Annotated in this window: 48 protein-coding genes; 22 read left to right on the top strand and 26 right to left on the bottom strand. The window is 47.0% G+C overall.

All coding sequences use genetic code 11. The annotated features are described in order from the left end of the window. Nucleotides 1-83 precede the first annotated feature (83 nt). The 8 genes from gloA to AAKU64_RS01215 all read right to left on the bottom strand — a co-directional run bounded on the left by gloA (nucleotide 84) and on the right by AAKU64_RS01215 (nucleotide 7,322). Nucleotides 84-491, bottom strand: coding sequence for a lactoylglutathione lyase (gene gloA / locus AAKU64_RS01250; protein WP_323492610.1), 408 nt, complete (start codon nucleotides 489-491; stop codon nucleotides 84-86). 101 nt (nucleotides 492-592) lie between these two features. After that, on the bottom strand, nucleotides 593-1,426 hold the full coding sequence (locus tag AAKU64_RS01245) for a M48 family metallopeptidase (RefSeq protein ID WP_503012685.1): 834 nt from the start codon (nucleotides 1,424-1,426) through the stop codon (nucleotides 593-595). Nucleotides 1,427-1,555: 129 nt separating this feature from the next. Further along, a complete protein-coding gene (locus tag AAKU64_RS01240; protein WP_354329383.1) occupies nucleotides 1,556-2,296 on the bottom strand; it encodes a lysophospholipid acyltransferase family protein in 741 nt (246 codons plus the stop codon). A gap of 127 nt (nucleotides 2,297-2,423) precedes the next feature. Next, nucleotides 2,424-2,987 carry a D-glycero-beta-D-manno-heptose 1,7-bisphosphate 7-phosphatase gene (gmhB, locus tag AAKU64_RS01235; protein ID WP_322117796.1) on the bottom strand — a complete coding sequence of 188 codons (564 nt, stop codon included), beginning with the start codon at nucleotides 2,985-2,987 and terminating at the stop codon, nucleotides 2,424-2,426. A 68-nt stretch (nucleotides 2,988-3,055) separates the two neighbouring features. Further along, nucleotides 3,056-5,140, bottom strand: coding sequence for a glycine--tRNA ligase subunit beta (gene glyS, locus AAKU64_RS01230; RefSeq protein WP_354361035.1), 2,085 nt, complete (start codon nucleotides 5,138-5,140; stop codon nucleotides 3,056-3,058). Nucleotides 5,141-5,216: 76 nt separating this feature from the next. Beyond that, the gene (gene glyQ, locus AAKU64_RS01225; RefSeq protein ID WP_354361033.1) at nucleotides 5,217-6,182 is read right to left on the bottom strand and encodes a glycine--tRNA ligase subunit alpha; all 966 of its coding nucleotides are present in this window, start codon (nucleotides 6,180-6,182) and stop codon (nucleotides 5,217-5,219) included. A 206-nt stretch (nucleotides 6,183-6,388) separates the two neighbouring features. After that, nucleotides 6,389-6,892, bottom strand: coding sequence for a DUF805 domain-containing protein (locus tag AAKU64_RS01220; protein ID WP_354361031.1), 504 nt, complete (start codon nucleotides 6,890-6,892; stop codon nucleotides 6,389-6,391). A 115-nt stretch (nucleotides 6,893-7,007) separates the two neighbouring features. Continuing rightward, nucleotides 7,008-7,322 carry a TM2 domain-containing protein gene (locus AAKU64_RS01215; protein ID WP_322117800.1) on the bottom strand — a complete coding sequence of 105 codons (315 nt, stop codon included), beginning with the start codon at nucleotides 7,320-7,322 and terminating at the stop codon, nucleotides 7,008-7,010. Between the two features lie 395 nt (nucleotides 7,323-7,717). Between AAKU64_RS01215 and AAKU64_RS01210 the strand changes: the two genes are divergently transcribed. Together AAKU64_RS01210 and AAKU64_RS01205 are read left to right on the top strand one after the other, a co-directional pair. Beyond that, entirely contained in the window at nucleotides 7,718-8,503 is a 786-nt protein-coding gene (locus AAKU64_RS01210) for a hypothetical protein (RefSeq protein ID WP_354361029.1), read from the top strand. A gap of 402 nt (nucleotides 8,504-8,905) precedes the next feature. After that, nucleotides 8,906-12,196, top strand: coding sequence for an alpha/beta hydrolase family protein (locus tag AAKU64_RS01205; protein ID WP_354361027.1), 3,291 nt, complete (start codon nucleotides 8,906-8,908; stop codon nucleotides 12,194-12,196). A 187-nt stretch (nucleotides 12,197-12,383) separates the two neighbouring features. On the opposite strand, the gene AAKU64_RS01200 is transcribed toward AAKU64_RS01205, so the two are convergent. Further along, nucleotides 12,384-13,331 carry a bifunctional helix-turn-helix transcriptional regulator/GNAT family N-acetyltransferase gene (locus AAKU64_RS01200; RefSeq protein WP_354361025.1) on the bottom strand — a complete coding sequence of 316 codons (948 nt, stop codon included), beginning with the start codon at nucleotides 13,329-13,331 and terminating at the stop codon, nucleotides 12,384-12,386. A gap of 634 nt (nucleotides 13,332-13,965) precedes the next feature. Here AAKU64_RS01200 and AAKU64_RS01195 point away from each other — a divergent pair. From AAKU64_RS01195 to AAKU64_RS01185, 3 genes are all read left to right on the top strand, one after another. Then, nucleotides 13,966-15,300 carry a cyanophycinase gene (locus AAKU64_RS01195; protein WP_354361023.1) on the top strand — a complete coding sequence of 445 codons (1,335 nt, stop codon included), beginning with the start codon at nucleotides 13,966-13,968 and terminating at the stop codon, nucleotides 15,298-15,300. Between the two features lie 209 nt (nucleotides 15,301-15,509). Further along, a complete protein-coding gene (locus tag AAKU64_RS01190) occupies nucleotides 15,510-15,812 on the top strand; it encodes a hypothetical protein (RefSeq protein WP_354361021.1) in 303 nt (100 codons plus the stop codon). A 28-nt stretch (nucleotides 15,813-15,840) separates the two neighbouring features. Further along, nucleotides 15,841-16,398 carry a GNAT family N-acetyltransferase gene (locus AAKU64_RS01185; RefSeq protein ID WP_354361019.1) on the top strand — a complete coding sequence of 186 codons (558 nt, stop codon included), beginning with the start codon at nucleotides 15,841-15,843 and terminating at the stop codon, nucleotides 16,396-16,398. A 173-nt stretch (nucleotides 16,399-16,571) separates the two neighbouring features. Here AAKU64_RS01185 and AAKU64_RS01180 read toward each other — a convergent pair whose 3' ends face one another. The 4 genes from AAKU64_RS01180 to AAKU64_RS01165 form a co-directional block, all read right to left on the bottom strand. After that, on the bottom strand, nucleotides 16,572-16,991 hold the full coding sequence (locus AAKU64_RS01180) for a DUF2177 family protein (protein WP_354361017.1): 420 nt from the start codon (nucleotides 16,989-16,991) through the stop codon (nucleotides 16,572-16,574). A gap of 272 nt (nucleotides 16,992-17,263) precedes the next feature. After that, a complete protein-coding gene (locus AAKU64_RS01175) occupies nucleotides 17,264-17,761 on the bottom strand; it encodes a pyridoxamine 5'-phosphate oxidase family protein (RefSeq protein ID WP_354361016.1) in 498 nt (165 codons plus the stop codon). A gap of 290 nt (nucleotides 17,762-18,051) precedes the next feature. Continuing rightward, nucleotides 18,052-19,116: a bactofilin family protein gene (locus AAKU64_RS01170; protein ID WP_354361014.1), complete on the bottom strand. Its 1,065-nt coding sequence runs from the start codon at nucleotides 19,114-19,116 to the stop codon at nucleotides 18,052-18,054. Nucleotides 19,117-19,231: 115 nt separating this feature from the next. After that, nucleotides 19,232-19,558, bottom strand: a complete 327-nt coding sequence (locus tag AAKU64_RS01165; protein WP_354361012.1) for a hypothetical protein — start codon at nucleotides 19,556-19,558, stop codon at nucleotides 19,232-19,234. Between the two features lie 497 nt (nucleotides 19,559-20,055). Here AAKU64_RS01165 and AAKU64_RS01160 point away from each other — a divergent pair, with 497 nt between their 5' ends. After that, a complete protein-coding gene (locus AAKU64_RS01160) occupies nucleotides 20,056-21,114 on the top strand; it encodes a M29 family metallopeptidase (protein WP_354361010.1) in 1,059 nt (352 codons plus the stop codon). 50 nt (nucleotides 21,115-21,164) lie between these two features. Here AAKU64_RS01160 and AAKU64_RS01155 read toward each other — a convergent pair whose 3' ends face one another. Continuing rightward, a complete protein-coding gene (locus AAKU64_RS01155; protein ID WP_322117813.1) occupies nucleotides 21,165-21,629 on the bottom strand; it encodes a hypothetical protein in 465 nt (154 codons plus the stop codon). 312 nt (nucleotides 21,630-21,941) lie between these two features. Between AAKU64_RS01155 and AAKU64_RS01150 the strand changes: the two genes are divergently transcribed. The 5 genes from AAKU64_RS01150 (at nucleotide 21,942) to AAKU64_RS01130 (ending at nucleotide 27,793) form a co-directional block, all read left to right on the top strand. Continuing rightward, the gene (locus AAKU64_RS01150; RefSeq protein ID WP_354335060.1) at nucleotides 21,942-22,358 is read left to right on the top strand and encodes a LiaI-LiaF-like domain-containing protein; all 417 of its coding nucleotides are present in this window, start codon (nucleotides 21,942-21,944) and stop codon (nucleotides 22,356-22,358) included. Further along, nucleotides 22,355-23,083: a LiaI-LiaF-like domain-containing protein gene (locus AAKU64_RS01145; protein ID WP_354335059.1), complete on the top strand. Its 729-nt coding sequence runs from the start codon at nucleotides 22,355-22,357 to the stop codon at nucleotides 23,081-23,083. Before AAKU64_RS01150 ends, AAKU64_RS01145 begins: the two co-directional genes overlap by 4 nt. A 186-nt stretch (nucleotides 23,084-23,269) precedes the next feature. Further along, on the top strand, nucleotides 23,270-24,349 hold the full coding sequence (locus AAKU64_RS01140) for a sensor histidine kinase (protein WP_354361008.1): 1,080 nt from the start codon (nucleotides 23,270-23,272) through the stop codon (nucleotides 24,347-24,349). Nucleotides 24,350-24,361: 12 nt separating this feature from the next. Beyond that, nucleotides 24,362-25,105 (top strand): LytR/AlgR family response regulator transcription factor, encoded by a 744-nt coding sequence (locus tag AAKU64_RS01135; RefSeq protein WP_354361006.1) that lies wholly within the window; start codon nucleotides 24,362-24,364, stop codon nucleotides 25,103-25,105. Between the two features lie 507 nt (nucleotides 25,106-25,612). Then, a complete protein-coding gene (locus tag AAKU64_RS01130) occupies nucleotides 25,613-27,793 on the top strand; it encodes a S46 family peptidase (RefSeq protein ID WP_354361004.1) in 2,181 nt (726 codons plus the stop codon). Between the two features lie 128 nt (nucleotides 27,794-27,921). Here the strand turns inward: AAKU64_RS01130 and AAKU64_RS01125 are convergent, their stop codons facing one another. From AAKU64_RS01125 to AAKU64_RS01115, 3 genes are all read right to left on the bottom strand, one after another. Next, nucleotides 27,922-28,404, bottom strand: coding sequence for an SRPBCC family protein (locus tag AAKU64_RS01125; RefSeq protein WP_322117819.1), 483 nt, complete (start codon nucleotides 28,402-28,404; stop codon nucleotides 27,922-27,924). Nucleotides 28,405-28,568: 164 nt separating this feature from the next. Beyond that, nucleotides 28,569-29,687: a HupE/UreJ family protein gene (locus AAKU64_RS01120; RefSeq protein ID WP_354361002.1), complete on the bottom strand. Its 1,119-nt coding sequence runs from the start codon at nucleotides 29,685-29,687 to the stop codon at nucleotides 28,569-28,571. After that, a complete protein-coding gene (locus tag AAKU64_RS01115) occupies nucleotides 29,684-30,925 on the bottom strand; it encodes a tetratricopeptide repeat protein (protein WP_354361000.1) in 1,242 nt (413 codons plus the stop codon). Before AAKU64_RS01115 ends, AAKU64_RS01120 begins: the two co-directional genes overlap by 4 nt. Before the next feature lie 331 nt (nucleotides 30,926-31,256). On the opposite strand from AAKU64_RS01115, the gene AAKU64_RS01110 reads away from it, so the two are divergent. The 3 genes from AAKU64_RS01110 to AAKU64_RS01100 all read left to right on the top strand — a co-directional run bounded on the left by AAKU64_RS01110 (nucleotide 31,257) and on the right by AAKU64_RS01100 (nucleotide 34,899). Further along, nucleotides 31,257-31,469, top strand: coding sequence for a hypothetical protein (locus AAKU64_RS01110; protein WP_354360998.1), 213 nt, complete (start codon nucleotides 31,257-31,259; stop codon nucleotides 31,467-31,469). A 353-nt stretch (nucleotides 31,470-31,822) separates the two neighbouring features. After that, nucleotides 31,823-33,853 (top strand): UvrD-helicase domain-containing protein, encoded by a 2,031-nt coding sequence (locus AAKU64_RS01105; RefSeq protein WP_354360996.1) that lies wholly within the window; start codon nucleotides 31,823-31,825, stop codon nucleotides 33,851-33,853. Between the two features lie 197 nt (nucleotides 33,854-34,050). After that, on the top strand, nucleotides 34,051-34,899 hold the full coding sequence (locus tag AAKU64_RS01100) for a CPBP family glutamic-type intramembrane protease (protein ID WP_354360994.1): 849 nt from the start codon (nucleotides 34,051-34,053) through the stop codon (nucleotides 34,897-34,899). A gap of 47 nt (nucleotides 34,900-34,946) precedes the next feature. Here AAKU64_RS01100 and AAKU64_RS01095 read toward each other — a convergent pair whose 3' ends face one another. Next, nucleotides 34,947-35,477: a GNAT family N-acetyltransferase gene (locus AAKU64_RS01095; protein ID WP_354360992.1), complete on the bottom strand. Its 531-nt coding sequence runs from the start codon at nucleotides 35,475-35,477 to the stop codon at nucleotides 34,947-34,949. Between the two features lie 311 nt (nucleotides 35,478-35,788). Between AAKU64_RS01095 and AAKU64_RS01090 the strand changes: the two genes are divergently transcribed. Further along, nucleotides 35,789-37,690: a diguanylate cyclase gene (locus AAKU64_RS01090; protein WP_354360990.1), complete on the top strand. Its 1,902-nt coding sequence runs from the start codon at nucleotides 35,789-35,791 to the stop codon at nucleotides 37,688-37,690. Between the two features lie 236 nt (nucleotides 37,691-37,926). Here AAKU64_RS01090 and AAKU64_RS01085 read toward each other — a convergent pair whose 3' ends face one another. Next, nucleotides 37,927-38,700, bottom strand: coding sequence for a hypothetical protein (locus AAKU64_RS01085; RefSeq protein ID WP_354360988.1), 774 nt, complete (start codon nucleotides 38,698-38,700; stop codon nucleotides 37,927-37,929). A 422-nt stretch (nucleotides 38,701-39,122) separates the two neighbouring features. On the opposite strand from AAKU64_RS01085, the gene AAKU64_RS01080 reads away from it, so the two are divergent. Beyond that, nucleotides 39,123-40,085 carry a polysaccharide deacetylase family protein gene (locus tag AAKU64_RS01080; protein WP_354360986.1) on the top strand — a complete coding sequence of 321 codons (963 nt, stop codon included), beginning with the start codon at nucleotides 39,123-39,125 and terminating at the stop codon, nucleotides 40,083-40,085. Nucleotides 40,086-40,234: 149 nt separating this feature from the next. Here AAKU64_RS01080 and AAKU64_RS01075 read toward each other — a convergent pair whose 3' ends face one another. The 3 genes from AAKU64_RS01075 to AAKU64_RS01065 form a co-directional block, all read right to left on the bottom strand. Continuing rightward, the gene (locus AAKU64_RS01075) at nucleotides 40,235-41,266 is read right to left on the bottom strand and encodes a Leu/Phe/Val dehydrogenase (protein WP_354360984.1); all 1,032 of its coding nucleotides are present in this window, start codon (nucleotides 41,264-41,266) and stop codon (nucleotides 40,235-40,237) included. 224 nt (nucleotides 41,267-41,490) lie between these two features. Next, a complete protein-coding gene (locus tag AAKU64_RS01070; RefSeq protein WP_354360981.1) occupies nucleotides 41,491-41,904 on the bottom strand; it encodes a VOC family protein in 414 nt (137 codons plus the stop codon). Between the two features lie 115 nt (nucleotides 41,905-42,019). Further along, nucleotides 42,020-42,538, bottom strand: coding sequence for a GNAT family N-acetyltransferase (locus AAKU64_RS01065; protein ID WP_354360979.1), 519 nt, complete (start codon nucleotides 42,536-42,538; stop codon nucleotides 42,020-42,022). A 274-nt stretch (nucleotides 42,539-42,812) separates the two neighbouring features. On the opposite strand from AAKU64_RS01065, the gene AAKU64_RS01060 reads away from it, so the two are divergent. Next, nucleotides 42,813-43,511 (top strand): 3'-5' exonuclease, encoded by a 699-nt coding sequence (locus AAKU64_RS01060; protein ID WP_354360977.1) that lies wholly within the window; start codon nucleotides 42,813-42,815, stop codon nucleotides 43,509-43,511. 44 nt (nucleotides 43,512-43,555) lie between these two features. Here AAKU64_RS01060 and AAKU64_RS01055 read toward each other — a convergent pair whose 3' ends face one another. Then, nucleotides 43,556-44,233, bottom strand: a complete 678-nt coding sequence (locus tag AAKU64_RS01055; RefSeq protein ID WP_354360975.1) for a dienelactone hydrolase family protein — start codon at nucleotides 44,231-44,233, stop codon at nucleotides 43,556-43,558. A 419-nt stretch (nucleotides 44,234-44,652) separates the two neighbouring features. On the opposite strand from AAKU64_RS01055, the gene AAKU64_RS01050 reads away from it, so the two are divergent. The 3 genes from AAKU64_RS01050 (at nucleotide 44,653) to AAKU64_RS01040 (ending at nucleotide 49,387) form a co-directional block, all read left to right on the top strand. Then, the gene (locus AAKU64_RS01050; protein WP_354360973.1) at nucleotides 44,653-45,906 is read left to right on the top strand and encodes an efflux RND transporter periplasmic adaptor subunit; all 1,254 of its coding nucleotides are present in this window, start codon (nucleotides 44,653-44,655) and stop codon (nucleotides 45,904-45,906) included. 1 nt (nucleotide 45,907) lies between these two features. Then, the gene (locus AAKU64_RS01045) at nucleotides 45,908-49,114 is read left to right on the top strand and encodes an efflux RND transporter permease subunit (RefSeq protein WP_354360971.1); all 3,207 of its coding nucleotides are present in this window, start codon (nucleotides 45,908-45,910) and stop codon (nucleotides 49,112-49,114) included. A gap of 96 nt (nucleotides 49,115-49,210) precedes the next feature. Continuing rightward, nucleotides 49,211-49,387, top strand: a complete 177-nt coding sequence (locus AAKU64_RS01040; RefSeq protein ID WP_354360969.1) for a hypothetical protein — start codon at nucleotides 49,211-49,213, stop codon at nucleotides 49,385-49,387. A 122-nt stretch (nucleotides 49,388-49,509) separates the two neighbouring features. Here the strand turns inward: AAKU64_RS01040 and AAKU64_RS01035 are convergent, their stop codons facing one another. Together AAKU64_RS01035 and AAKU64_RS01030 are read right to left on the bottom strand one after the other, a co-directional pair. After that, entirely contained in the window at nucleotides 49,510-50,052 is a 543-nt protein-coding gene (locus tag AAKU64_RS01035; RefSeq protein WP_354360967.1) for a DUF3016 domain-containing protein, read from the bottom strand. Nucleotides 50,053-50,306: 254 nt separating this feature from the next. Further along, nucleotides 50,307-52,064 carry an alkaline phosphatase family protein gene (locus AAKU64_RS01030; protein ID WP_354360965.1) on the bottom strand — a complete coding sequence of 586 codons (1,758 nt, stop codon included), beginning with the start codon at nucleotides 52,062-52,064 and terminating at the stop codon, nucleotides 50,307-50,309. Nucleotides 52,065-52,390: 326 nt separating this feature from the next. Between AAKU64_RS01030 and AAKU64_RS01025 the strand changes: the two genes are divergently transcribed. Continuing rightward, the gene (locus tag AAKU64_RS01025) at nucleotides 52,391-53,485 is read left to right on the top strand and encodes a DUF5694 domain-containing protein (protein ID WP_354360963.1); all 1,095 of its coding nucleotides are present in this window, start codon (nucleotides 52,391-52,393) and stop codon (nucleotides 53,483-53,485) included. Nucleotides 53,486-53,624: 139 nt separating this feature from the next. Here the strand turns inward: AAKU64_RS01025 and AAKU64_RS01020 are convergent, their stop codons facing one another. Beyond that, nucleotides 53,625-55,865: a S9 family peptidase gene (locus tag AAKU64_RS01020; protein WP_354360961.1), complete on the bottom strand. Its 2,241-nt coding sequence runs from the start codon at nucleotides 55,863-55,865 to the stop codon at nucleotides 53,625-53,627. Nucleotides 55,866-56,113: 248 nt separating this feature from the next. Between AAKU64_RS01020 and AAKU64_RS01015 the strand changes: the two genes are divergently transcribed. Continuing rightward, entirely contained in the window at nucleotides 56,114-57,358 is a 1,245-nt protein-coding gene (locus tag AAKU64_RS01015) for a sensor domain-containing diguanylate cyclase (RefSeq protein WP_354360959.1), read from the top strand. The last annotated feature ends 313 nt before the right edge of the window (nucleotides 57,359-57,671 follow it).

Here is a 57,671-nt window from a genome sequence, read left to right as displayed (position 1 = left end):
CAGCTTTTTTATTTAAACCTTCATTTGATTTGATCTGGTTCGTCCAGACCACAATTCCCTTCGTTTTTAACTGCCAAAGAGTCTTACAGACTGGTCGCTTGTTCGGCAGTTTTCCGCTCTATCAATTCTATTTTGTAGCCATCAGGATCTTGTACAAAAGCGATAACGGTCTTGCCGCCTTTCACTGGGCCTGCTTCACGCGTTACGTTGCCGCCTCTGGCTTTTACTGCATCACACGCCTTGTACGCATCTGGCACTGCAATCGCGATATGTCCATACGCGCTACCCAAATCGTATTTTTCGACGCCATAGTTGTAGGTCAACTCTAGTTCTGCGTGATCAGGGTTATTGCCATAGCCGACAAAGGCGAGGGTATATTTGTACTCGGGATTATCCGATGTTCTGAGCAATTTCATACCCAACACTTCAGTATAAAAATCAATCGAGCTTTGTAAATTACCGACGCGTAACATGGTGTGTAATAGACGCATAATAAAATTCCTTTAAATATACTGGATATGAGTATGATAATTGAAGCACAGATTGTCCATAGAATGATTGGACAATCTTCTAAAAACGATAGATACTCCCCTTAAAATACGGGGAGGTCGTGTGCTGCATGCTGTTTTAACGCATGCTTGGCATGTTCAAATTCTGGGAACACTGATTGTACTGTTGCCCAAAAGCGGGGGCTGTGATTCATCTCTCGCAAATGCGAGAGTTCATGCGCAATCACATAGTCAATCACCGTCAGAGAGAAATGAATCAGCCGCCAGTTCAGGCGAATTTTGCCTTGCGAGGTACAAGAACCCCAGCGCGTAGTCGCAGCAGACAGTGCCATTGAATGATAACTAACATCCAATTTTTCCGCATAGACAGGCAAGCGCTCTAAAAATACCCGGCGGGCTTCTTGCTGCAACCAAGCCTGTACCCGGTCTTTGAGTTGTTGCTCCCCCGAGTCCGCAGGCAGACAAATTCTCAGTTCGTTACTATCGCTGTCTAAATGAATGCCCAGCGATTGGGTGGCAAGAATTCGCAAAGTCAGTTGCTTGCCCAGATAAGGTAATTGAGCACCATCTGCCCATACCATTTTAGGTTGAACCTGATGCGTAGCCCGTTCACGGCGCTCGGTAATTTTAGCGACGATCCAGCGCTGCTTCTCGTGAATAGCCTGCTCAATATCACCAATTGTTACCCAGCGTGGCGCAGTGATTCTCAGTCCATCGTCATTGATTAAAAAGCCAATGGTACGTCGCTTGGAGCGCAGCAGACTATATTCCAGCCATTGCTCTTGCAGGCGGATCTGACGTTTATTCGGAGATTTTTCTGGCGGCGTCGATGATGTCTTTGGTGGTACCGGAAGACTGGACGGCGTTACTTTTTTCGGCGCAGGATCTTGCATTTTACGGCGGGGCGATTGGAACATCCCGCCGTCGTCAGTCCGGCTATCTGAAAACAAATCCAGTTGCAGTAAAAACTGCAAAGGCTTGGTCAATAATGAGAAACGTGATTTCAAAAAACTCTCTTGTTCCTGATTGATCAAGAGTCGCTCTGATCAATCCTTTTTGTATATATGCGGTGAGATCACACGCATTTCGCCTTCTATCCAAGCCTCTACTTTTTGCATCATTTCAGCCGCACTCAAACCATCAGGTGGTATTGGTTTGCCGATTGATACCGTGATCAGACCTGGCATTTTGATGAAAGAATTTTTAGCCCAGCATTCACCGGAATTCATCGCGATCGGTACAACAGGAGTATTGGTTTCTGTCGCCAGGCGAGTACCGCCCATTTTGTAATTACCTTTTTGCCCTACCGGAATACGCGTGCCTTCCGGGAACATAATAACCCATTGTCCATCAGCGAGCCGGCGACGGCCATGTACCACGACTTGGGCGAATGCATCCTTACCTTTGCTACGATCAATCGGGATCATGCGCATCAAAGAAATGCCCCAACCGAAGAAAGGGATGTAGGTAATTTCTTTCTTAAATACGAAGACTAAAGGTCTTGGCATGCAGGTCAAATAGAAAATGGTTTCCCATGCCGATTGGTGTTTGGACAGTAATATAACCGGTGCATCTGGCAGGTTTTCCATCCCTTTGATTTGGTAGCGGATGCCGCAAATTACTTTCGCTAGCCAGATCACAAAAACGTTCCAGCGCGCCGTCCAGTAGTAGCGCTTGTTATATGGTAGTGGTGCAAACAGCAAGCAAGCCATAGACCAGATCACTGTCGCAACAGCCATCAGGCTAAAAAATAAAACCGAGCGTAAAAAATAATTAAAACGAAGCATTGCACATCCTAATAAGATCACAGCTAATAAGGTCACAGCTAATAAGGTCACAATAAATTACAGAAAATTCTAGCAAATTTAAAAAGCGATGAGGTTTTGTGTTTGTTTGCTACGTTGTCAGAGTACGTCACACCGCCACAAAAAATTCAGCAGGTACGGTTTTTAAGAGAATATCCACCATCGAGGCGAGGTCAGGATAAATCTGTGTCCCCGGCGGTAGCCCACCTTTTTCAAAGGTCTTTTTACCTTTGCCTGTCAGTACCAGATGCGGCAAGCAGCCGCATACAAATCCTGCCTGCAGATCACGCAGCGAATCGCCCACACAATGGATGCCCTTTAAGCTGACATCATAACGACTGGCGATTTCTTGCAGCATGCCTGGTTTGGGTTTGCGACAATCACAATTATCTTCAGAGACATGCGGGCAAAAAAACACGGCATCAATTTCAGCACCGACTTGCTGTGCTGCTGAATGCATTTTTTGGTGAATCGCATTCAGCGTCGCCATATCAAACAGCTTACGTCCAATACCAGACTGATTGGTAGCAACGACGACTAAATAACCAGCCTGATTCAGTTTAGCAATCGCTTGCAATGAACCCGGTATCGCCTTCCACTCATCAGGAGATTTGATGAACGCGTCTGAGTCCTGATTGATTACGCCATCACGATCAAGGATGATGAGCTTCATCGTTTTCTCCATGATTTCTCCTTTTGAGTGATACGGTTTCTTATCGGTTCTTACGGCTTCTGTTTCTATTAGGATGCGAGTTTAGAAATATCCGCAACCTGATTTAACATACCATGCAACTCGCTGAGTAAGGCCAGACGATTATTACGTAAAGCCAGATCATCGGCATTGACCATCACATCGTTAAAAAAGTTATCCACTTCAGTACGCAATGCTGCCAAGGTTTTCAGTGCACCCGCAAAATCACCTTTGCCGAAAGCAGTATCAACTTCTGGCTTTACCTTATTCATTGCAGCATACAGAGCATGCTCGGCAGCTTCTTGCAATAATCCAGTTTGTACAACGCCTGGAGTACCTTCAGCTTTTTTCAGAATATTAGTAATGCGTTTGTTAGCGGCAGCTAGGGATGTTGATTCTGGTAAAGCGGCGAACGCTTGTACAGCTTGCAGGCGTTCCAGAATGTTATCTAAGGTATCGGGATTTTGTGCAACCACTGCTTCGACCTCGTTTTGCGCGAAGCCTTTGTCACGCAATTGGCCACGTAAGCGGTCATACATAAAGTTCAAAACATCAGCACTAGGATCTTTAAAGTTGGCGTTGCCAGTAAATTGTGTCAGCGCATCAGCAAGTAATTTGTTGAGTGAGAGTGGCAGACGTTTTTCTACCAACATGCGCAATACACCCAAAGCATGGCGACGCAGCGCAAACGGATCACGGTCCCCCGTTGGTTGCAAACCTATGCCCCAAATGCCGACCAGCGTTTCTAATTTATCGGCGAGCGCAACCGCGGTGCCTGTCGCGGTAGCAGGCAAGGAGTCACCCGCAAAACGTGGTTGATAATGTTCGGATGCGGCAGCAGCAACCTCTGGATTTTCATCATCATGTAAGGCGTAATACGTACCCATAATGCCTTGCAGTTCTGGGAACTCGCCTACCATATCGGTCAATAAATCAGCCTTTGCCAGCATCGCACCGCGCTCTGCCAACGTAACATCGTAGCCCAGACTTTGTGCGATTTTTCCAGCGAGTGATTTCACGCGCTGCATACGTTCAGCCTGGCTACCTAATTTGTTGTGGTACACCACATTTGCCAGCATAGGCAGGCGCGCCTCCAGAGTTTTTTTCTTATCTTGCTCAAAGAAAAATTTGGCGTCAGACAGGCGAGGGCGGACCACACGTTCGTTACCTTGAATGATATGTTCTGGCGTCGCTGTTTCCAGATTAGATACGATCAAAAAGCGTGAGCGCAATTTGCCTGCGGCATCGGTCAGTGCAAAATATTTTTGATTCGTCTGCATTGTCAGTATCAGACATTCTTGCGGTACCGCTAAGAATTCATCCTCAAATTTGCACTCATATACAACTGGCCACTCGACCAATGCTGTGACTTCATCTAGCAATGATTCTGGCATCAAAACCTGATCGTCCCCCGCTTTTGCGAGCAAGGCAGTGCGGATTTTTTCTTTACGTTCAGTGACATTGGCAATGACTTTACCCTGATTCAGCAGATCCGCAGCGTAGTCATTTGCGTGTGCGATATTGATTTGGCCGCTAGTCAAAAAGCGATGTCCTAAAGTGATGCGGTCACTGGTCAGTCCTAGCAGTGCCAGCGGTACCACGTCAGCACCATGCAGGGCGATGATGCGATGTACCGGACGCACAAAATGGACTGTCGTCCCATCGTGACGTTGATAGCTCATGACTTTGGGAATCGGTAACTTATTAATCGATTCTTCGACCGTCGTTTGCAAGCTACCGGTCAGTGCAGAACCTGCCGCCGTGTAGTTATAGAAAAAACTCTCAGCCTTACCATCGACCGCACGTTCTAACTGGCTGATTTGCAAATCTGGGAATCCCAGTGCCGCTAACTTCTTCGCCAGCGGTGCGGTGGCATTGCCTGCCGCGTCTAATGCCACAGAAACCGGCAAGATTTTTTCACGGAGTATTTTGTCCGACGAGGTCAGACGCACATTGGTAATACTCACGGCCAGCCGGCGCGGTGACGCATAACTTGTTGTGACAGAATCGCTCTCTAAAAAATCGCGTGACTTTAAGCCGTTGACGATACCCGCAGCAAATGCTTCGCCCAGCTTGGCGAGTGCTTTGGGTGGTAATTCTTCCGTGAGCAGTTCTACTAATAATGTTTGGTTCATTTCTTTTATTCCAGAATGGAGATCGCTTGCGAGCAGATGTATTGTCGTTTTTGTGATCGCTAAGATGTCACTAAATTTAAGCGGCTTTCAGTTCCGCATTTGAGGCAGTCTCTAAAGCGGCTTTTTTATGCTGGCAATCTGGAGCACAAATCGGGAAGCCCAATGCCGCCCGCGAAGCCAAATAAGCCGCCGCGACCTTGCGTGATAAGTTGCGGATACGACCAATATAGGCAGCACGTTCCGTCACCGAGATCGCACCCCGAGCATCTAGCAAATTAAACGTATGGCCAGCTTTTAAGATCATTTCATAAGCTGGTAAAGCGAGTGATTTTTCTTCTACTGCCAGCAATTTTGCCGCCTCAGCCTCGTAGCTGTTAAACAGCGAGAACAAAAAATCGGTATTCGAGTACTCAAAGTTAAATGTCGATTGCTCGACTTCGTTTTGGTTGAATACATCGCCATAGGACAAGCGCACTGTTTTGCCGTTTTCTTCGCGCTCAGTCCACACCAGGTCGTACACGTTTTCTACGCCTTGCAAATACATCGCCAGGCGCTCAATGCCGTAAGTGATTTCGCCCAGAATCGGTTTGCAATCAATCCCGCCAACTTGCTGGAAATAAGTGAACTGGGTAACTTCCATTCCGTTCAACCAGACCTCCCAACCCAAACCCCACGCACCTAAAGTTGGATTTTCCCAATCATCTTCTACAAAGCGTACATCGTTTTGCTGCAAATCCAGACCGAGCGCTTTTAAAGAACCAAGGTAGAGATCCAAAATATTTTCTGGCGCTGGTTTTAGTACCACCTGATATTGGTAGTAATGCTGTAAGCGGTTAGGATTTTCACCATAGCGACCATCCTTAGGGCGGCGTGACGGTTGCACATAGGCGGCGCGCCAAGGTTCTGGTCCAATCGCTCTTAAAAACGTGCCCGTGTGTGAAGTACCTGCACCGACTTCCATGTCATAAGGTTGCAACAAGGCGCAACCTTGCGCAGCCCAGTATTCTTGCAGTTTGAGGATGATTTGTTGAAATGTAAGCATTATGATGTTCCGCTTTGATGAATGGCGCAGACTGAAGTTTGCTAAACCTTGGATTTTAGCGGGTTTTGCCCTAGATAGGCGAATTTGCTTGCAGCACTGGCAGCTCAGATACTTGCTGAAATCGGCGTCACGTGCCCAAAAAAACAAGAGGCAGTCACCGGTTGGCGCTGCCTCTTTTTATTTGCTACATGAACAATCTTAAAGCCTTACATCTCTTTTGGACAAGCACCGAATTGATTTTCTGAACGCTGGCTATCAGTTGCCCAAAATACGATCAGTACGATGACGCCCACTACCGGCACCAGGCCGATCAATAGCCACCATGCGCTACGGTCAGTATCGTGCAGCCTTCTTACCGAAACTGCCAGTCCAGGGATTAGAGTCGCCAATGAATATAAGCTGCTAAGCAGTCCAGAATCGGCCCCAAAGTGTGATGTCCCGGTAACGCGATCAACGATCGATAATCCTATGCTGATTAGGATGGTGAACAGAGTAAAAAACCAAAATTCTTTACGACGTGAACGACCATTAAACTGAATATATTTTTTTAACACCAGCACATACCAGTCGAAGGCTTGTGAAATATCTTCCGACTCCACTGGCAGCGCTGATGATGTTGACGATACTGTCTGTGACGCGCCGCAATGCGGACAGGTTGGGGCGGTTTCGTGAATTTCTTTACCGCAGCCGCGACAAAATACCATACTCATTTTGTACCCTCTATAAAGTTGTATTGCGTAGTCTTATGTCTTGTATTTTTAAAAATCTTATTTTTTGAGAACGTATTTAGTAGTTGAAACCGCCAAGCGTTTTGTTCTCTAAAATTTATGTCCAGAGATTAATTCTATTACCTTGTTTGTCCGTAAAACTACCGACCACAATCATAATAAAATCAATCAGCGCCCAAATCCCTAGGCCACCGAGTGTGAGCAATTGCAAAATACCTGTTCCGATTTTTCCAACATAAAATCGATGTACGCCAAACATGCCTAAAAAGAAGCAAAACAGCGCAGCTGGAAGTATTCTTTTCTCTGATTGGGTTTGCTGTTGCAAAGTACCCTGTGGCGCACCGCAATGTGGACATGTGACAGCAGTTACATGGATTTCTTTTCCGCAGCCGCGGCAAAATACCATACTCATTTTTTTCTCCTTGTCGTGTTGGTAGTGCGTGATGACAGTGAATATCGATTACCAGCACTTGTTTTAAATAGGGTACTACCCGGGACCATCCTGTAACACTATGCAGCAAAAAATTACCAATAAATCTATTAACACTGATAATTTCATGAGAGTACTTGTTTTATTGAAACGACAAAACAAAAATGTCAAAAACTTGTAGAAACTGTTGGATTGATACCCTAAGCTCGTGCATAGATAGAGTTAAGAAATCGCTTCCCGCTTCCCGCCGGATAGGGCAATCAGACTGCAGATCGTTGGACGGAACTATTGTCGCTATTGCCACACTGACAGAAGTTATTTTTAGCATGTCGATTTTGTCGCATCTTATTCAACCCCAATTTTTATCCGAGGTAAAAATGTATTCCACTCGATCGACGATGTTGTCCCGTATCTATTCAGTTGCTTTGATCAGTGCCCTGTCAATCGGATCGCAATTTGCTTATGCCGACGGCTTAAGTGATTTAAAGACTGCTTTGGTCAGGTTGCAAGGCGCGACACCGGTGAAGGCAAATTTGGAAGCCAAGACCTGGAGTCGTCAGGGGGATGGTAAAGACGCAGATGAACGCAGTGGTATCGCCAGTGTGCAGATAGAAGAGGGGCCGCGTGGCTTGCAGGTGTATTACAGCAGGGACTTGTTGAGTCGACTGGAAACCGAAGAACGCGCCCGTGAAAAAGATCCAAAGGCCAAAACCCCAACGCTCTCTGCGCTCAACGATATTAATTCCAGCGAGTTGCGTCCGCTCATTTATGCCGCCAACAGTTTGTCTCGTGCAGTCGAGAAGGCGGTATTCAAAAATGAAAAAGCGGACACCTACAACGGTAAGCCCGCACGTCTGTTGAGTTTTGAAATGACCATCGACAAGATGACCGAGAAGGAGCGCAAGTACATTAAGAAGTATGAAGGTAACTTGGATATCTGGATTGCTGCCGACGGCACACCGCTGGCCAGTCGCATGCATGAAACCGCATCCGGACGTGCTTTTGTTGTGATCAGTTTTGAAACCAGCAATGACAACGATCAGATCTACGGTTTAGTCGGTGACCGTCTGGTAATGATACGCAAAGAGACCAAAAGTAGCGGTGCAGGTGCAGGCGAGAAGGGTGAAATGCGCAGCATTAAAACGCTGCAATTGCAGTCCTGATGCTGGACAAGCGTTACTTTTGCAACCGCCTTTATTCTGTTATCTATTCTACGATCTCGCAGCATAGATAAATATATACTCCTATCCTGTATATTTAATTGTCCATAGGTTAATTGGTCTATAAGCCAATTTTAATAAAAAATGGGGGGAGTATATTGAATTTTATCTATTTTTTGCTGCGGATTTCCCCATTTGATATGTTATTTGAGGCGAGACTGCTTCTTTGTCTTAATCTGAAGTTCGCCTTGATTCATTCCCTGCATTTGCCCTGTTCACGCCCTCCGCTTATTTCCGTATCTAAAATGACGCAAATATTTTCAACTGTGCAGTAATTTTTGCGCATTTCTGTGACAATGTTTCTTCATCTCAATTCTGTTATTTCATCTAAAGAGAGCACATCCTGTGTTCTCCAGACAATCGCTCCTACCTTCCGCCGCCATTCTGTTTTTTAGTCTGACCAATCAACTCGGCCTGGCGCAGACCGCTACTTCAGCCAATCCAGCTAGTCAAACCAGTCAAACTATGACTGCAAGCAATACCGCAGCGAACAACAAAAAAATGATCACTCACGATGTCTATGCCAATTGGCGCAGCATTCAGGGCGATAAGCTTAGCCGGGACGGGCAGTGGGCAGCGTATGCATTGGTCGCGCAAGAAGGTGATGGCGAGCTGGTCATCCGTCATCTTGCCAGTGGACGCGAATGGCGTCACCCGCGTGGTATTGCACCTATGTTTAGCGCAGACGCTCACTATGTTGCATTTGCCATCCAACCCACTCGTGCAGAAATCGACAAGGCCAAAAAAGAAAAGAAGAAAGGGGAGGATCTACCGAAATCCGGTTTTGGCGTAATGGATCTAAAGACGGGCAAAGTCGAGACGCTGGACCGTGTTAAACGTTTTGGTTTCCCGGAAGAGGGCGGCAATTGGCTGGCAGTCTTGCTTGAGGCGCCGAAGGACGAGAAAAAAGACAGCAAGAAAGAATCTGAAAAAGAATCCAATCCCGCAAAGCCGGACGATACTCAAGATGGCATATCCGATCAGCAAATGGCTGGTGGTAGTGCTGCCGGTGGTAAAAAGAAAGAGGCAGGCAGCGAGCTGCAGCTATGGGATTTGACCAGCGGAAAGCACATTAGCTACAAAGACGTAGCAGAGTTTGTCTGGGCAAAAAATGGTGGCTTACTAGCCTATAGCGTGTCAGTAAAAGACGCAGCAAAAACAGCTGAAAAAACTAGCGATAAGCTGACAGAAAAAGTGATAGAAAAATCAGCAGAGAAAGTGACAGAAAAAACCAATGAAAAAATAGGCGAAAAAACAGCTGAAAAAACTAATCAAAAAACCGACTCAACAATCGCCAGCAGCACCGACAAAATAAAAGAAGCAGAAAAATCTAAAGACGCTTCCAAAGAAGGTGTGTATTTATTCAGCACCGCCGATAGCAGCACGCAAAGTCTATTAACAGGTGCCGGAAGCTACAAGCAGTTGAGGTTTGACGACGTAGGCACGCAACTCGCCTTTGTCAGCAACCGTGATCAATTGCTTGCCCAGCGAAATGAAAAATCGAGTGAAAAACTCATTGAAAAACTCACTGAAAATACTACGCAAAAAGAAAAAAATAAAGAATCCGATAAAGCCAAGGACCCCGACCCGACCGCCTTCTCGCTGTTCTACTGGCATGTCAAAGATCAAGCCGCCAGCTTATTAGCCAATGGCGCAACTCCAGGCATGCCAATCGCCTGGTCACCTAGTGAATTTGGTGAGGTCGCTTTCAGCAAAGACGGCGCACGGCTGTTTTTCGGCACTGCAGAAGATCCAAAAATAGAACCTAAAGACGCGCCAGAACCAATGAAAGTCGATCTATGGCATTGGAAAGATCCAGAGCTACAATCGATGCAAAAGGTCAAGGCAGAAAAAGAAAAGCAACGCAGCTACCGCGCCGTCGTGCATCTGGCCGACAAGCGTTTTGTGCAGCTGGCGAATAAAACTATGCCAGTTGTCATTACCAATGACAATGCCCAGTTTGCGCTTGGCATCAGCGACTTGCCTTATCAGATTTTGCAGTCATGGGATTCTTTGTATTACGACGCCTATGCATTGGATTTGCAAACTGGCCAAAGTAAATCCTTAGCAAAAAAATTGCGCTTCGAGCCCGCTCTGTCACCTGCTGGTAAATATATGCTGGCATTTGATGCGGCGACCAGCACCTGGTTTAGCTGGAGTATCGCTGATGGTAGCAAGACCAACTTGACTGGCAAACTTAAAGTCCATTTTGAAGACCTTAAACAAGATACGCCAGAACCACGTTCTGCCTACGGCTTTGCAGGTTGGACAGAGCATGACGCCAGCGTTGTTGTGTACGACCAGTTCGATTTATGGGAGATCAATCCTGTCACTCATGTCAGCACGAATTTGACTGCTGGTTATGGCCGTAAAAATCATTTGGAACTGCGCTACGTCAGCTTAGATAAAGAACAAAAATTTTTGCCATCCGACCAAAATTGGGTGCTCGCTACGACTAACGAGACTGATCGCTCCAGCGGCTATGTACAGCAAAATCCCAAAGGTGGCGAACCGGTCAAACTGATCCATGCAAACAAAATGATCAGTGGCTTATTGAAGGCAAAGCTGGCCGATACTGTTTTATTCACCCAGCAAAGTTTTGAAGAATTCCCTGACCTGTGGGCCAGCAATTTAAAAATGCAATTACCACAAAAAATCAGCAACGCTAATCCGCAACAGAGCCAATACAACTGGGGTACGCAAGAGTTAATCAGTTACACCACCGCCGACGGCAAAAAATTAAAAGCCTTGCTAACCAAGCCAGATAATTTTGACCCCAAGAAAAAATACCCGATGATGGTCTACATCTATGAAAACATGACAGACAATTTATACCGTCATGTCCCGCCAGCACCTAGCCAGAATATCAATGTCACTCGCTACGTCAGCAACGGCTATATCGTGTTACGTCCGGATATTGTCTACACCACTGGCTACCCAGGTAAGAGTGCGATGAACACCGTATTGCCAGCCATCCAGCAAGTCATTGCCAAAGGCTATGTTGATCCGCAACGTGTCGGCATACAAGGCCACAGCTGGGGTGCTTACCAAATTAATTATTTGCTGACGCATACCAACATCTTCCGCGCGGCCGAGGCTGGTGCATCAATGGCGAATATGATCAGTGGTTACGGCGGCATTCGCTGGGGCACAGGGATGAGCCGCGCTTTTCAGTATGAACGCGGTCAGAGCCGCATCGGCGGAACGCCTTGGGGCGATCAGGCAAAGTACATCGAAAACTCACCGATCTTTAAAGTCGATAAAGTTCAGACGCCTTACCTGACCATCCATAATGACGAGGACGATGCGGTTCCGTATTACCAGGCAATAGAATTTTTTACCGCACTACGTCATCTCGGAAAAGAAGCCTACTGGTTCAATTACAACGGTGAAAAACATGGCTTAAGAGAACGCGACAACATCAAACATTACACCGTTCACATGGCAGAATTTTTTGACCATTATTTGCTAGGCAGTCCACGTCCAGAATGGATGGATAAACCGGTTCCTTATCTGGAGCGCGGTAAGCGTGATGTGATGGGATTGTTTAAAACGGCGGAGCAAAAAGAGCAGGAGGCAAAAGCCGATGCCGATGCTAAAGCGAAAACGGCTAAGAAAGAGCCGGCACTAAACTAGCGTTTTATATTTATTAACTCAGACTTAATCTGATAATAATTGCTAGATGGTTTAAAGTAGTTATTAGTTTGCAAGCAAATTGGAAGTGTCATTCGTATGCGCTTCCAATAAGATGTCAGCTACGTGGTGTATTTAGTAGGTATTAATCCGTGTTCATTTTTCCATGGCAACAGAGCGAACCAAAGAACTACTTCAACACAAAGCGTTGCTCCACGACTTCTTTACCCCACTGATTACCGGTGCGCTCTTCCGCCAGTACAAAGCCAAATTTTTCATATAGCCGACGTGCGCTATCTAATCCTTGAAATGTCCAGAGATGTACTTCTGCAAAATTCTGTTTTTTACAAAACGATATTGCCTCACCCAAAAGCTGGCGACCGACACCTGCGCCACGCAAACTATCGTCAACGATAAACCAGCGTAGATGCGCCAGATTTTGTCCTAGATGTTCGCCATCTATGGCGATTGATCCTGCAATTCGCCCTGAGTCCAGCGCCACCCACAGACCGTTCTGCGGGTTAGTTAATCGGGTCATAAATTCTGCAATGCCGGTCGCTACCTGGCTTTCAAAAAATTGCCCGAAGCCGATCAACGATGAGTAAAAAGATGCATGCATTTCTGTTACCCGACCAATTACGCCGGGTAAATATCCCTGCTTAATTGTAATGCCTTGATTTGATGTTGCTGAGTTACCTAGCCGGCTATTCTCCAGCGCCGCCGCATAAGTCTTTAAGCCCTGCGATATTGTGCGTTGCTGATAGTCGCTGAGCTGATCGATAGCGCTGGCGACCTGTCGCTGAGCAAACGTATTGATCGATGCCAAAGTGCGTTTGCCTTGTGGAGTTAAATTTAATAGTTTTGCCCGGCCATCATTGTCGCTAATCGTTTCTTTCAATTCGCCTGCTTCTACTAATTTTCGGATCATCCGGCTAATACTGGATTTCTCTAAATTCAGTATGTCCGCAAGTTGCGCTGCGGTCAGAGTGCGCTCTTCACCGATCTCTATCATCGCATGGACTGCGGACGGTTGATAGTTGGTCGTAGCGAGAGTTGTTTGCATAAACCCGAGTTCACGCACCATTTTCCTGGACGCTTTACGAATCGGATCAATATGGGAATGATCAGAATTAGGCATGCTCTCATGCTTGGATATAAAGTTGTATTGTACAACTAAATTATTTAACGTCGGGAAAAGGCAGAAAAGTTGAAAGAGCCGAAAAACTAGGGAGGCGATGCCGTCTCATTTTGACGACGGTTACAAAATAGTTTTCAGCTAAAAGTCTCATTTTTGAAAATTTCGCCGGGTATTTTCAAATAATCCGTCTTGATTGCAACAGCTTTGCACCGTCAATTTTTACATATCACTATCTGTTTTCCTGCTAAACCGTATTTTTTTACTTGTCTGTTTCATCGCATTTGATGAAAAACTCCTCTTTAAATTAGTAAAATAATTTACATAAATATAAATTGTGTAAATTATTTTCCGTGCCTATGATGTTCTTACAGTTTTCTCTCGGCTTAACGATCACTTAGCGTTTTTTTAGGTTAACGATCATCAGGCGGATATCAAATGGATTTCAAGTAAGTGAAAACTGGTTCTGTGAAGATGGGCAGGTTGATCAGACGGTAGCTAGACGGCGGACTGATCCTAAGATTTTTGTCGTAATAAGTAATGGGTAATAGGCAATACGCAATAAGCAATTGAATTCATGTTGTTGAAAACAGATTGACGACATTCGATCGTCATCCAACTTTTTAGGGAAGCAAAAATGAATAAAATGTTTTTGGGATTAACGATCAGAATGCTGACTTGTGCCGGCTTATTGGCTACACCTTTTACGACGCATGCCGCCAAAGTTTTTATGATGGGCGGCGCGACAGCAGAAACCAATAATGAAATCTATGCCGGATTGCGTGCATCTACCTCGCGCAATTGGACGCCTAACACCAGCATCTATACCAATTGCGTGACTGATTGGAATACGACGACTTGCCCCAGAGTTGCCGTCGTCACGGCATCGGCAGATACCGCTGCCTCCGGTGACAACGTGTATAACAATGATGATGCGACGACCGGTGCGCTGAGTTACATCAAGCTATTCCAAAAGCATGGTTTTGCGCCAAAGCATATCACCGCGCATGCGGATAATTACACCAACGATTCTTATTCTGGCAATGCAGCAGGGAACTCTAATATTGCCATCATTAATCAGGCCGACGTGGTGTTTTTTAATGGTGGTGATCAGTCGCGTGCTGCCAGAACTTTTTTAGCTAATAGCGGTGCTGATACGCCATTGATGGCGGCATTGCGCACTCGTGTGAACAATGGCAGTTTGGTGATTGCAGGAACATCGGCAGGCACCATGATTCAGGCAAATCCTATGATGGGCGAGGGCGTTGCCTACGGTGTTTTGTACTTCAACGCCAACTTTGCACCTAAGAGTGTTGGCAGCGCGACCGGTTTAAAAGATGACCGCAGCGGTACCAGTTCACTCGCTTATTTAGAAAATGCCGGCACGATGACTGGCTTTGGATTTTCTGGCACTAATGTCGCAGTCGATACCCATTGCAATGCTCGCGGACGTGTTGCCCGTTTGTTGGCAGGGATGAGAAATACCTCAAAAACGCAAGGTGTTTGCGTGGATGAGGATACCGCTATTTATCTCAATGGCAGTGCCGCAACGATCTACGGTACCAACGGCGTGAGCGTTGCCGATACGGCCAATGCGATCTTCCCAACGGCCTCGTATTTTAAAGTTACCGGTGCACAAATTACCTACCTGACCAGCGGTGATGCCTATAACTTTTCGACTAAAACAGCGACCAGCAGCAAGAGCCTGATTACACGGCCTTACAATGCAACCTACTATGACTCGGCTGCGATTTTAGACCCGAACGAGATTACTAAATCATTGACCTGGATCGTAGACAGCACCACGGCTTATAACGTCGGGACCGCACCCAAACCAGTCTATACATCGGGACCAACTTACCCGTCCAGCGCGATTGCTTACAAAATTAAGTTCTACAAAGATAGCAATACCAAAGGCTATTACAGCAGCGGAAAATATAGTGCTGTCAGAGTACTGGTCGATATTTATTGAACCTGTTACGTTGAATGAAAAAGCCGCTGATGTTGAGTCAGCGGCTTTTTTATTACTCAATTTCCTCGGTATATTTTGTACATCGTTGCAGTATCGTTTATTTAGTGCGAACATCAAATACTGGCTTAATCTCCTATTTTATAATGAAAAGAAAACCTCGAAAGACTATAGTCGTCGTCATTTTCTTAGGCTTGATCACAGCCGGAATTATGCTGACTCCTTTTGGTTGTTCCGTGATTGGTGGTCGATGGGGGAGCACTTGTGTTTCCCCTTTATGTGATTATTTTGGCGATTGTGGTCAGTGGGCTGGGCCAATGATTAATTGCGATACTTTGCCGCTGCAAACATCTAAAGCGCGAGTGCATTTTTTGTTTGGGCGGCCATGGCGTGTTAGTGGCAATACTGAATATTGGGCTTTTGGAAAAGTGCCAGTATTTCCGAAAATCACGTATAGCGATGCGCGTGTAAGTCATGTCGCTTGTCTGAAGACGTCTGAATTGTCAGTCGAATAGACAGACCAATACTTTTATTAAGGATTTTATGCCCTCCTTCGACCAACTTACGCTACAAACTGAACGCTTGCTACTGCGTCCATTTAAGTTAGACGATGCTGCCGACTTGCTGTCGATTTTTTCTGATCCGCTTATCACAAAATATGGCATTACTTTGCCATGGACAGAGTTAGAGACTGCGCAAAAAAGGATACAGCGCGATTTAAAAGAAATGCCTGTGGGTGACAGTTTGTGTTTGGCGATAGTGCGATTATCTGATAATCAATTATTGGGTGACTGTTCGCTTTTTCATTTTTCTGAACAATGTCGCCGTGCCGAAATTGGTTACGTCTTGAGACACGCAGCCTGGGCACAGGGTTATATGCAAGAGGCGTTGCTAGCATTGATTCAGTATGGATTTTCTGAACTTCTGCTCAATCGTATTGAGGCGGATATTGATCCCATGAACCTGGCATCTGCCAGATGTCTGGAGCGACTTGGCTTTAAGCTGGAGGGCATGTTGCGCGAGCGCTGGATTGTGGCCGGCGTTGTGTCAGATTCGGCTATGTATGGCTTGCTTGCGAGTGATTGGGCTGCGCGTAGTTAAGCGTTGGAGCTTGGTGATCAAGGCATGAATTCTATAGTGATGGAGTGATGTTATTTATATACCCCTATGGTGTATATATTAGTCGTCCATATAAAGTTTGGTCAATCAGGCATATTTATGGAAAATTAGGGGGAGTATATTCATTTCTGACAAGGATAAGATTTATCTCTACGTCAGTTTGAGTTGAAAAACCTTGTCGCATAATATCCTGCCGATCCCGCCGCTGCGCTGACACATGCGCCCCAGATGATGTCGATGACGGTGAGTGTTGGAGACCAGCCTTTTAAGGTGGCAAGATTGCTGAGGTCGTAGGTGCCGTAGGCAACAATACCCAACAGGCCACTCATCAGGACAGCGGTCAGCCAGCTTTGTTCACGTACGGCTGGCATGATGGCGAATACCAGCAAGCCAAGCAGATAAACGAGATAAAAAGTGGCAGCCGGAATCATCTTGGGCTCGGCCAGCATCAGCGGGCCGAGTTGAGATTGATAAAAGTTCTTGGCTACGATCGTAAGCCAGATAAAATCGAGTACGCAAAATATAACTGCCGCGACCAGATAGGCAACAAGGTAAGTGTTAAACGATTTTGTCATGACAGTAGAGGATGGTTAGGTTAGGAGTGTTCGTTAGACTAACTCAATTTAGCCGAAATTTTCGATTACGATTCGAGATAATGAGGGATGCACTTTTGGTGTAGTTTTGATGTGAGTTTGTTGTGAGTTTGTTCTGAGTAAGACGCTCATGGCGAGCCATGAGCAACTAATAGTGTCAAAAATGACCGGAAACGTGTGGCCAGCACGCAAATAGCACTACTGGCTTGCCTAATACATTCACTCCCAAGCATCAAGAATCAGCAGTGTTGATCTCAAAACTGAAGTTTGGCGTGTTCACCTAAATTCTGTTGATGTTCACCGGTAATCGCCGCTTTGGCCATCTGATATAGCATATCCATTTTATTCGTTTTGCTATCCCAAATCTCTGCCATGTGGATATGCAATTTGATCAAAGAGAGTTGCGGATCATCCAGGCCGGATGGAAACCATGCCGCGACTTGGGATGTCCACAACTGTTTTTCTTTGGCTTGGTCTTTGACTAGTTCGACCGTACCGGCAATCGCAATGTAGAGGTTGTCAGATGGATCTGCAAAGCTGACGTTGGTCTTTGGATGGCGCGTAAGATCTAAAGCCAGTTGAGAATTGCTGGACACAAAAAACCACATAATGCCATCGTCATCCGTCGCTTGAGCAGTCATTGGACGACTTGATAAACTCATGTCTTCGTTGATCGTTGTCATCATGCAGAAATGAATATGCTCGATTTTTGAACGTAAGGTTTGAATAGAATTGCTGTTATCTGACGACATGATCATTCTCCTGAATTAAGAATGATTAACGATATAGCAGGTAACGGGATGGCTCTGTGCGGTATCACACACCGGCGAGCCAAGCATGCATATTGATAGGTCTTACGTAAAAAAGGAAAGCCACTTGCGGCCTCTGTGTCTCTGTGTCTCTGTGCGTTTGTGGTGTGGGGTTTTAGTTTTTGCGTAAGTCCTATCGATTAGAAAGCGCAGGATATTCGACTTAGGAAAACGCTATCGCCATGACGAGACGTGAACAGGCCGCTTGAGCGATAGCGTGACTAAAATAGTGGTTAGATAAAGTCTTGCTCTGATTCACGCTTCAATCTGCGCACCACTTCCCAATCTAGTTCGACGTCACGTTTTTTCTCTAGCGCATCGATATTTTTAAGTTTTTTGCCTTCTACAAATTTACCGGATAACAAGTGGCGTGGCTTGGTTGGCGCAGAGACAAATCCCTGGCTTTCCCATAGCGAACGGCGCAATGTGGTGCCTGCCAAAATACCGTAATCGTCACCGCTGCTAATACCTTGTTCTGCGACGACGGATTCGCCTGCCTTGATGTATTTGGCCGCGTAGATGGTGGCTTTGGTCGCAATCCAGCGACCGCAATGGATTTCGCCATTCAGGCTACTAATCTCACCGCTGGCGCGTAATGTACCCCAGGTGCTGATGTCGCCATGGCAGACAATCGCGCCGGTTTCCAGATTGCCCTGGCAAGTAACATTACCCGCGAATAGCGTGCCGGTGACAGTAATATCGGTTTCGCTAAATACTTCGCCTTTGCAATTGGCGTCGCCTGCGATCAGGACTTCGCTCGCGCTTAAATGACCACCGATATATTGGACCTCAATCACATCGAAAACATCATCTAATTGCACGCTACCATGACAATCCAAGACGTCGCAAGCCAGATAGCCGAGCGCTTGTATGTCACCAAATCCACCAAAAATTTCATGATGCGCATCACGTTGAAGAATAGACGGATGAACCAATTTATCCATGTAGCTGCTGCCATCCTTGCTGGCTTTGGCTTGATCAAGTTCCAGCATGCGCGCCATCCATTCGGCATTGCAACCGGTCTTGAGTAAAAATTCGACTTCGATATCGCCGCCACAATCGAGCGCCTGGCCGACATAAAGCGATTGCACCTGAATATTGCCTGTCACAGTAATTTTGCCAAGGCAAAACACTTCTTCTGCTTGCAGATCACCGTCTACCAGCAAGTCACCGCCGACGATGAGTTGTGTTGCGATCAGCAAATCGCCTTGAATATGCACATCGCCTGTGCTGGCAAATTGCTTGCGCTTAAGACGTTTAGCTTGAAAAGGCGCGGGTGTGTTTGACTTGGTAGACATAGTAGTTTCCAGTGGAGGGAACGCGGTGCGTCCGAGAATGAAGTCGCTATTATCCTCGGAGCTTGGCTTGCTGGGGAAGTTTAACTGACGCGATGCTTGATTGACCAAGCAGAAGCTATATTTTGATACTGAAGTTTTGTAGTTGCTCGTCGTCCTCATGACGACGAGAGGTCTTGCGCCGGATTATTTTGGCGCGGGTATCAAATAAAATCGCTACCGAGGATGGCGCGCGCTCAGTCTGGCGGCGGTCGTTGCCACGGCGGCGATCTTCTCCACTGCGGGCGCCATTGACAAAAGCAGTTGTGATATTGCTCACGGGTTGGTCATCTGGTTTTGTCTTCTGTGGGGCTTCGTCATCAGATTGCGCAACGGTTTCATAGCCCATATGACGTGTATCAGCGGGAATGACTTGGTTGACGCGAGGAAATGAAAAGAGTTTCATACAAATTTGCTGAGTGTTATCTGTGACGTGCTGTATCAAGTAGTTTCAATCTAGTTAAGCTAGATAACGGCAAAACCTGCGCTAACTTAAATTAGCGATCAATTTTCTATAAACGTGATTAAAAAGTATATTTAAATGAGCAAGTTGTTGGGTGATTTTTGGGTATTCTCTTGTCATTAACGAAGCTAAAGAAAAAAGAGCGTTTTGATCATTGATGCCAGCCGCGAAATATCGAAAATCGTCGCATGGCTGACTTTAAGTTGTGAGCAAAACTAAGTGCATTGTCAATGTCGATTACAATGCACTAGCGCAAAACCAACCGAAAAAAATACGGCAAAAAGCTCAGTGGCAGACCGCATGACTATTGAGTAATCGACGTGTAATCGACGTGTAATCGATGTGTATTTGATTACGGTCGCCATATAGCTCATTTATGCCCGCGTATGTTTCTGTTTGATAAGCGTTTCCTGCTACCTATTTTTGTAACGATGTACATCATGCCAATGAACTCCCCAGATAATCCTCAAATCCACAGCGTTTTGCCTGAGTCGGCGATAGCAATGGCGACCAAAAATATTGCCGATATTTTGTCGATGGCGATGGAGCATCAGCTCGCACATAAAGCTCTGATCGTCGCTGATCAGGGCTGCGGTTTGTCGTTGGCGCTGAGTGAAGCGTATCGACGTTGTTTACCAGACGCACAGTTTATCGACTTTGATCAGGTAAGCCCGGAAGTGATCCATGCCGTGTTTGAGACTCTAGCGCCGTCCGATCTGGTGGTATTGGTACAAACTACCAGTTTCCGTCTGGATGCCTATCGGGTAAGGGTCGAGTTATTTAAGCGTGGTTTAAAAGTGATTGAACATGTGCATCTGGCGCGCTTGTCGGCTGATGAGGCATTGATTTATATCGACAGTCTGGCCTACGATCCTGCGTATTTTCGCGGCGTCGGCCGGGCACTAAAAGATAAGATTGACCGCGCTGGCAGTGCGGTGGTCGAGAGCGGCGAGAGCGCACGTCTTGTATTTGCTTCGCCATTAGAGCCCGCTAAATTGAATATTGGCGATTACACTGGCATGACCAATGTCGGCGGCCAGTTTCCGATTGGCGAGGTATTTACTGAGGCGCAAGATTTAGAAGCGGTTAGTGGTCGCGTGAGGATTTTTGTATTTGGCGACAGTAATTTTATGGTCAACAAACCAGCGCACCCGATTACGCTGGTTGTAGAAAAAGGTCGGATCATCGACGTCATTGATTCCACGCCCGAGTTTGATGAAGTCTTAGCCAGTATCCGTGCTGCCGAGGGCGAAGTCTGGTTGCGTGAATTGGGCTTTGGCATGAACCGGGCATTTTCAGCAGATCGTACCGTGTGCGATATCGGCACTTATGAACGCATGTGCGGCATTCATTTATCGCTTGGTGCAAAACATGGCGTGTACACCAAGCCGCAACTCAAGCGTAAAGATGCGCGTTTTCATGTTGATGTTTTTGCCGTAACCAATGCCGTGTTATTGGATGACGAAGTTATCTACCGTGATGGTGCGTGGCTAGTGTAATTGGTGGGTTTTGTGGCCGCTAATTTGGAGGTGACTATCAAGGTCGGCCATCAGGTTCGTGTATGGCGCAGCAACAGCAAAATGCGCTTATGAATATTCAGTATCCTTCTGCTCCATAAACGATTGTCATGCGCCTTAAACGCATGTAAAGAGCGTAAGTCTTTAATCTTGTCGTAGATACTCTCGATCAATTTGCCCGTGGGCTTGCCTGCCCATGTGGCGAGATCACTTTTCTCTATACCCTCGTAGCTTGGAATGTCGTGGCGCTGGACTGAATCAAAATCAAATCCGCTAGCGTTCAGGCGATCAAACACTGTTGTTGAGAACGACGGGATGACATCTGCTGGCGGTACATGGTCTTGCACTACCCTAAAACATAAGCGTGAATTTTCTTTAATCTCTTCAATCAAGGCACGGACGTCGCCTTTATTTTTCGCACTGACATCTCTGAACCATTGCATGGCTTTGGCAGCGGTAGAGATAACGTTGAGGAAAGGCAGTAGATTTTCTATCATGGGGATTACAAGCGGTCGCTGTCAGTATCGCGCTAGCTTACGTAAAGTTGAATTCCTTGTCTATCCGTTACGCTTAGATTTTCCACTTTGACTAGGATGACTTCTCAGAAGCGCAGATCGCATGCCTTGTTCTGCGTCATTCACCGATGTTTCGCCATTGACCGAACGATCACTGCTATTGGCCGAAATCAGGAAGACATTTATTCCCACATCTATTATCTTGAACATGTCGACGCAGCAAGAGCAAATTGATTAAAAAATATAGTGGGTCTGTACAAAGTACGATCCGTTCATTTTAATAAGGGAGTCATGATGAACTCTGATATTTCGCAAGCTAGTATTCAACAATACAGAAAACAACGTCAGCGTAAATCGGTAATCTGGGGATTGGTATTGATCGCAGTCGGTACTATTTTTTTATTAGAGCGGCTGGGGTATGTTGATTTGCGGCCTTACATCGGCGAAAAAATTCGCTGGTGGTACGGCTGGCCACTGGTGATCGCTATCGTTGGTTTGGTTGAGGCCTTAAGTGCCACTATGCTGGTACAGGTGATTAAAGGGATCTCGCAAATAGCCGTAGGATTGTGGCTGTATGTTTGTCTGACCCAACTCTGGGACTGGACATTTCAAACCAGCTGGCCGATTATCCTCATCATTTTTGGCGTTACTTGGGTCGCTACCGGCATAACGAATTTGTCAGAAAAATCAAATAAGGAATCACAATCATGAACCAGTCACATAATCAACGTCGTGTCTTAATTGGCGCTATCGTTATCATCTTTGGTGTGTTGGCGTTGGTAGACAACTTACATTGGTTTAACGCTCGCGACTATATTCAATTTTGGCCCATGGTATTCATTGCTTTTGGTGTTTTAAAACTGTCGCAGACGCGAGCTACTTCGGGCTATATCATCGCTGGTGGACTAATTGCCGCCGGAGCGTTGATGACATTATCCAACCTTGGTTTTATTATTTTCCGGATGCGTGACTGGTGGCCGTTGTTTATTATCGTGGCGGGTCTCGCGGTCGTCTTCAAGGGTGTACGCAAAGACCGCTTTAGCGACAATAATAGTGATCAACTTGGAGATAATGCCAATACGGGATTATCTGGTTTGAGCAGCATGGGCGATAGCAGTATCGACGCAGTCGCTGTCATGAGTGGCAATAATATGAAGGTTGTGTCGCAAAATTTTCGGGGTGGTGAAGCGACCGCGATTATGGGCTCAGTAGAGATCGATTTACGCCAGGCATCTATTCAGTCTGAAGCAGTCTTGCAAGTATTTGCTGTCTGGGGAGGCATCTCTTTAAAAGTACCTGCTGATTGGACCATTGTCAGTAATGGCATACCGATTATGGGCGGGATTGAAGATAAAACTATTCCTCCGATGACGGCGACCAAACGCTTGGTGATTGAAGGTTATGTCGTAATGGGTGGCGTTGAGATCAAAAACTAATTTATATTTATATTTATATAGATCAGGACTTATGCAAAATTTCGCTAGCAAAGTGCTGCAACCCAGTTAGTGCAGTTTTGCGTAAGTTCTGTAAATGTAATTGGCTCTATTTATTAGCTCTATTTATTAGCTTTATTTATATCAAGCACACCGATTAGACCAATGATAAAACCTATAGTCTCTAGCATGCGTAAGTTGATGTGGTATCTGATGGCATGGCTATTGGCTGGCGTGGTGATTGCTGCCTTATTAGTAACGATGGCAAATATTAGTTGGGGGGCTGGTCTTTGGTTTGCCATCCCAGTTAGTTTGATTTATGGTTTTGTCGCTGCTTCTGCGTTCTATGTTTGCCGGTCTTTACCTTTTGAGAAGCGGCAATTTCTTTTGACGCTGGTGATTTTTGGCGGCGCGTCATTGTTGTCTGGATTGATGTGGCTATTGCTCTGCTACGCATGGAATTATTTGGCGCAAGCAATACGCCATTCATTTTTATATGGTGCAGATACAGATAGTAATTTGGCTGTAAATTTAATTGTAATAACGCAGCCGATGTCAGTCATGTTGTTTGTAGCTGGTTGTGGTTTTTATTTGCTTTCTATTTTAGTGCATGACGTTCTGATTGCACTTGACAATATGCGCCTGGCAGATCGCCGTGCAGCAGAGTCCCGGGTACAGGCGCGTGATGCAGAGTTGCAGGTTTTACGGACACAAATCAATCCTCACTTTTTGTTTAATAGCCTGAATTCAATCAGCGCTTTAACTTCGATTGATCCAATTGCCGCTCGCACGATGACTTTGGAGTTAGCGCAATTTTTTCGTCAGACTTTGGCTTTGTCGGAAAAAGAACAGATTCCCTTAGCAGATGAAATCACCTTATGTCAGCATTTTTTAGCGATAGAAAAAATCCGCTTTGGTAAAAAATTACAAAGCGATATCCTGGTTAGCGACACTGCGCAAGCGGCATTGATACCGCCTATGTTATTACAGCCTTGTATTGAGAACGCGATCAAACATGGTATCCGTGATTTGACTGAGGGTGGAACCATTACGCTACGCGCAATGACAAGAGGTGACTGGTTACATGTCACGATAGAAAATCCTGTTGATATCAACCCAAGTGCGACCGTAGGAAATGGCTTAGGCTTAAAAAATAGTCAGCAACGCTTACGTTCTTTGTATGGTGAAAAAGCGCGTATCAGTTGGACAAGAAATACAGAATTCTTTATCGTAGAAATAGCGATACCACTTAATATCGTCAATCTTTAAAAATACCAAAAAATGATGAATCCTATAAATGTATTGATCGTTGATGATGAGGAATTAGCGCGATGCTTGATCCGGGAATATTTGCGGGCGCATCCAGATATTGTCATCGTAGGTGAGGCAGAGCACGGACTTGATGCGGTGAAGCAGATCAACGCGCTTAATCCTGATTTAATATTTTTAGATATCCAGATGCCTAAGCTGACTGGCTTGGAAGTGCTGGAGCTGACGGGCAGACAGGCTGGGGTGATCTTTACTACCGCTTACGATCAATATGCCCTTAAGGCATTTGATCTACATGCGATTGATTATTTACTCAAACCATTTTCACAAACACGATTTGATGAGGCCCTTGCGCAGGCACGTAAATTAATTGCGCAACTGGTCAATCCGCAAGCCACCGCGATCCAGCAATTGCTGGCTGAGCCGGGCAAACTACTGGACCGTATTTTGATCCGTGACCGAACTCAGGTGCATGTTATTCCGGTGGATAAGATGGAGTATGTAGAAGCGCAGGATGACTACATCAGTATTGTCAGCGACGCAAAATCTTACCTGAAGACGCAATCTCTGTCGGAGCTGGAAGCGCAGCTAGATCCGAAAAAATTTGTGCGTGTGCATCGTTCATATTTAATCAATATTGAACTGCTGAAAAGTATAGAACGTAGCACCAAAGACAGTCATGTTGCGATCATGCGCTCTGGCAAACAGATTCCGATCAGCCGGACTGGTTATGAGCGCATCAGGCAGATTATGTAAACAGGTCATGTCAGCAGATCATGCAAATTAAATGACACAAAAATCACAATTACTTAGGGCTAATTGAAATAGATAATCACTAAGTTCTGGCGCAAGAAGGCCTTATTATGTTGCGTAAAACTAACGGGCGATATTGGGCAGTAATCGACTATTGTGTGGCATTTACGCACTTTGCTAGCGCTAACAATCGACGAAAAACGATCTGAAAATTGACAGCCGCTATTGATAATTTTTGGTCGCCTCAGATGGAGTATTTTTTGAATAGTTCACTTTTTTCTCAAAAAAACATAAAAAACAATGTTTTTTACCTCCCGCAGCGATAAGTCTTTTGCTCGCATTTCATTATCGCTTTTTATTCGTTAGTCTCATCCTAAAAAACAAGTAAAGAACTTGTAAGCAATTGTATTGACTTCATTCCATGACGATCAGATACTGCAATGCTATGAAAAAGAGACCCTCTTTTTCAGTCTATTTCAATAACGATCCCATAAAGATTCTGAGACTCCGATGAAAAAATCACTCGTATTATTTACTGCGCTGACAGCATTGAGCAGTGCTATCAGCGTTGCTTACGCCAACGAAGGCATGTGGATGCCACAACAATTGCCAGCGATCGCCAAGCAATTAAAAGCGGCCGGCTTAAAGCTCGATCCTGCCAGCTTAACTAAATTGACTGAGTTCCCTATGGGTGCGATCGTTAGCTTGGGTGGTTGCTCCGCATCGTTTGTTTCGGATCAAGGTCTGGTGATTACTAATCACCACTGTGCTTACGACAGTATTGCCCGTAACTCCACACCAGAGCGCAACTATCTGGCTAATGGGTTTTTGGCAAAGACAATGGCGGATGAACTCCCGGCATCCCCAGGTAGCCGGGTTTTTGTCACTAAGGATGTCAAAGACGTCAGTTCTAAAATCATCAGTCCAGAGGTTGCTAAGTTAGTCGGTAAGGCGCGAGTAGATGCGATAGAAAAGAATGAAAAAGCATTAGTAGCAGAATGCGAAAAAGATGTCGGCCATCGCTGCAATGTTTATCCTTACTATGGTGGCTTAGAGTATTACCTGATCAAGCAATTAGAAATTAAAGACGTGCGCCTGGTACATGCACCAGCCGAAGGTGTAGGTAAATTTGGTGGTGATACCGATAACTGGATGTGGCCACGTCACACCGGCGACTATAGCTTCTTGCGTGCTTATGTCAGCAAAGACGGCAAGTCAGCAGAATTTAGTAAAGATAACGTCCCATACAAGCCTACCCACTATCTGCGTCTGGCTAAAGAGGGCGTGAAAGAAGGCGATTTCGTCATGGTAACTGGTTATCCGGGACGTACCAATCGCCATCGTTTGCCGTCAGAAGTTGCTTATACATTCGACTGGAACTATCCAGCCTATGTCAAAGCCTCTGGCGAACAACTGGCTGTGATCGAACGTGAAACCAAAGATAGCCCGGACAAAAAATTGAAATACGCTGGCATGGTTGCAGGTGTTAACAATTACTATAAAAACCGCCAAGGGATGTTGGATAGCTATGCCGGTAGTGATTTATTAGCCCGCAAGCAAAAAGAACATGCGGACTTGAAGACATGGATCAATGCTGATGCTGGCCGTAAGCAAATGTATGCAGCAGACATCGACGCGATCGAAAAACTCATCGCTGAGCGTGATGCAGAAAACCGCCGTGACTTCTTGCTGGCCTATTCCTCACCTCGTTTGTTAGCTTCTGCACGTAGTATGTATCGTCTGGCAAATGAGTCAACCAAGCCAGATGCAGAACGCAAATCTGGTTTCCAGACACGCGATCTGCCACGCTTTAAAGCGGGTGTCGCCGCGGTAGATCGTAGCTACGATGAGACCGTTGATAAAGCATTGGTACTGAACTTCATGACCAAGTATGCAGCGCAAGCGAGCAAAGACCGCAATGCGAATTTTGATGCTGCCGTTGGTATTAAAGATGGTATGAAAGAAGCCGACATTAAAGCTCTCTTGGATGCAATGTATGCGGGTAGCAAACTGGCGATCAAAGAAGAACGCGCTCCTTGGCTGGAACGCAAACCAGATGATTTCAAAGCTAGTAATGATAGTTTCATCAAAGCTGCTGTTGCGATGTATGACGAAAGTCTGAAGCGTGAAGCACGTGACGAAGAGATGGCTGGCAAAATTCAGCAAGCCTATGCAAATTATATGAAGGCAAAAATCGCTTTGATGAATAGCAAAGGTCAAGCGGTTTATCCTGATGCTAACAGCACTTTGCGTGTTACTTTTGGTAAAGTCGCTGGTCGTCCATATGGTGTTGATGGCACAAGTTGGACCGCCTTTACCAGCCTGCATGGTATCGAGAAAAAAGCGACTGGTACGGGTGAGTTTAATGCCCCACAAAACCAATTGGATGCAATCAAATCCAGCAAATACGGTGCCGACAGCAAATACTATGATGCCAAGTTGAAATCAGTGCCGGTCAATTTTATGGCGACATTGGATATTACAGGCGGTAACTCTGGCTCTGCAGCATTGAATGCCAAAGGTGAATTAGTTGGATTGGCATTTGACGGCACTTTAGATTCCATCATCTCTGACTGGGATTTCAACGATGCAAACACACGCGATATCCAAGTAGATTTGCGCTATGTATTGTGGGAAATGAAAAACGTTGATAAAGCCGATAACCTGCTGAAAGAATTACGCGTAGAGTAATTAGCTAAAGTAATAAAGAAAAAAGACGCCGTTCTTTGAACGGCGTCTTTTTTTATTTCTATTCAGACTAAAACAGCAACTAGTAACAAGCGTAGTGTCGATGAGTCGCGATATTCAACGACAAAAACTTATGATGGCAATGCGTTCAGCCGTCCGGCTTCTGCCATTTCTCTTATAACGCGTATCGTATCAATATCTGCTTCCTGATAAGCAGAGCGGCGATATTCGTTGTACATCTCATTCGCGATATCTTCTTCCGCGCTATGACCATCGTCATATAAAAAACGCACGAATAAAGCATCCGGCGAGGGTTCTTCAATCTTCATTAATAGCGACGACTGAGGAATATCCTTCTGCGCTGCTACGTCATACAACACCGAGTCAAGTTCGACAAAACGAACCTCATCGCTAATCACTAAATCACCATAACGCAGACTACGTGAGAATCCGTTTGTATTGCGTGCAGTGATCGTACTCTCATCAAGGTAAGGCACAAATAACTTGGGAGACTCGGCGCGCAACACCAGGCCACGCCACAATTGTTCGCGTGTAATGACATCGTTCAACGGATTAAGTATGTCGTTAATTTCTACTAAGTGTTCAAATTTCATATGCAAATTCCTTGTGGACAGTGCTTAGTTTACTCTGCTTCTAAACCAATTGCCACGAAGGCGAGTCGAGCCTACTTTTGCCTTTGAGATTGAGTTTCAAATTCAGGTGATCTATGCCGCGATCAAAAACAGCGTACTAATCCGGATAAATTTAACTCACAAAATCACAAAAATTTCATATCAAACGCACGCTCTATGAACCAGATCGCTGCCAGAATCGCGATGACGACCGAGCCACCAATCAGGATCAGGCGACGATAAAACCAGCTTGTTCTTAATGCAAATGCGACTGGTAAAAATGCGGCAACAATCGCTAACTGGCCGCCTTCAACACCCAAATTAAATCCGACCAATGCCAGAATCAAGGCACCTTGCGGCAATCCAAGATCAGTCAACACGCTGGCAAATCCGAATCCGTGTATCAAGCCAAATAAAAATGCCATGACCCAGCGTCGTTCCCGGAATAGAGGATAAATATTATTTAGTGCCGCGATGACTACCGATGCCGCAATCGTCGATTCTACCCAACGCGATGGCAAACTAATGACGCCCAAAGTCGCCAGTGTCAGCGTGATGGAATGCGCCAGCGTAAACGCCGTAACGATTTTTAATACCGACCAAAATGCGGGCTTAAAAGCGCTGACGGCCTGCCATTTTTTATCCTGGCGGAACACCACTGCCGGCAGGAGTAAAGCTAACAAAAATAGAATGTGATCAAAGCCGATCCAGATATGCCAGACACCTTCTCGGGCATAGTCCACGAATTGTTTGAAGCGACTGACTTCACTGAGCTTGAATTCCTGAGTTGCTTTATCTGGACTAAATATCGCGGTACTGGATTGCCCCTGATAATCGAGCCGTAACAAGCCCTTGTGCTGAGGATCGATATCAAAAAATAGATTATATTGGGCTTGCAATACGCTGATGGGCGCAGGACATTCTGCTTTAAAGCGCATCACTGCATAAGCACCATCTGTATGATCATCCACCAAATGTTCCGTTACTTGTATTGGACAATCCTTGCCTTGCGCTGAGACGTGCAAGCGGGACATGGCATAGGCTGCAATCTCTGAGTGCTTAGCACGAACTTCACCCCAGGTAATTTCGGCATCTCCATTGGCGTCCAGGCCAATCGCAAAATCTAAATCGCGCAGGGCGATATCCCATTGTCCGGTGATAGCGCTGTCCTTCACGCTCAGACTAAGATAACTGTCGCTGGGTTTGTGGGCAGATGCGGTCAGAGCAAAAAACAGACCGGCTAACAAGAGAATTAAGCGTTTCATTGATGAGCTACCTGCATTGCTTGTAGTTGTTTTAATTGCTGACCCAGCTTGATTAAATAAGCGTCTTCTATGTGACTGCTATCGAGCCATTGCAAAACGGCTTGAGCCGCATTGGGGTCTTTGAGTGCTAAGGCGGATTCCAAAAAGATGCGCGCATCACGTGGTTCTAATTGTACTTTCCAGTTTTCTTGCGCCAGAGCCAGTGCTTTTTTAGGATTAGCTTTGACTTGCAGTTCGAATCTGGCTTCTTCTTGCTGATGTACTGTGTCGCCCCTTAGCTGTGCTGCGACATAGCGTGCTGCTAATATGGATTCACTTTCTTTTGCTTCTGGCATATTCAGAGTTCGCTCAGCAAATACCAGGCGCAGCAATAAGTTATCCGAACGAATTTTGTCTTTTAACAGCGTGACCACTTCGGTCGGGCGTTTCTGGTCTAACAGAAAATCTGCATACGCCGCGAGTAGAAATGTGTCTTGAATACCCAGTGCCAATGCTTGTTTGAAATGTGCTTCAGTGCGTTCAATTTTCCCTTGCCTCTGACTTAGTTCGGCAAGTCGTATCAGTACCCACAATTGTAGATCGGGCGCGACCTTATCTCCGTCGCTTTGTGCGTCTTTTAAAGCATCGTTAAAAGTGGTGTTTAAGGTATCGTAGGCGCTGGCTAATTTCCCGGTTAAACCATCAACCATGGTTTCGCAGCCGACTACGATCAAATCATTGGTTAGTCCATCCAGCGCGCGGCAATCCGATCTGGCCAAATCATATCGGGCCTGAACAATTTCAATCACCGCTCTCAGCACACGAGCTTGAGGATTTTTTGGATCGCGTGCGATTGCCTTATTAAGATCCGATGTCGCACCAGAAAAATCGTGGCGGAATTGCAACAGCCCCGCGCGTAGCACCTGGACGTCGATTGGCGGCTCCGGCATATCCCACCAAGGCTTGAGTGCCGCCTCTGCATAGCCCAGATAACGCGGATCGCCTTCTTCCCCAACCATTCCATAATAGCGACGCGCCAGTTTGACAGCGACCTCAACATTCTTTGGGTTGCGCTGCAACTCAGCACGCATCTGCGCCAGCTCACGTGCCACAGGATCATTGGGCTTAAATGGTAGTCGCTCCAGCACGGTCGCGTCATTGGACGGGATGTGCGCTGCTGAAAATGCTGTTGCTGCAGTGCAAAACAAGAGACTTAAAATGAGTAGCTGACGTGGCGCAAAATGGGTAAAAGAGGGCATCGGACGATCCAAAAAATCGGGTGTGACTGCAAAGTGCCATCGATCGCGCATCATAGCAACAAGACTACAGGCATGCAATTTGACTGAGGCGACTTTAAATATGAACAGAACTTAGTATTGGGTAAATGCGCTTGATTGTTGATTAAATTAGAGTACGACTTTCGGGTCAAGACCAGTTCGCCAAAAAATAGATAAATCTTTTTTAAAATAAATCGTCAACCACTTATAATTAATTTGCGTTAAGGGTACAGGTTCATGTGAATCGTAGATGTAGAAATTAGTAATTTTGATTTTAATTAACAACAACAGTTCTAATTACAGGGGTATAAAAATGAAGAAACTCATCGCTGCTTTGGTTACTTGCTTATTCGCCGCATCCGCTTTCGCTGCATCCCACACTGCTGCTCCTTCAGCATCTGCGATGGCATCTGCACCAGCCGCTTCTGCTGACGCTCCTGCGCCAAAAGCGAAAAAAATGAAAAAAATGAAAGCAAAAAAAGCTGACGCGTCCGCATCAGCAGCTGCACCAGCCGCATCTAAATAATTTGTAAGCTGTATTCGGGCAGAGCGGGTTACTCCCTCTGCTGCGGTTGGTAATTGTCTTTTTATGAGCCTCCTCTTTTTGCGAAGATGAGGCTTTTATTTTGACTTTTGACCTTATAATTTTATTGTTGTTCTTACATTTTTCTCCTCTGTCATTTCAGGCGTACGCTTGCAAGGTGCCTGGTAGTCCATGAAGTATTGTTTGATTGCCGTCGGTGCGTGGCTACGTCCATACGGCAGAATGATTGAATACAGCTACAATAGCGCCTGCCCAGATATCTGCTGACCATCCTTCAGATATACCAATTCGGCGCTGCTGCTCCGCTTTACATCACCTCAAAGTACATCCAACTCATGTCCCACGGCCTTAACCAACCCCAACGCGATGCAGTCAACTATATGGACGGCCCTTGTCTGGTGCTGGCGGGTGCGGGATCGGGTAAGACACGGGTCATTACGCAAAAAATCGCCAACCTGATCGAAAAGCATGGCTATGATCCCAAGCACATTGCCGCGCTGACGTTTACGAATAAAGCCGCGCTAGAGATGCAGGAGCGCATTGCTAAGATTTTGCAGGAGCCTAAAAAAGCTAAGCAACTCACGGTATCGACTTTTCACTCTCTTGGCGTCAAAATTTTACGGCAAGAGGCGCGAGCCTTGGGTTTGAAGGACCGGTTTTCGATCATGGATAGTGATGATTGCTTTTCTTTGGTGCAAGACTTAGCAATCACGACAGATAAGCAATTGATACGCCGTATCCAGACCGCAATGTCGCTCTGGAAAAATGGATTGATCGATCCCGAGCTGGCAATCCAGCAAGCCCAGGATGAGGATGAGGCCACCGCCGCCCGGATTTATCGCAGCTATGTAGCAACCTTGTCTGCTTACCAGGCGGTTGATTTTGATGATCTGATCCGCCTGCCTGTTGAGTTATTCCGTACCAACGAACAAGTACGCGATAAATGGCAGCGGCGTTTGCGCTATTTGCTGGTTGATGAGTATCAGGATACCAATACCTGTCAGTACGAACTGGTTAAATTGCTAGTCACCGGCATAGGCAAAAAGCCGATGTTCACTGCCGTGGGCGACGACGATCAGGCGATTTACGCCTGGCGCGGTGCAACGATAGAAAATTTGAAGACGCTGGGTATCGACTTCCCCGATTTAAAGCTGATCAAACTGGAGCAAAATTACCGCTCCAGTACCCGCATTTTGCAGGCAGCGAATTCTGTTATTGGCAACAATCCTAAATTATTTGATAAATCGCTCTGGTCCGAACACGGTCTCGGCGACCCGGTCAAAGTCTTGGGTATGCAAGATGATGAGCAAGAGGCGGATCAAGTCGCCATCATGATCTCTGCCCATCGCTTTGAGCGTCGCGCCAAATGGTCGGATTACGCCATTTTGTACCGTGGCAATCATCAGGCGCGCGTGATTGAGAAGGCGCTGCGTAAAGAGCGCATTCCTTACACGATCTCTGGCGGGCAAAGCTTTTTCGATAAAGCGGAGATCAAAGATATTATTTCTTATCTGCGTCTGATCGCTAACGAAGACGACGACCCGGCCTTCATCCGTGCTATCACCACGCCCAAACGCGGTGTCGGTCAGGCTACCTTAGAGGTGTTGGGCGCATTCGCCGGACAATGGCAATGCTCCTTATTTGAAGCTGTATTCAAAGGTGGGATAGAGGCGAAATTGACGGATCGCCAGCTCACGCCTTTACGTGATTTCTGTACCTTCATCAATCAGGTTGAAGCACATGCGCACCGCGAAAGCCATGCCGGAACCTTGCTCGACGATTTGATGAAGGAGATCAATTATGAAGGCTATCTTTACGACAGTTTTGACGATCGTGCCGCGCAAGCCAAATGGCAAAATGTACTCGATTTTACCAACTGGCTCAAAGAAAAAGGTAGCGGCGGCAAAGAAGGTACCGACGATCATCGCAGCCTGTTGGACTTAACCCAAATGGTCGCATTGATGACCATGATGGAAGGCAAGGATGAAGACCCCGACGCCGTCAGAATGTCCACCTTACATGCGTCCAAGGGGCTGGAGTTTCCCCACGTGTTTTTGGTCGGAGTGGAAGAGGGCATCTTGCCGCATAAAGGCGACCCCGATGCGCCGGTAGAAACTATCGCCGCCCGTATCGAGGAAGAACGTCGTCTGATGTACGTCGGCATCACACGCGCTCAGCGCAGTCTGCATATTACCTGGTGCAAAAAGCGCAAACGTGCCGGTGCGCCGGTGCATTGCGATGTCTCCCGCTTTATTAAAGAGATGAAATTAGACGAGGGCGATGCCGTGCCGACCGAGGCAGAAACGATCACACCGCAAAATCGTCTGGCGAATTTGAAAGCCTTGTTAAGTCGTCCAAAAGAATAAAATTGAGAGATATTTAAGCCGATTTAAATATACTCCCCATTATTTTTATAGAAATAGCCTTATTGTCCAATGATTACTTGGATAACTTAAATATACTAATGGAGAGTAATCTTGTTTCAAGATGCGTTTGGCAGGCAAAGAATACCGTACACACTTGAGGATTGATTTTATTTCCATCTGATGAAAACTATTTTGAAATGACGAATCAGACCGACGATAAGCTAGTTTCTGTTGACGAGCAAAGTACAGAGCCGCAAGCAGGACAAGGCGTGATTGAGCAAGCATTCACATCAATAATGCCGTCAACATTACCGTCAAACGCAGCAAACGGCTTGCCTCATTATTGCAAAACCGAGTTACAAGATTTCTGGCGATTTATTAAACGTCCTACCCGGCGTTTGAGACCATCATCAAATGCCGGAGGACGCTGGCAGAGGCTAGCTTTTTTTCTGTTCCTAAGTGTGTTGTTCTACCTGATTTATATGTTCACGATAGGTTGGGCAATTGATGCACTGACAAGTATTACCTCGGATTTAGATTTCTCTAATTTAAAATTATTTGCCTTTGCCGCATTGATCATGGCACCTATTTTGGAGGAACTAATTTTCCGCCTTGGGCTAAGAAATGCGACCTACACCTTATTTTTCGGACCTATCTTAGTGACGATTTTTTCGGGTAGTTTTTTCGTCACGCTGGGATTGACGGCTGTGATCGTTTTAATGGCGTTGGTGTTTGAAATTCAAGAACGCTATCGAGCTAGAAATGGAAAATCGGGACATAATTTTTATCTGGGACGCCAGTTTATCCAGGCTTACCCTAAGGTATTTTGGTTATATGCATTTGCTTTTTCGTTCGTGCATATTGCCAACCACAGCTTTGACGATGCCTCGGGGTTTCTGGTAGTTTTTGCTGTTATCCCACAATTGGTATTGGGTATTTTTCTTGGCTACTTACGCTTACGTGATGGCATTACCAGCGCGATGAGCCTACATTTTTTGAACAATCTGCTGGCAGCTAGTCTGATTTTTATTTCGCCAGATTCTTAAGCGAAAATCTCAATCGACCTCCGACTCAATGACGGCGATTAGTCTGCTTACCTCGTTTTCTTAGCCTCCCAATCTGCACGCGTCATCGTGTACACCAATGTATCCATGTCATACCAGCGCTCAATGCCGCGGTACTGCATGCCAAGTTTTTTCATGACATTGGCAGACCCGATATTCTCCTGATCGCAGACGGCAAACAGTGAGTCGCCACCGATCTGATCAAAGGCAAATGCTGCCATCCGCTGCGCTGCCTCGGACGCAAAACCTTGCCCCCACTTATCTTGCCGCAGGCGCCAGCCAATTTCTAAAGGATTTGCCGGATCACGTCCCAAATACTGTATGCATCCAGCACCGATAAGCTCATTAGTCTCCAGCTCAATAAAACTCCACCAGGAAAATCCGAATTCTATCCAGCGTGCTTTGATGCGTTCAATCATCGCGATTGTTTCTTCACGGGTTTCGGGTTTGCCGGTGATATAGCGCATGACTTCTGGATCGCTATTAAGGCGAAAAAGACCATCAAGGTGCTCATCATTAAAAGGTTCAAGACGTAGGCGTTGGGTGTGCAATAGGCTCATGTGAAGACAATCATCGGAGGTGGTAAAGTTTTTCAGGCGCATTGCCGACTCAGCCATCATGAATCGAGATTAGTAATGCGACGTAATATTAAAAATTGATCATAAATTTATCACGACAATTGTGGCGTGAATTCACTACATTGTTGTTTTGGTCGCTTTGGGGGACTTTTGACCTTACATGCAAGCCTCGACTTTTGTCTCCTCTAGTAATGAAGACACAAGCTTTGGTATATCATCACTCATAGCCTTTGACTGTGCATTACAGCGATACCAGTCTGACTCTTCCAACTGATCGACGCTATAGCCAACTCATGAACCCAAAATTGTCTGATCATAAGACCGATCGCAACGACGATCGTTGCCAGAACTTGTTAGCGCTATATCGTACAAGTCTGACTAATATTGCTCGACACCTTCCGCTCTCTCAAATTTTGACACAGATCATCACCGGTATTGAGGCGCAATATTCTCAGACCATGGGAGCGATCTTTGTGACGGGTGACACCGGCCAGCCGATGGAGCTTGTGACTGGCCCCAGTTTGCCACAAGAGTTTTTGTTATCTGTCGGTACCGTCGTTATCGATAGCAGCGAGATACACGCCTCTGAACATGAATTTGAGCCTGAATCTAAGCCTGAGCCTAAATCTGAATCGGCCGATCCGCGCATTGCTGGCAGCGTGTTTTGGAGCCAGCTTCAAGTGCTGGCGGTACGGCATGATCTGCGCATTGATGTTTCTATGCCGATTGTGAGTGCACACCATACACTGCTTGGCGTATTTGTTTTGTTTTCCAGGCGTGGCGAGACATTACCTTCAGGGGATCGCACCATCGTGGCCGAGCTTGCCAGTGTGTTGGCAATTGCGATTGAACGTCATCATGACCAGTTAAAACTATTGATGGCCGAGCAGGCAACGCACCATAGCGAAGTCAGTATGAGTCGCATGGCCTTGGCGATTGAAGGCAGTGCGACTGGTGTCTGGGATCGTAATCTGCAGACTGGAGAAATCCATTATTCATCAGGATGGAAAGCCCTGATCGGTTATACCGATACAGAAATATCGAATCGTATTGAAGACAGCTATCTGCGGGTTCACCCAGATGATCTGGCCTATGTACAGGCAAGCATCCGGGCACATTTTGAAGGCAAGACCGATAGCTATGCGGTCGAACACAGGCTGCGTTGCAAAAACGGCAGTTACATCTGGGTCGCCAGTCGCGGCAAAATCGTGCAGCGTGATCCCGATGGCAGACCGCTGCACATGATGGGTACGACCACCGATATCACGACCATGCGTGTGCTATCGGATCGCTTGCAACAAAGCGTTGATCTGGTGACTTGTTTGACGAACGAAGTGCCGGGGCTCGCCTACCAATATCAGCGCTCGTCCGATGGCGCCGAGCGATTTTCTTATGTCAGTGAAGGCATCAAAGATATCTACGAACTGTCGCCTGACCAGATGAGCGAGGCAGCAGCGCTGATCCATCAATTGGTTTACCCCGACGATCTCGCCGCTTATTGCACCAGCATTGCTGTGTCGGCGCAGAATTTGCAGCCGCTACATTTAGAATTCAGAGTCAATTTACCGCAACAAGGTTTGCGCTGGCGACAGATGGATGCCCGTCCGCGTCGCTTGCCTGATGGCGGCACGCTGTGGCACGGTTTTGTCACCGACGTGACCGAGCACAAACGCATACAGATGGAGTTACAAGAGCATGCCACGATTGATTTCTTGACCCAGATACCTAATCGCCGCTATTTCATGGGGCGGATGGAGGAAGAGCTGGCACGGCTGCAACGTGCTGCCACCAAACCCTCTGCTGTACTTATGTTTGACCTTGATCATTTTAAAAACATCAATGATCGTCACGGCCATGCTGCCGGTGATCTGGTACTCAAACATTTCGCCAATATTTTGCGCGACGAACTCCGCAAGAGCGACGTTGCAGGTAGAGTCGGCGGAGAAGAGTTCGCGGTCGTTTTATCTGGGGCTGATGTACATGAAGCCAATACCTTTGCACAGCGGGTCCAAAAGCAATTGCTGGAGACCCCGGTCAACGCCAACAACCAGATGATTCCCGTCACTGTCAGCATCGGCATTGCCATGATGTCTGACACCGACACAAGCCCCGACGCCGCCTTATCCCGCAGCGATATGGCACTGTTTCGCGCCAAAGAAAGCGGCCGGAATCGTATCACCATCGCTGCGCAATGATGTTGGCGATTGATCTGCAAAATTGGCTCTAAATTACTATACTCCCATTATTTTTTAATGAAACTGGCTAATTGTCCATATTTTAATTGGACATCTTACATATACATGGTGGGAGTATTTATTTTTTCTCTATGTGGATATACGGTATTTCGAGGGAATTGTATGTCAGTCGGTCTGAGGTGAGTCTGGGTTGACGCACTAAGAAATACGGCTATTTGATGTTATCTCTTACCCAGTTAATTTCGCTTAAGCTGATTGCCTAAATATGCCGCAATTTTGGTTTCGCAATTCACGATGCCTTCTGTCGATAAATCAAATTTTCCGATTAAATCATCGAAGGTGCCAAACAGATATTTTTCTTCTGGGAGGATTGCAACCAGATTATTGCTGGTATTTTTGTCTGCTACCTGCGTGACATTAAACGATTGGAAATAAAGCGTCTTGTAGGTGTGTGCATCTACCAATCGCGCCGCCATGACCACCCATGGTGCATAACTGCTTTTGAGCAGCGGGCTTGAATAACCGACCTGTCCATAATTAACAAACAAAATTGCATCGGCATCTGTCTGCACTTTTGAGAAATCCAGTGTCTTTTTATCTTCCATCAAGATAGGCCGTTGCTTATCCAGATAAACGGTTTCGTAACCACTCTGGCTTAGTTCTTTCTCTAGCGCAGCCAGCATCTCGGGCACAAACGTGATGCCTTTGGCTTTCATCAATTCAAGATATTGCGCTTGCTGAGATCCATTTTTTGCACCCTCAGCACCGCCTTCGAGCAAGGCAGGCAGAAGACCGCCGATTCGCTGTCCTACCGCTATCGCCATGTTGGCATTTTTTACGGTGATTCTCTGCGATGGCGTAATGCGCAGAATCGCAATTTTCTTTAGGTCCGAGTTACTAGCGGCATCAAAACTGATTTTTTCAGTCACATCGGCCAACGCTAGCGAGGGGGATGCCACAAGCAGAGCAAATGTAATAGTCAGCAACCGGCGAAATAACTGATGCGTCATTGGACGTCTTTCTAAGATATAAGTGTTAAAGGGCTTTCATCAATTGAGAAAACTCTAAGAGGCAGCAGATTTTTCGCTGACAAGATTCTTCATGTCGAAAGCATGTGTTTTTACTTCGTTGATGAATCGATCCGCAATAAGCTTACGCCGACCGACAAGATAGTGCAAATGTGACGGTGACGACTTAATAGCCAATCAGCTTTTCTGCAACATTGTTCATTGCTCAGTGATGTTCTGTCTTGAAGTGAATCAACAAACTATCTAACGCTGGCCGGATTTTTTTACTGGATAAAACCTGAAATGAGTCTTCGTGCTTTATCAGCTTAGGTAGGTTTCTTTTCAGCTCTGGTTGGCATTTTTCTAAATCCTTTGTTAAGGTAAGGATTCGCTCATTTTAAAACGATCCCAAGATGCCTTTTGCCATGAAATTTTTAAAAAATTTTCACACGCCGACAGCTCATCGGTTGTTCTATTTTTTGTTGATGCTGAGTATCTGCTTGACTTTGTCGATACAGCCGGCTCGCGCGCAGTCCGTTGCATTTACTTTCGACGATGGTCCTAAGGTTGCCGGTACGCCTATATTGTCTGCTGTCGAGCGCAATCAGGCACTACTTAATGCGCTGGCTAAACATGGAGTGAAAGCTGCACTGTTTGTCACAGCGGCAAATGGGGCAAATCAGTCTGCAGGCTATGCGCTAGCCAAAGCATGGGGTGATGCTGGACATGCGATCGGCAATCACACGATGACGCATCCTGATCTGCATAACAACAAACTCAGTCTGATGGAATATCAGCAAGAGATCCTTGACTGTGATCGGATCATCAGCACGCTGCCCGGTTACCAGAAATGGTTTCGCTACACGTATTTGCGCGAAGGCAATACACCAGAAAAACGCGATGGCATGCGGGCTTTTTTAAAACTCCATGGATACCGGAACGCGTATGTCAGTCTTGATACCAGCGATTGGCGGCTAGATGACAAACTCATCGAGGTACTAGATAAAAATCCGCAAGCCGATCTTAGCGATATCAAGCAAGCCTACCTCAGCCATATACGTCAGCGTGCACTCGCCTATCGTGCGCTGTCGCAGCAGTTGCAAGGGCGTGATATTCCGCAGGTCATCCTGTTACACCACAATCTGATCAATGCATTGTGGCTCTCTGATGTGATTACACAATTTAAAGAAATGGGCTGGAGTATTGTCACGCCGGCGACGGCATTCGCAGACCCGGTGTATCAGCTGATGCCAGATCGCCCGGCGCCCGGTCAGAGTTTGTTGTTGTCAATGGCACGGTCTTTAGGGCTAGGTAAGTTTGATGGCTGGATGCGGCTGGTCGATGACGGTGATACAGAGATCGAGGCGTTGAAGGCGCAGGGTTTGTAAGTTGATGTTGGTATTGCTTATTATCGCTGCGCCGGAATAACGGATGGACGTAACATGCGATTGTCAGATTTGTCAGACTGCTCAGACGTAAAAAAGCCGTATCAGGCAATGCGTGATACGGCTTTTGATTATTTCAATAATTAAAAAAACTATCTCTTAAATTTCGCTTCAGCAATCCGGTCTGCTACCACGCTAGTCGCCAAACCTTCCGCATCGGCGCGGGCAAATACTTCTGCCAAGGTATCGCCAATACGACGTACATGAGCATCCATACCGTCTTCTGGTGTGTTCAAATATTCGTAGCAGACCTTGATGATGCCACCAGCATTGATGACGAAATCAGGTGCGTACAAAATCCCTTTTTGACGGCAAGCTTCGCCCATGTCGGCAGTGGCTAACTGGTTGTTGGCAGCGCCAGCAACGATAGTCGCTTTCAGACGTGACAAGGTGTCTGGATTTAAAGTCGCGCCCAATGCGCAAGGGGCGTAGATGTCGGCCTGCACATCGTAGATCGCGTCGATGCCAACGATTTCTGCGCCTAATTCTTCCTGAGCGCGATGCAATGCGGCCTGATCGATATCTGCCACGATCAATTTAGCGCCAGCCTCATGCAGGCGACGGGCGTAGTCGTAACCGACATGACCCAGACCTTGTAAAGCGACAACCAAACCTTCCATGCTGTCGCGTTTCAGTTGATGCTTGACGGCAGCTTGCGCACCGACGAAACAGCCCAGAGCAGTAAATGGTGACGGATCGCCACGGTCACCCAAGCCTGCAACGAACTTGGTTTTTTTAGCGACGTTTGCCATATCGGCTGGGCTAGTGCCCACATCTTCTGCTGTGACATAACGGCCGCCAAGGCGCTCAAGGGCTTCGCCCAAGGCTTCAAACAGGGCAGGGGTTTTGTCTACTTTTGGATTGCCGATGATGACGCTTTTGCCGCCGCCGATAGGCAAGCCAGCAACCGCGTTTTTATATGTCATGCCGCGTGATAGACGCAATACGTCATTAATGGCCGCGGCTTCGTTGTCGTAGTTCCACATACGGCAACCGCCCATTGCTGGGCCTAAATTCGTGTTGTGAACCGCAATAATGGCACGCAGGCCAGATTTGGGTTCGGAGGCAAAAACCACTTGTTCGTGGTCATCAAAATTGAGTTCGTTAAATACAAAAGCGGTCATGCTTATGGCTCCGCGCGGTCATGTATCGCTCATTCCGATAAGAATGGGGATGACGTGCCGCAAAAATGGTGATTAAGGAATAAAAAATAAGTACAAAATAAGGGCAAAAATACAGCATGTCATCGGCGGCTATGTGGTGCTGCCGACAACAAAAGGCGGTGATTGTGTCACGCGGGTGGAAGTATAGGGGATGGGGGGTGGAAACTCAAATTGCTGACGGGCGGCTATTTAGGAATCTTGCTCAAATCCATGAAAAGCATATTCCATCGATGCCCGTCAGGATCACAAAAACCGCAGCCATACATGAATCCATTGGACTCCTTAGGCTCGGCGAATATCGCCCCGCCCGCCAATGTGACGTGATGCGCCATATCATTGACCTGTTCCCGGCTGGTGGCACCTAAGGAAAATAAGACTTCAGTGCCCTTACTGGTGTCGCAGAGGCCATTGCTGGTGAAGCCAGAAAACATCTCTTGAGCGAAGAGCATCAAGACTACTTTCTTATCGCCAATGGTGAAGCTGGCAGAATGTTCGCTATTTCCTGGCCCCGGATTGCGCGTAAAACCAATTTCAGTGAAGGACGCAGCCGACTTGGCGAGATCTTTCACCGGTAGATTTAACCAGATATCTTGTGTCATGTGTCGGTTCCTCGGGTTTGTACGTGGATGATGTAGGGCAGATATAGCCTACCTGAATCGGGAGTTGCGGTCAGTGAGCGGCCATCGATTAGCGACCACTATTCAATGACTAACATTAACTGTGTTCGGCACGGTATAGCAAGGAGTAACGACCTCCTGCTACGCCTGGCTCGTCCTCCAGAATACCAATTTTGTTCATGCCGATTTTCTCCAGCACGCGTATGGACGGCGTATTGAGTGGCCGGACTAAGGCAGAAATATCTGGAGCATTTAAATCTGCAAATGCGTATCGTAAAGTTTCAGTAGCGAACTCGGTTGCATACCCGTTGCCCCAAGAATCTACCCCGAATCTATAGCCAAGGTTTAAGGTATCTTTATCTCCATACATCTTGAAAGCCAAGCCACCATAGCCAATAATTTTTTCAGGCTGATCAGCGCTTGAGATTGCCCACTGGCCGAACCCATGTTGCTCCCAATGTGTGATCCATGTGGCTAATACGGTTTTAGCCCGGTCAAGATTTGGATATGGTCCGTGCGGGTTGTAAGCATTCGTTCGTGGATCGCCATAAATAGCAAAGAGATTTTCGGCATCGTCTGCAACTGGGCGTCGTAAGAGTAAACGTGATGTTCTCATTGAGTGTGGTGTTTGAAGGGTAAGGTATTGTGATGATCATTTTGAATATTAATCGTCACAAAAAGTCAGGGTCGCTATTAGTCTAAAAAGCCACATGAAACATAGATCAAATCGCTTATGCCTTAAAAAGAGAAGCAAATTGATAAAATAGTTTTAGAGATTAATTTATATTCTATCAATGAAATTTTAAAAAATGAAATAATCTCCGTTCATCGATGAAAGTCAGTTGATCACCGCAATTTACCCCTAACAACATGGCGTGTATGATTCCCGCATGAACTTACCTACTCACTCCGCTGATGACTCGAATAATTCGGGTGATGCAGCGTCTTTCACTAGCGGTTCCCCGGAGTCGCCCTCAGCAACCGATAACACTTTATCCGAGGCTACAGAGTCGGATGACTTACCCGAACCAATGTTGCCGCCTTACGAGGGCGTGTCCTTAAATAACGTCTTTGTGATTACTACTGCCGCACTGGCTGAGCAGGCGCGCATTGCTTTAATGGCAGCGGATGTGCTGGGCTTTGATACGGAGTCGCGCCCGACTTTTGTTAAAGGTCAACATTCTAGCGGGCCGCATTTGATACAGCTGGCGACCGATACGCAGGCGTTTTTATTTCCGGTTTTGGATTCGCTTTATTTAGAGCCGGCCAAACAGGCGCTGGAAGCCAGTCATATATTAAAAGTAGGTTTTGGTCTGGGTGACGATCAGAGCCGTTTGCGTTCTCGTCTGGGGATCGCGCCACAAAATGTGCTTGATCTGTCGCGTGCAATGCGTAAGAAAAAGGGTAGTGACATGGGCGCGAAGTCGGCTGTGGCCTTGTTCTTCGGGACGAAGCTACAAAAGTCGAAAAAGATATCCACCTCTAACTGGTCATTAGCGCCATTGACTGAGCGCCAAATCAAGTATGCCGCAGATGATGCCCAAGTGGCTTTGCTGACTTACCGACATTGGTTGGCATTGCAGTCGTAGTCAATGCCTTAATCGACACTATTTTTTATTACTATTCAGTATGTTTATGCCGCGAGTGCTGCTTCGCCTCGACTAATTTGAGGCGTATGCGGGGCAGCCTTGCTTTGCAGCCTCAGAGCCAGCTCTTGCGTATATTTTGCCTGTGCCTTAACGCAAAAGCCGCCGGAATATGGATTCATAAAGCCGTGGTTAGTATTAGGGGCTAACTCCACTAAAAGTTCTGCTGTTTTGTTCTGGCGCAACTGATGTAGGAGTTTTGCAGGATCAAACGCGGCTTCCCGTTCGGCCAAAATCAATCGGGTGGGGCAGAGCGCTTGTAGATGTGTGTATTCGCGTATGCGTGATCCATAAAATAAGTGTGCCGAGCCTATTTTTCTGGCTAAGCTGCTAGCAGCAACCATCCACAATGCGCTGGCACCAACACTAAAGCCAATGACGTGGAGCTTATTTTCTGGATTATGTGCTGAATTTTGTTCCGCATTATGTTCGGCGTTATGTTTAGCCTCAAACTGCTGCGCCTCTAAAAGCGCGATGATCTTTTCTACATAGCGCTTCAATCCGCCTTGCGCAATAAACGCTTGATAAGCGACTTGCTCTGAGCGGAAATCGCTTTGCTCGTCATCAAAAGGTGAGATCACCAGACAATTTTGTCCCAGACTACGAACCAGGCTTGCCAGCGCCGGGGTTTTGCCAAAGACATCTGTGGCGATTAATACAGTCATAAATTTTAAACAGCTTTGGCAGCAGGTATTATTTGCAATGAGCGTTTGCGCCCGGCTTGCAGTTGACTCGCAATGAGTCCCTGAGTGCCAATTTGAGAAGCAAAATAAGAAAGAGGCGCAGACTACTGGACTCGTCTTAAAACCACAAGTGTTTATTGAAGTCTATATTGAAGTTGTGACATCAGTACTCGTCTATATTTGCACTGATTTTTGCACTGAGTTACGGCGAATTTGGCAAGTCAAACACAAAAAATGTGTCATTCCTGGCCGGGTTAAAAATTATCCTCATTGAGTGATTGACACCACGATCTGGTCTGGTAATACTCCGTTACATTTTGTTGAACTTCTGAAACATAAGAGGTTCACACCAAACAGTCAAAATCAATAATCAAAAGCTACTACTCTAGGGAGATTCTTCTATGTTGCGTCAAACGCTGATCGTCATTGCACTCGCCTCAACTCTTGTCACGGCTTGCAGCAAGAACGATAAAAATGGAAAAGATGATGCAGCTAAAGCCAGCGCAAGTGCAAAGGCCAGCGCAAGCTCCAGCACTAGCTCTGGGGCGGCTGAGCAAAGTCGTTTGCGGATTTCCCCCGAAGATATGTTGTTGATACAAAATAGCGCCTTGTCTTCTGGCCCCGTGATTACCGGCTCTGTCCAGCCAGAGCGCAAAGCGGATTTGCGTGCTGAGTTATCCGCAGTCGTTTTGCAGGTGCTAAAAGAAAATGGCGAAGTCGTAAAACGGGGTGATTTGTTGGTACGCCTGGATGACACCTCGATCCGCGACAGCCAGCATTCTGCAGAAGAAGCGGCGCGGGCATCTGCGCAATCGTTTGATCAGGCGGAGCGCCAGTTTCAACGTTTAAAAACTTTGCGCGCGTCTGGCATGGTATCGACCCAATCTTTAGAAGATGCCGAAATCCGCCGCAATAATGCGCAGAGCGATCTGGTCGCCGCAAAGGCAAAAGTAGTTCAGGCCAAACAGCAAATGCAACGTACCGAAGTGCGCGCCCCATTTGACGGCATCGTCAGCGAGCGCAAAGTGTCTGCCGGTGACACGGCGCAGATCGGTAAAGAATTACTGAAGGTCATTGACCCGACCAGCATGCGACTGGAAGGCCTGGTGTCTGCCGATAAAGTGAATGAAGTCAAAATCGGCCAGGCAGTCATTTTCCATATGAATGGCTACGGTGACCAAGAGTTCAGCGGAAAAGTAAAGCGGGTTGATACCGCCGCCAACCCGACTACGCGTCAGGTTGAGGTACTGGTTGCATTGACTGGCGAAACGCAGCCACGCGTCTCAGGTCTGTATGCAGAGGGTCGTATCGAGGCCGGTAGCACTCAAACGATGATGATTCAACGTTCTGCCTTGGTCTTGGATGGCGACAAAGCCTATGCTTGGCAGATTAAAGATGGCGCAATTAAAAAAGTCAGCCTGATCTTGGGTACCCGTGATCCACGTCATGGTGATTATGAAATCCGCTCTGGCTTAGCCGTTGGCGACAACGTCATCCGCAGTCCTTTATCTACATTGAGTGATGGTCAAAAGGTCGATTTGATTGCTGTACCAGCGAGTGTAGAGCTGAAACCTGCCGCAAGTTCAGCCTCAAATTCAGCTTCAACCGCAGCCTCAAGCACGACTGCTACCGCAGCTAAAGCGTCGGAGAAATAATATGTTCTTATCTGACTTCAGTATTAAACGTCCGATTGCGATGATCGTGATCATTGTCGGCTTGATGTGCGTCGGTTTGCTGGCGCTAAAAAAGCTCAAGGTCAACGAGCGTCCCAATGTAGAAATCCCCGCTTTGATTGTGTCTTTCCCTTATCCCGGTGCATCACCAGAATCCGTTGAGCGCGAGATTATTAACCGGGTAGAAAAATCACTGCAAAGTATTTCTGGCGTGGACAATATCAGCTCAACTGCTAATGAAGGTAGTGCCACCATTGTGCTGGGATTTACTTTTACCAAAAATATGATCGAGGCGGCGGAAGAAGTGCGCAATGCAATCGGCGCAGTTCGCTATAAGTTGCCGACCGAAATGCGTGAACCGATTTTGCAGCGTATTGATCCCAATGCACAACCGATCATGCAATTGGCCTTGTCCTCCAGTACCTTAAATCATGCTGAGATATCGCGGATGGCAGAAGATCAGTTGGCCGATAAGTTTCGTGCCATTGATGGCGTCTCCGTGGTCACGGTAAATGGTTCTTTAAAACGTGAACTGAGCATTTTATTGCGCGCACAAAAAATGCGTGAGTACAACGTCTCCGCAGCAGAGGTCGTCAACGCTTTACGTAACCAAAACACCACCGCGCCGGTAGGTAAAGTCCGTGGCAAACTCAATGAAGAAAGCATCCGTCTGATTGGCCGTATTGAGTCGCCTGCCGAGTTTGAACAAATCGTGATCAAGCAGCGCGGTAGCGAGGTCGTCAGACTGGCGCAAGTCGCCACGATTAAAGATGATTTTGCAGAAATCAACGGCTTTAGTATCCGCAACGGCAATGCCAACGTTGGTCTTGCCATCACCCGCTCACGCGATGCCAGCACGGTGAGCGTAGCGAATAAGATCCGTGATCTGACTACCGAGATCAGCAAGACTCTGCCTGCCGGTACCAAGTTTGAAGTGACCCAGGACGGTGGAAAAAACGCGGAGAATAGCCTCAACAACGTGATCGATTCACTGATGTTTGGTGCGGTCTTAACGATTTTTGTAGTGTATGTATTTTTAAATTCCTGGCGCTCTACCTTGATCACGGCGCTCAGCTTACCGACCTCTGTGATTGCTGCTTTTATTGCGATCTGGCTGTGCGGCTTTACTTTAAATTTTATGACTTTACTGGGTCTGTCGCTGGCGGTCGGGGTTCTGATTGATGATGCCATTGTGGTACGCGAAAATATCGTCAGGCATATGGAGATGGGATCAGACCGGCGCACTGCTGCGCTCAACGGCACTAGCGAAATTGGTCTTGCCGTTGCCGCGACCACGTTCTCTATCATTGCCGTATTTATCCCTGTGGCGTTTATGCCGGGTGTGTCTGGCGAATGGTTCCGCCCATTCGCATTAACTGTGACCAGTTCCGTTCTGGTCAGTCTGTTTATCTCCTTTACGCTGGACCCGATGTTGTCGGCGTTTTGGGGTGATCCTATCGGTCATCATGAAAAACCGAAGACAGGACTGAGTCTGCAACTCGCCAAATTTAATACCTGGTTTGATCATCAGGCTGATCGTTATAGCCGTATCATTGCCTGGGCTTTACATCACCGCATCTGGATGGCGCTGATCGCTATTATGAGTTTGGTACTGGCAATTGGCTTGTTTGGAAAATACGGCGGCACCAGCTTTTTCCCCGCCTCTGACAACGGTACGATTATCATTAATGTGCGTACACCATCGAGCTCCAGTATTGACTATGCCCGCTTAAAAGTAGAGGCCGCAGCGACATTGGCACGCACGATTAAAGAGACAGTTGCCACCAATAGCAACGTCAATTCAGCCGGTGGACGTGTGTATGTGGATATCGGCAAAAGTACACTGCGCAAACGATCTGCAGTTGAAATCGGTGCCGAACTGCGTAAGCTAGTTGGTAGCCTGATCGGTGCAGAATATGTCGTGCAAGAAGACTTGAGCAATGGCGGCGGTAAGCCTGTTCAGATCAATTTTTACGGTACGGATTCTCGTAAATTGCTCCAGATTACCGGTGACTTTATTGAGAAATTACGTGCGGTCAATGGTGCGGTCGACGTCGGTTTATCTGAGCAAGATCCTAAGGACGAATTGCAGATTGAACTCAATCGTGGCTTTGCCAATGCCTTGGGGATTTCTGTCAACGATACCGCACAAGCTTTGCGTGTAGCGTTTGCCGGGGTTGAGGTAGGCGACTGGGTAGATCCCACTGGCGAGGCGCGTGACGTGGCAGTACGTTTGCATCCAGATGACAGAGTTAGTGCCGAAAACATCGAGCATTTGCCGGTAGCAGTCAGCGGTAGCGACAAGATGGTGCCACTCGACCAGATCGCTAAAATCACAATGGGTAAAGGACCGGCCAAGATCGAGCACTCCAACGGCAAACGGACGATTACCGTGTCTGCCAATACACAAGGGCGCTCGCCTGGTGAAGTCACGACAGATGCCTTGGCGATTGCGAAAGCGATCAACTTCCCGCCGGGCTTTGGCTTGGAATTAACCGGCTCGACCAAAGATCAGAAAGAATTATTCACTGAAATGATCACCGCTCTGATCATGGGAATCGGCTTGATGTATCTGATATTAGTCATGCAATTTGGCTCTTTTACCGCGCCCTTGGCCGTGATGTTGTCACTCCCTTTAAGCTTGATCGGCGTCATGATTGCACTGCTATTGACCCACTCCACCATTAATCTGATGAGCTTAATCGGCATCATTATGCTGATGGGGCTGGTCGCAAAAAATGCCATCTTGTTGCTGGACTGTGCCCGCAAACATGAGCAAGAAGGGTCCGGTGATGATAGAGAAGCCTCATTAATGTATGCAGGCCGTATGCGTTTGCGCCCTATTTTGATGACGACATTTGCCCTGATCGCAGGCATGTTGCCGGTGGCGATAGGCATGGGTGAGGGCGGTGAGTTTTATCGTCCGCTAGCGATTTCTATCATCGGCGGCACGATCACTTCCACCTTGCTGACCTTATTGGTGGTGCCGACTTTCTACGACAGTATTGAGATCGCACGCGACCGCATGTTTGCTAAGTTTGCGGATAGAAATAGTCGCTGGAATCCTATTTTTGCTTTCTTTGTTACCTTGATCGAAGCCTTGTTGACCTTGACCTTATTGCGCTTTGTGTTCCGCTCTTTGCTCAAAGGGTTTGCGTACCTGGTGCATCGCAAACGCGCTAGTGTTTAGAATAGTGAGTTTGGGTAAAAGCTAATCCGAAGTATTGAAAAACAAAAAGCCGTTCAGTTTAGACTGGACGGCTTTTTGTTTTTGCTTGGACTTTTGATGACGCTGTTGCTGGTGTTATTGCTGGTGTTATTGCTGGTGTTATTGCTGGTGTTATTGCTGGTGTTATTGCTGATGTTTGGCCTGATTTTTGAGCTGATGTTTGAGCTTGCTGCAGGACTGGATTATCTCAATGGAAGTCAGCTTTGCATAAATACGATATTTATATACTCCTGATATGTATATTTAATCGTCCAGAGAATCATTGGACAATAGGCCATATTTTCATAAAATAAGGGGGAGTATATTGAAAGTGATTATAAAATGTTAAAAGAAATCTCGATCACAAAGATCGCGGCTCACTTATCGCGGGTCGGGAACACATCTTTTCTTTGCTGATGTTTAAACCAATCTTTCAGCATCTGCTCTTCATACCTAAAGCCGCTATAACTAAAATCAGGTTTGGACTGAAAATCCATGTCGCGTAAATCTTCTTTGCCAGAGGCGACGACTTCCTGCTTATCATTTTTGAGTGAATACGAGAATGATATTTTTGGCCAGTCGATGGCTTTGACTACCCGCACATCTTGTAGTCCACCTGCAAAGCCATGTCTGATTTCACCTGCCAGATCCAGATCAGTAACATTGATTTCTAGCTGGTAGCCATCGGGTAATCGTTTTGCCAGATCGGCAAAAATCCCATCAAATGTTTTAATCAGGTTGGCTTGTGCGTTCTCTTGCGTCTCGTTGGCGCTGCGGATGTCGGTAAATTTTTCTGGTGCTATCCAATTGACTTTGGCTTCGCCTGCCATGGCAGTTTGCGCCGTCAACATCAGACCGATCGCCATTAGCGCGCCCAAGATCGCTGTAGCTGCGTTACTTACTTTGCTTGCTGGAAGCATGTTAATTCTCCTTACGTTTGATGTTGAAAAGAGGGACGGATTGATCCTTAATCACTCCCTGCATTTCGCCCAGATATTCGGGGCTTAACATCATTGTAGCCATTCGCATCAATTCTAAAAGCTTGCTTACAAATTGATATGAATCGTAAGAATCATCCATGCAAATGGCTAGAGCCTGTCAGTCTATTAACAAATAAATCTCACGATTTAATTATCAACAGACCCTAGCGACCAGTCCCTAACAAAACTGCCCTTTATTTAACGGCATCGACCTTGATGATCTCGTTTAAAACCCGACCCTCGCTGCCGCTAGGCGGGCGCACATGTAACAGGTGCGACAGTGTTGGGGCGATATCGACCACTTCGGCATATTCAGCATAAGCACCCGGTTTAATCCAGCGCTTACCCATGATCATCAGTGGTACGTTGGTGTCATAGTTATAAGGCGATCCATGTGATGTGCCGGTGGTGCCGCTGCCGAAGTACCAATATGGTTTGGTAACGATCATGACGTCGCCAGACACTTGCTGATTCCAGCCGCGTTGCATCAGCTTGGCTTGGCGCGAGTCAGGTAAATTGCCGTTACTTAACTGTGTGCGAGTGTAGGTATTTGCTACGCCAGGGTAGTTAGATAAAAAGCGGGCGATCGCGCTCTCTACATCTTCTCGCTTCAGGCCTTTTTGATCGATGCTTGGGTAATCCAGCATCAAGCTAGGAAATGAAAATTTGAGGACCAGATTCTTTAGTCCAAATTTTTCTGATAAATGGTCGTTGACGTCGCTCATCAGTTTGGCGGTATTCAGACGCTGCGCATCGCGCTTCTGTGACTGAGAAAATTCCGGCACATTCGGGAAGCCATGATCGGCGGTTAACACAATCAGCGTGTTCTCCAGCCCTACACGTTTTTCTACATCATCAAAAAAACTGGCGAGCAGACGGTCAAGGCGTTGCAGATGGTCGTGCGACATACGGCTTTCTGGGCCAAAACTATGATTGATGTAGTCGTGGCTAGACAAGCTGATGCCCAGCACATCGGGGACGCCAGCCGGATTGCGACCTAATTTTTCGCCATCAATGGCAGCGCGGGCAAAGTCCAGCGTCAGCTCATCGAGATAAGGGCTGTACGGAAGTTTACCGTAATAATTAGCGTCTGGCTGACCTGAGTCGCTGCCATAAATAAAAGGAAAACCACTGCGGTTATCTACCACCGCTGCCATGCCGGGCGAATTATCCGGCGCATCGTTGGCATAGGCCGGTGCTGGTAACAAGGGTTTCCATTGTTTGCCGTAGAAGCGGTCTTGCGGCTTGGCAGCGCTAAAAGTTTTAACCCACTCCGGGTTCTCTTTCTGGTAATAAGTGCTGGTCGCAAAATTACCTGATTTGCCCATGTACATGTATGCGGTGCCAGTTTTGCCAGCGAGCAGGATTGCACCACGATCTTTGCCTGATACTGTCACCACTTTAGATAAATTGCCATTGCTGTAACGCAGCTCATCGCCTAGCGTACTTACCCGTAAATTAGCTGGGGAGGTGCCATCGCTAGATTTGGTTTCTTCGTTCAGGTAAGTGTAAGCGGCATCTTGTGTGCAATACATTGAGCTCATGCTGGCGCGATCTATCCACTCATTGCCGATAATACCGTGTTGATAAGGATAAGCACCCGTCAGCACCGCGGCATGACCAACCGCCGTCACGGTGACGCCATGTGCCTGATGGCTGTCACTAAACCACGCTCCCTGATCCAGCAAGCGACGAAAACCACCTTGACCAAACTGATCGCGATAACGTTGCACCTGTTCTTGCGGTAATCCGTCGACGACTAATACCACTACCAGTTTCGGTTTAGTGACATTGTTAGCAGGGATTTTGTCGGCTGCTACAGCCGTGCCGGAAATGGACAGCGCAATGGCGGCTGCACTGGCAGCAATGCATGTCGCCATCAATGCCCGCTGAAAACGGCGTAAACCTTGATGCGGAAGCCTGCTGCTACTGAGTGAATTGGATTTGGTCATGGTATATGAGATTGTTGAGATGGCAGATATTCTGCATGGGACTATTAACAGTAATCTTACGATTTAATCGTGAATGGCTTCTGAGTAGCATTCAAGAATAATATAAAAAATCATATCATTACAGAGCAGAATTACATGTTGATGACGCTCTTAGTTGTCTGATGTTATATGCCCGGCTTGGTATGTTTGACGATCGGTAAAAATGCATACCGTATTTTTAACATCCTAAGCCTGTGAATACGCATTCTGTCCAAAATGCGCTTGAGCTTTTTTCGTACTTTCTTACACTGTCATATTTTAACGATGCACACCTGGAGAAATACGACATGGGTAAAAAGATAAATTGGATTCGGGGTTTAGTGTCATCATTCGCTGCAACAGCCATCGTGACACTACCGCTCGCAGCGCAGGCTCAAGGCGATCTGGCGACGCTTGACCGCGACATGGTCGGGCCACGCTCGCAGATACTGGTACTTGGCACCATGCATCTGAACAGTATGCCAAAAGGCTTCAATCCTGCGGCACTGGACGGCGTATTAAACCGGCTGGCGGCGTTCAAGCCTGACATCATCACTGTTGAGGATCAGTCCGGTGAAGAGTGCGATCTTGCTGCCCGCCATCCTGCAAAATACGGTGCCGAGTACTGCGATCCGACTGACGTGGCGAAAGCGGCTACCGGGCTAGATGTACCTGCCGCTATGGCCGAAGTGGATAAGACGCTCAAGGCCTGGGCTGCTCAATCCGTCAGGAATCAGGCTCCAACCCCAGCGCAACGGCGACGTCTGGCCGCTCTGTTTCTGGCATCAAATGAACTTGCCTCGGCCTATGTGCAGTGGCTACAGCTTCCTGAGGCTGAGCGTCATGTCGGCGATAGTCTGGACACTGCATTAATCGCAAAACTTAGACGGATGGAGACGGTGAATAACGAGAGCTACCAGTTAGCCGCGCGTCTTGCTGCACGCTTGGGCTTTCAGCAGGTTTATGCAGTAGATAATCACACAGGTGACCGTATTGATGTGCCAGGCATTAAGGCTTTTGTTAAGTCGATCGAGGCGGCCTGGGCCGCGGGCGGTGTGGTGTTGAGCGAGCGTGAAAAGCGGGAAGATGTCTTATCGAAGGCAAGCGATCTGCTGCCGCTGTACCGTTCCATCAACGACCCGGAAGGCTTGCGGATACGCGCCGAAGCCAATGTCAGCGCAGCCTTGCGGGCAAAGTCGCCAGAAGGCTATCCGCAAATGTGGGTTGCGGGCTGGGAAATCCGCAATCTGCGTATGGTCGCCAACATCCGCGAAACCTTCCGCGAACGCCCTGGCGCCCGCGTCTTGTCGATTGTCGGCGCCACACACAAGCCGTGGTTCGATGCCTGGCTAGGACAACTCCAAGGTGTGGATATCGTCGATGTGGCAGCGGTACTGAAATAATGTTGAGCTGTTGCTGGGTTATAGCTGAGTTATAGCCGAACTATTGCAGAGCTGTTGCAGAGCCAACACGCTACTCTCACTAGCAAATTTCAAACAAAACTACACCGCCGATATCGCAGAATAGATAGCGCGCAGCAGCTTATTTCAGCTGCGTTGCGCCGTCTTTATTCAATTGAGGATTCGCCAGATGTTTATCAAAAAACGTCGCAATCGTGCGAAACACATGCTTCTGTTTTGCTGCGCCGGATATCCCGTGTTTTGCACCTGGGTAAGTCATCAGATCAAACAAGATGCCACGGTTGCTTAAATCATCGATGAGCTTGGTGGTATTGGTGAACAACACGTTGTCATCGGCCATGCCATGTATCAGCAATAATGGTGACTTCAATCCATCCAGATGAGCAAACACACCGCTTTGGCGGTAGCCTGCCGGATTGTCTTTTGGACTGTTAATAAATTGCTCAACATAATGCGTGTCGTACAAGGCCCAGTCAGTCACCGGCGCGACCGATACACCCGCCGCGATTTTGTCTGACGCAGCGGACAACAAACGCAGACTCATAAAACCGCCATAGCTCCAGCCAAACACGCCTATCCGTTTGGCATCAACAAAGCTTTGCTGCGCCAGCCAGTTGATCCCTGTGACCTGATCGGCGACTTCATTTTTACCCAGCGTTTGATAAATGGCGTCGGTAAAGCGGCGCTCACGACGTGCAGATCCGCGGTTGTCTAGTTTAAAAACGATATAACCTTGCTGCGCCATATATTGTTCAAACAAGCTACCCCAATGACGTTGCACGGTTTGCACGCCGGGGCCGCCATACACTTGCAAAAACACGGGGTAACGCTTGCTAGCATCAAAGTCCAGCGGCTTTTTGATGGAGTAATACAGAGTCTGACCATCATCCGATGTCAGCGTACCGTATTCAGTAGGCAAATGGCTACTGGCGTAGCGCGCGTACGGGTGTTTAGCATTGACTTCGTTATGCTCTATCCAAGCGATCAGCGTGCCATCTGGCTGGCGCAGGCTGACTTGCGGTGGCGTGTTGGGATCAGACCAGGTATCAATAAAAACTTCGGCTTTGCCTGAGAATTTCGCTTCGTGCCAGCCATCGGTTTTGCTGACGCGTATCGGGGCATCGGCATTACTACCATCTAAGTTCAATGCATAGATTTGTTTGTCGGTGACAGCATCACGGTTGGAACTGAAGAATATTTTTTGTGCTTTCTCGTCGACTGCCAATATATTGTCGATACCCCATTCACCTTGGCTGATGGGGTGGATCAGTTTGCCTTGCATATCGTACAGATAGATATGCTTGCGTCCACTGCGCTCAGAGGTCCAGATAAACTGTTGTGATTCTTTCAAAAAATACGGCTTATCCATAATGCTGACCCAGCTTGCAGAGGTCTCTGTCAGCATAGTTGTTTGCGCCAGACTGCCGGCATTGACAGCGATTAAATCGAGTTGTTTCTGGTTGCGGGTCTGGCGTTGATATACCAGTGTTTTTGCATCCGCACTCCAGTCGGCGCGTACCAGATAAATATCCTTGTCTTTGCCAATATCAATTTGTTTAATTTCGCTATTTTGCGGATTAACCAGAGCCAAACTCACCAGCACATTGGCAGCACCCGCGTAGGGGTAACGCTGTTCAATTACATCAGTGCGGTCAGCATAAATCTCAAAGCGGCGGGCAATCGGGACCGGACTTTCGTCAAAGCGTTTAAACGCAATCGCAGTATCGTCTGGTGCCCACCAATAGCCGCTGGTTTGCGCCATCTCTTCTTGGGCGACAAATTCGGCTTCTGCATTATGGATCGTCCCGCCGCCGTCTTTAGTCAGCTGGCGCTCGGTGTTGGTGGTGAGGTCAAGCACAAATAAATTTTGATCGCGGATGTACGAGACATACCGGCCCTTGGGCGAAATTTGTGCCGACATCACCGCGCCAGATGCGATCTTGCGCGCTTTGTCGGTATGCGCTAGTTCAACCAGATACAAATCACCGGCTAAGGGGACTAGTAATTGTTTGCCATCTGGCGACCAGTCGTAGTCAACAATCCCGCGCAGATTGGCAATCCGTTCACGCTCGCGGCGGGCTTTTTCCTGATCAGAAATCTGCTCGTTGGCTTGCAGCACTTTGCTATCTAACAGCAGGCGCATGCTTTGATCTTTGACGGTCAGCTCCCATAAATCGAGCTGAAACTGATCGTCGTCGCGCCCACGCAAAAATGTTACTCGCTGGCCATCGGGCGATACCTGCAAATTTCTGGGGCTGCTGCCAGCCAAACTGGCGTTATCAAAAATACGTTCCAGAGCAAGACGCTCTGCTGATGCGGGTAGGGCCAAGGCTGCGAGTAAAGGGAATAATAAGGGGCGCATAAAAATCCTAGAAAACTGAATAAGGTCGTTAGCCAGCACAAATTTGTGAACTCTTGAGTTTTTACTGCAGAGTATTGAGAAGGTAACAAGATAGCAAATAATGACTTATTTTGCTTCAAATCAATTTTTGGGTTTGGTTTGTCAGAATGCTAGACTAGAATTAAAGTGCATCAGTGTTACTACTTAGTTTGTGTTTGCTTTGTATTTGTTGTACATGGTCGTACTGGAAAGAAAAAGAGGTTGCAGTGGTGTCTGATACATTTCTTCATGATTTGATCAATATTATTCCGGTATCGATGACGGTATTGATTAATAACAAAATCGTCTATGCCAATATGGCCGCTGCAATATTGCTAGAGGCAGATAGCGCTGCCAGTTTGATTGGGCGCCCGGTCAGTGATTTTGTTCATCCTCTGGATGCTAATCGATCGAATCAACGTTTAAACAAACAAGGTGCCAATTGGGCTAATGATCCTACCCAATTTCGTCTGCGAACTTGCAAAAACAACTTGCGCATGCTGTTGGTCGCAAGCTCATCTATTCAGTTTGGCGGCGAGGGCGCGGTGTTGCTGGTGGGGATGGATATGACAGCGCAGAGCGAAATCTCTGAGCAGCTTCGTATCAGTGAGAAAAATTTCCGCCATCTTTTTGAGAATATGCAGGACGTGTATTACCGCACCGATGCGGCCGGGATAGTGCAGATGGTCGGCCCCGGTGTGCGCACCGTACTGGGTTATGAGCCAGAAGAGATTGTCGGTAAAACTGCCGAATCGTATTATCCGCATAACGAGGACCGCGATGCGTTTAAAGCGGCAATTATCAAAGATGGCAAAGTATCTGACTTCCCAGGACAGATGGTGCGCAAAGATGGACGAGTGATTGATATCTCTATCAGCAGCAAAGCAATTTACGACGACGCTGGTGCTTATGCCGGGGTAGAGGGCATTTACCGCGATGTGACTCAACGCAAAATGCTGGAGCGTGAGCTACAGCTGCTGGCAACCACCGACACCCTGACCGGTATATTGAACCGACGTGCTTTTCTAGAGCAAGCGGAACATATTTTTAAGACTAGTCAGCGCTACAACAATAGCCTGACCTTGTTGATGTTGGATCTGGATTACTTTAAAGCCATCAATGACCAATACGGACATCTGAGTGGCGATAAAGTGCTGACCCGATTTGCCCAAACCGTCACGCTGGAGCTACGCGATTCAGATGTATTTGGACGTTTAGGTGGCGAAGAGTTTTGCGTTTTGTTGCAACAAGCCAGCCGCGAAGACGCCATCAGCGCAGCAGAACGAATACGTCAGCACGTGCAAGACCTGGTGCTACATGCGACATCGGGCGAGCAGTTTCACCTGACAGTTAGTATCGGCGTGGCGACAAATTTAGAAAGCGATAAAAAACTAGGTAAGCTGCTGGAGCGTGCAGACAAAGCGCTATACGAGGCCAAGCGCAGCGGCAGAAATCGGGTGATGCTGGATCTTTGATATTGAACTGATATTTCGTATGTCCAATACTTCTGCGTCTCCCAGGCCAATATCGTGCTAAGAGCCGCATTTTATATGGATAATTGAATTTAGTAATTTCATCCCGCCAAACAATGCTGTTGTCGCTACAGCATCCAATTTCTATACTCTGCTAATATCCAAATTAAACCAATGGAGGAGTAGCATATGCAAAGTCGTTTCCAATCCGTCTTTACTCATAGGACTTACGCAAAAAGCGTAATTTTGTAATAAAACGGGTTTATGCAAGACGCATAGTAATACTCGGATTTTTAAGTTGCTGTCGTAAGAATTC

The sequence above is a fragment of the Undibacterium sp. GrIS 1.8 genome, assembly GCF_040544445.1.
Lineage (GTDB): Bacteria > Pseudomonadota > Gammaproteobacteria > Burkholderiales > Burkholderiaceae_D > Undibacterium.
This window is presented reverse-complemented; position numbering and strand designations above follow the sequence as displayed.

What these genes read in the sequence shown, in the direction of transcription:
- gloA (WP_323492610.1), bottom strand. Translation starts at nt 491, where the DNA reads ATGCGTCTATTACACACCATGTTACGCGTCGGTAATTTACAAAGCTCG.
- AAKU64_RS01245 (WP_503012685.1), bottom strand. Translation starts at nt 1,426, where the DNA reads ATGTTCCAATCGCCCCGCCGTAAAATGCAAGATCCTGCGCCGAAAAAA.
- AAKU64_RS01240 (WP_354329383.1), bottom strand. Translation starts at nt 2,296, where the DNA reads ATGCTTCGTTTTAATTATTTTTTACGCTCGGTTTTATTTTTTAGCCTG.
- gmhB (WP_322117796.1), bottom strand. Translation starts at nt 2,987, where the DNA reads ATGAAGCTCATCATCCTTGATCGTGATGGCGTAATCAATCAGGACTCA.
- glyS (WP_354361035.1), bottom strand. Translation starts at nt 5,140, where the DNA reads ATGAACCAAACATTATTAGTAGAACTGCTCACGGAAGAATTACCACCC.
- glyQ (WP_354361033.1), bottom strand. Translation starts at nt 6,182, where the DNA reads ATGCTTACATTTCAACAAATCATCCTCAAACTGCAAGAATACTGGGCT.
- AAKU64_RS01220 (WP_354361031.1), bottom strand. Translation starts at nt 6,892, where the DNA reads ATGAGTATGGTATTTTGTCGCGGCTGCGGTAAAGAAATTCACGAAACC.
- AAKU64_RS01215 (WP_322117800.1), bottom strand. Translation starts at nt 7,322, where the DNA reads ATGAGTATGGTATTTTGCCGCGGCTGCGGAAAAGAAATCCATGTAACT.
- AAKU64_RS01210 (WP_354361029.1), top strand. Translation starts at nt 7,718, where the DNA reads ATGTATTCCACTCGATCGACGATGTTGTCCCGTATCTATTCAGTTGCT.
- AAKU64_RS01200 (WP_354361025.1), bottom strand. Translation starts at nt 13,331, where the DNA reads ATGCCTAATTCTGATCATTCCCATATTGATCCGATTCGTAAAGCGTCC.
- AAKU64_RS01195 (WP_354361023.1), top strand. Translation starts at nt 13,966, where the DNA reads ATGAATAAAATGTTTTTGGGATTAACGATCAGAATGCTGACTTGTGCC.
- AAKU64_RS01190 (WP_354361021.1), top strand. Translation starts at nt 15,510, where the DNA reads ATGCTGACTCCTTTTGGTTGTTCCGTGATTGGTGGTCGATGGGGGAGC.
- AAKU64_RS01185 (WP_354361019.1), top strand. Translation starts at nt 15,841, where the DNA reads ATGCCCTCCTTCGACCAACTTACGCTACAAACTGAACGCTTGCTACTG.
- AAKU64_RS01180 (WP_354361017.1), bottom strand. Translation starts at nt 16,991, where the DNA reads ATGACAAAATCGTTTAACACTTACCTTGTTGCCTATCTGGTCGCGGCA.
- AAKU64_RS01175 (WP_354361016.1), bottom strand. Translation starts at nt 17,761, where the DNA reads ATGTCGTCAGATAACAGCAATTCTATTCAAACCTTACGTTCAAAAATC.
- AAKU64_RS01170 (WP_354361014.1), bottom strand. Translation starts at nt 19,116, where the DNA reads ATGTCTACCAAGTCAAACACACCCGCGCCTTTTCAAGCTAAACGTCTT.
- AAKU64_RS01165 (WP_354361012.1), bottom strand. Translation starts at nt 19,558, where the DNA reads ATGAAACTCTTTTCATTTCCTCGCGTCAACCAAGTCATTCCCGCTGAT.
- AAKU64_RS01160 (WP_354361010.1), top strand. Translation starts at nt 20,056, where the DNA reads ATGCCAATGAACTCCCCAGATAATCCTCAAATCCACAGCGTTTTGCCT.
- AAKU64_RS01155 (WP_322117813.1), bottom strand. Translation starts at nt 21,629, where the DNA reads ATGATAGAAAATCTACTGCCTTTCCTCAACGTTATCTCTACCGCTGCC.
- AAKU64_RS01150 (WP_354335060.1), top strand. Translation starts at nt 21,942, where the DNA reads ATGAACTCTGATATTTCGCAAGCTAGTATTCAACAATACAGAAAACAA.
- AAKU64_RS01145 (WP_354335059.1), top strand. Translation starts at nt 22,355, where the DNA reads ATGAACCAGTCACATAATCAACGTCGTGTCTTAATTGGCGCTATCGTT.
- AAKU64_RS01140 (WP_354361008.1), top strand. Translation starts at nt 23,270, where the DNA reads ATGCGTAAGTTGATGTGGTATCTGATGGCATGGCTATTGGCTGGCGTG.
- AAKU64_RS01135 (WP_354361006.1), top strand. Translation starts at nt 24,362, where the DNA reads ATGATGAATCCTATAAATGTATTGATCGTTGATGATGAGGAATTAGCG.
- AAKU64_RS01130 (WP_354361004.1), top strand. Translation starts at nt 25,613, where the DNA reads ATGAAAAAATCACTCGTATTATTTACTGCGCTGACAGCATTGAGCAGT.
- AAKU64_RS01125 (WP_322117819.1), bottom strand. Translation starts at nt 28,404, where the DNA reads ATGAAATTTGAACACTTAGTAGAAATTAACGACATACTTAATCCGTTG.
- AAKU64_RS01120 (WP_354361002.1), bottom strand. Translation starts at nt 29,687, where the DNA reads ATGAAACGCTTAATTCTCTTGTTAGCCGGTCTGTTTTTTGCTCTGACC.
- AAKU64_RS01115 (WP_354361000.1), bottom strand. Translation starts at nt 30,925, where the DNA reads ATGCCCTCTTTTACCCATTTTGCGCCACGTCAGCTACTCATTTTAAGT.
- AAKU64_RS01110 (WP_354360998.1), top strand. Translation starts at nt 31,257, where the DNA reads ATGAAGAAACTCATCGCTGCTTTGGTTACTTGCTTATTCGCCGCATCC.
- AAKU64_RS01105 (WP_354360996.1), top strand. Translation starts at nt 31,823, where the DNA reads ATGTCCCACGGCCTTAACCAACCCCAACGCGATGCAGTCAACTATATG.
- AAKU64_RS01100 (WP_354360994.1), top strand. Translation starts at nt 34,051, where the DNA reads ATGACGAATCAGACCGACGATAAGCTAGTTTCTGTTGACGAGCAAAGT.
- AAKU64_RS01095 (WP_354360992.1), bottom strand. Translation starts at nt 35,477, where the DNA reads ATGAGCCTATTGCACACCCAACGCCTACGTCTTGAACCTTTTAATGAT.
- AAKU64_RS01090 (WP_354360990.1), top strand. Translation starts at nt 35,789, where the DNA reads ATGAACCCAAAATTGTCTGATCATAAGACCGATCGCAACGACGATCGT.
- AAKU64_RS01085 (WP_354360988.1), bottom strand. Translation starts at nt 38,700, where the DNA reads ATGACGCATCAGTTATTTCGCCGGTTGCTGACTATTACATTTGCTCTG.
- AAKU64_RS01080 (WP_354360986.1), top strand. Translation starts at nt 39,123, where the DNA reads ATGAAATTTTTAAAAAATTTTCACACGCCGACAGCTCATCGGTTGTTC.
- AAKU64_RS01075 (WP_354360984.1), bottom strand. Translation starts at nt 41,266, where the DNA reads ATGACCGCTTTTGTATTTAACGAACTCAATTTTGATGACCACGAACAA.
- AAKU64_RS01070 (WP_354360981.1), bottom strand. Translation starts at nt 41,904, where the DNA reads ATGACACAAGATATCTGGTTAAATCTACCGGTGAAAGATCTCGCCAAG.
- AAKU64_RS01065 (WP_354360979.1), bottom strand. Translation starts at nt 42,538, where the DNA reads ATGAGAACATCACGTTTACTCTTACGACGCCCAGTTGCAGACGATGCC.
- AAKU64_RS01060 (WP_354360977.1), top strand. Translation starts at nt 42,813, where the DNA reads ATGAACTTACCTACTCACTCCGCTGATGACTCGAATAATTCGGGTGAT.
- AAKU64_RS01055 (WP_354360975.1), bottom strand. Translation starts at nt 44,233, where the DNA reads ATGACTGTATTAATCGCCACAGATGTCTTTGGCAAAACCCCGGCGCTG.
- AAKU64_RS01050 (WP_354360973.1), top strand. Translation starts at nt 44,653, where the DNA reads ATGTTGCGTCAAACGCTGATCGTCATTGCACTCGCCTCAACTCTTGTC.
- AAKU64_RS01045 (WP_354360971.1), top strand. Translation starts at nt 45,908, where the DNA reads ATGTTCTTATCTGACTTCAGTATTAAACGTCCGATTGCGATGATCGTG.
- AAKU64_RS01040 (WP_354360969.1), top strand. Translation starts at nt 49,211, where the DNA reads ATGACGCTGTTGCTGGTGTTATTGCTGGTGTTATTGCTGGTGTTATTG.
- AAKU64_RS01035 (WP_354360967.1), bottom strand. Translation starts at nt 50,052, where the DNA reads ATGCTTCCAGCAAGCAAAGTAAGTAACGCAGCTACAGCGATCTTGGGC.
- AAKU64_RS01030 (WP_354360965.1), bottom strand. Translation starts at nt 52,064, where the DNA reads ATGACCAAATCCAATTCACTCAGTAGCAGCAGGCTTCCGCATCAAGGT.
- AAKU64_RS01025 (WP_354360963.1), top strand. Translation starts at nt 52,391, where the DNA reads ATGGGTAAAAAGATAAATTGGATTCGGGGTTTAGTGTCATCATTCGCT.
- AAKU64_RS01020 (WP_354360961.1), bottom strand. Translation starts at nt 55,865, where the DNA reads ATGCGCCCCTTATTATTCCCTTTACTCGCAGCCTTGGCCCTACCCGCA.